A 53,782-nucleotide genomic window follows, 5' to 3' on the forward strand; every position below is an offset into this window, starting at 1 on the left:
CGGGCCACCCGGCGCCAGGCCTGGTTCCCTGGCGAAACACTGATCCTTGGCATCGGCCAGGGCTACATGCAGGTCACCCCGTTGCAGCTGGCCCAGGCCACCAGCCTGCTGGCCAGCAAGGGCGTGTGGCACCGCCCGCACCTGGCCATGACCGTAGGCGGCGATGCACCGGTCGACCCCCACCCGATGCCCGACATCGTGCTGCATGACAAGCACGCCTGGGACCAGGTCAGCCAGGGCATGCAGATGGTCATGCACGACCCGCGGGGAATCGCCCGTGCGGCCGCGGCCGGCGCGCAGTACCGGATTGCCGGCAAAAGCGGCACCGCACAGGTGGTGGCGATCAAGCAGGGTGAACGCTACAACCGTGACAAGACACTGGAACGGCACCGCGACAATGCCCTGTTCGTCGGCTTTGCCCCGGCTGACCACCCCGCCTTGGTGGTGGCGGTGATGATCGAGAACGGCGAAGCCGGTGGCCGGGTGGCGGGGCCTGTGGTGCGTGAAGTGATGGACGCCTACCTGCTGGACGAACAGGGGCACCTGAAGCCCGAGTATGCGGGTGCCGTGCCACCGCGCACTACGCCGCATACCTGATGCTGCGCGGGCCTGCCGGCTGAGCGGGCCCGTGCGTCAAGCCCAGAGCAGCCCCGTGCCCTCAGTGCTGCCCACCGGTACGAGGCATCAGCTCGTAGGGGTGCTTCCACCCTGGCATGGCTTGGATGCGTGCCTTCCATGCCTCGATGTGGGTGAACTCGGCCAACGCCATACCGGTGTCCTCCGGCATGAACACATACCCCGCCAGCGACAGGTCGGCGATGGTCAACCGCCCGCCCACCATGAACGGGGCCTTCGCCAGATGGGCATCGACAATGCGGTACGCGGCGGTGGCACGCTCGCGCAAGAACTGCGTTACGTCAGTTTCGCCCGTGTTCTTCAGGCAGAACAGGAAACGCAGCGCCGCGTAATAGCTGGTGAACTTATGGTTGTCGAACAGCATCCAGCGCCAGATTTCGCGCTTTTCGTCCGCGTCGCGGGGGCCGAATTGCCCGGTCTGCTGCGCAAGGTACTCCAGAATCAGCGCAGACTGGGTCAAGGACTTGCCAGCGTGCTCCAGCACCGGCACCTCACCCTGTTCATTGACCTCATCGCGCCAGGCTTGCTCGCGGGTCTGGCCGTTGAAGAAATCGACGAACACGGGCTGCCAGTTCTGGCCAGTCAATTGCAGCATCAGCGCGGCCTTGTAGGCGTTGCCGGATTCGGCGAAGCAATGCAGCTTGTAGTCAGGCATGGGCGAACCTCGCGGGGGCTGTGATGAGCGAATGGCAGAGCAGACCACGCGCACCGCGAGGCGGTCAATGCCCGGTACCACCTGCGGGCATGCATTCTGCCAACGAACAACGGAACTACTTTCACACTGATGCTTTCTTAACCTCTGAGTGGTTTATTCCTTGGGCTTCACCCTTCTGGAGAACACGACATGCGCCACCTACTCATCGCCCCTGCGCTGCTGCTCCTGCTGCCTGCCGGTGCCGCACTGGCCCGCGTCGATGCGGGCGACGTCGCCACCTCGGCCGGTGTTTCCGCTTCGCTGTATTCCACCTTCAAAGATGACAAACGGATCATTCCTGCCCGCGACGAGCTTTCGGCGTTCGTTGCCAGTGGGGGTGCGATTCGCGGCGCTTATGTCGAAGCCGCACTGGAACAGGCCCGCAAGGACCACCCAGGGCTCCAGGCCGACGACGAAGAGCTGGCCAGGGCCATTCTGTCGCAGGATGACCGCATCGCTGATCGTTGAATCAGACTTGCACCCGGCTCTGCGTGAATCTACCCACGCAGGGGCCGGTGCAGGTTCGGCTCACCCCCAACCATCCATACGCATGGTCGCCCTGGCCAGGCGTTGCTCCTCCTGTTCGATCTCCCGCAAACTGTCGCGAATGCCATTGATGTGCTCGCGCGCCGCGCGCTGGGCCTGTTCCGGCAACTGCTCCATCACCGCGTGATACAGGCGTGCATGCTGGCGATCGATCTGGCGTTTCTGCGCCGGCCGGCAGTACAGGTTGTTGACCGACGCAAACACTGTGTTCAGGGTCAGATCGCTCAGCGATTGCAGGGTATGTACCAGCACGGGGTTGTGCGAGGCCTCGCTGATCGCCCGATGGAACGCATGATCGCGGTGGGCGTGCTCACGGGCATCAATGGCCTCGACGGCCTGATGCGCGGCCAGCATCTCCTCATAGCGGCGGCGGATCAGCAAGCGGTCCACGTCGGTGGCGCGCAACGCTGCCAGCCGGGCAGATTCGGCCTCGAGCAAGGCGCGCACTTCCAGCAAGTCAAACAATGTGCGCGGCTGTGAGCTGAACAGATGCATCAACGGCGTGTAGCCCGCGTGCCCGGTGAGGTCGGCGACAAAGGAGCCGCGGCCGTGCTCGGTGTCGATGATGCCGCGCCCGCGCAGCACCCGCAGCCCCTCACGCAGTGCAGAGCGCGAACACCCCAGCTTCTCGACCAGCCGCCGCTCCGAAGGTAATGCCTCGCCCACCTTGAGCACGCCTTCGACAATCAGCCGCTCGACCCGCCCGGCCACCTGGTCGGCCACCTTCGCCCTGCCCTCGTTCGCCATAGCGCACCCTCCTGCTGGTAGGACCACTTGCACACCCGCCTGCAATCTAGCCAAGCCAGGCCACCAACGGCCAGTACCCAGCGGAAAAACTGGTAGGACCAGTGGCGAGCCCACTCGACCCAGACTAGCACCGCGCGCAGGCTGCAAGCGTGACCGCTTTGCCAACAACAATAAAAACCGTTGCCGGTGAGCCAATGACCATTCTCTACGACGAACGCGTCGATGGTGCGCTGCCCAGCAGTGACCGCGAGGCGCTGTTGCAGGCATTGCAGGCTGCCCTGCCCGACCTGCACGTTTTGCACCGCGAAGAAGACCTCAAGCCCTACGAGTGCGACGGTCTGTCAGCCTACCGCACCGTACCGTTGCTGGTCGTTCTGCCCGAACGCCTGGAACAGGTGCAGGCGCTGCTCAAGCTGTGCCATCAACGCGGCGTACCGGTAGTGGCGCGCGGCGCCGGTACCGGCCTGTCCGGTGGCGCCCTGCCGTTGGCCAAGGGCATTCTGCTGGTCATGGCGCGCTTCAACCGCATCCTGGAGGTCAACCCGCAGGGTCGCTTCGCCCGGGTGCAGCCCGGGGTACGCAACCTGGCCATTTCCCAGGCTGCAGCCCCCCATGGCCTGTACTACGCACCTGACCCCTCTTCGCAAATAGCCTGCTCCATCGGCGGCAACGTGGCTGAAAACGCCGGCGGCGTGCACTGTTTGAAGTACGGCCTGACCGTGCACAACCTGCTCAAGGTCGAAATACTCACCGTCGAGGGTGACCGCCTGACCCTTGGCAGCGATGCCCTCGACTGCCCTGGCTTCGACCTGCTGGCGTTGTTCACCGGCTCCGAAGGCATGCTCGGCATCGTCACCGAAGTGACCGTCAAGCTGCTGCCCAAGCCGCAAGTCGCACGGGTACTGCTGGCGAGCTTCGACAGTGTCGAGGATGCCGGCCGCGCCGTGGCCCAGATCATTGCTGCCGGGATCATCCCCGGCGGCCTGGAGATGATGGACAACCTGGCGATCCGCGCCGCCGAGGACTTCATCCACGCCGGCTACCCGGTGGAGGCGGCGGCCATCCTGCTGTGCGAGCTGGACGGTGTCGAGGCCGATGTGCACGCTGACTGCGAACGGGTCGCGGCCGTGCTGGCGCAAGCCGGCGCCCGCGACGTGCGGCTGGCCTGCGACGAGGCCGAGCGGGTGCGTTTCTGGGCCGGGCGCAAGAATGCCTTCCCGGCCGTGGGGCGCATTTCACCCGACTACTACTGCATGGACGGCACCATCCCACGCCGCGAGCTGCCGCGCGTGCTGAAAGGCATCAGCGACTTGTCCAGCGAATACGGCCTGCGCGTGGCCAATGTGTTCCATGCCGGCGACGGCAACATGCACCCGCTGATCCTGTTCGATGCCAACCTGCCGGGCGAACTGGAGCGCGCCGAGGCCATCGGCGGCAAGATTCTCGAACTGTGCGTGGCCGTGGGCGGCAGCATCACGGGTGAACACGGGGTCGGCCGGGAAAAGATCAACCAGATGTGCGCACAGTTCAACAGCGACGAAATCACCTTGTTCCATGCGGTCAAGGCTGCGTTCGACCCACAAGGCCTGCTCAACCCCGGCAAGAACATCCCCACCTTGCACCGCTGCGCCGAATTCGGCGCGTTGCACGTGCACCACGGGCAACTGCCTTTTCCCGAGCTGGAGCGTTTCTGATGAGCATGGACCACGACGACAGCCAGGCCCTGCTCGAACAGGTAAACCAGGCGCTGAACCAAGGGACGGCACTGCGCATTCAGGGTAGCGGCAGCAAGGCCATGCTCGGCAACCCGGTGGTGGCTGAGGTGCTGGACACTCGCCGCCACCGGGGCATCGTCAGCTATGACCCGACCGAACTGGTGCTGACCGCCCGCGCTGGCACGCCGCTGCGCGAAATCGAGGCGGCGCTGCACCAGGCCGGCCAGATGCTACCGTGCGAACCGCCCCACCTGGGGCCTGATGCGACGTTGGGCGGCATGGTCGCGGCCGGGTTGTCCGGCCCCAGGCGGCCCTGGGCGGGGTCGGTGCGCGATTACGTGCTGGGTACACGCGTGATTACCGGCCACGGCAAGCTGCTGCGCTTTGGCGGCGAGGTCATGAAGAATGTCGCTGGCTACGATGTGTCGCGCCTGATGGCGGGCAGCTTCGGTTGCCTGGGCTTATTGACCGAGGTTTCGCTGAAGGTGCTGCCACGCCCGCGCCAGTGCCTCAGCCTGCGGCTGCCGATGGGCCGCCACGAGGCGTTGGCCGAACTGGCCGAATGGGGCCAGCAGCCGCTGCCGATCAGTGCCGCCTGCCACCACGGCGATGCCCTGTACCTGCGCCTGGAAGGCGGCGAGGGTTCGGTGCAATCGGCGCGCCTGCGGCTGGGCGGTGAGGCGCTGGACAGCCGGTTCTGGAACGACCTGCGCGAACAGCGCATGGCCTTTTTCAACGGCCCCGCCCCGCTGTGGCGGCTGTCCGTACCCACTGCCTGCGGCGAGCTGGCATTGCCCGGCGAGCAATTGATCGACTGGGGCGGTGCCCAGCGCTGGCTCAAGTCTGACGCAGAGGCGCACAACATTCGCGAGGCGGTTGCCAGGGTGGGCGGCCACGCGACCGCCTACACCCCCGGTGCGGCCAGCAGCCCGCCACTGCCCGCTGCGCTGATGCGCTACCACCAGGCGCTCAAGCAACAGCTCGACCCCCAGGGGGTATTCAACCCCGGCCGCCTGTACCCGGACCTGTGAGGCCAGACCATGCAAACCAACCTCAGCGAAAGCGCCCGCCGCCTGCCCCGCGCCGACGAAGCCGAAAGCATCCTGCGCGCCTGTGTGCACTGTGGTTTCTGCACCGCCACCTGCCCCACCTACCAGTTGCTGGGTGACGAACTGGATGGCCCGCGCGGCCGCATTTACCTGATCAAGCAGATGCTCGAAGGCGAGCCGGTCAGCGCCAGCACCCAACTGCACCTGGACCGTTGCCTGAGCTGCCGTAACTGCGAGTCCACCTGCCCGTCCGGGGTGCGCTACCACGACCTGCTGGACATTGGCCGCACCGTGGCCGAGCAGCAGGTGCCGCGACCACTCGGCCAGCGCCTGCTGCGCCAGGGCCTGCGCGCGGTGGTCCCGCGCCCGGCACTGTTCAAGGCGCTGACCCGCAGCGGCCAGGCCCTCCGAGCGCTGCTACCGGCCACGCTCAAGGGCAAGCTGCCGGCATCGGTGACACCGCCCGGCGAGCGCCCGGCGCCGCGCCATGCACGCCGGTTACTGATGCTCGAAGGCTGCGTGCAGGCGGCGTTCTCGCCCAATACCAACGCCGCTGCCACGCGCCTGCTCGACCGGCTGGGGATCAGTGTGCAGCCGATCCGCCAGGCCGGCTGCTGTGGCGCCGTGGACTACCACCTCAAGCCCAGGCGCAGGGCCTGCAGCGTGCAAGGCGCAACATCGACGCCTGGTGGCCCGCCATCGAGGCGGGTGCCGAAGCCATCGTGCAAACGGCCAGTGGCTGCGGCGCGTTCGTGCGCGACTACGGCCACCTGCTGGCACAAGACCGCCAGTACGCAGCCAAGGCGGCGCGCGTCAGCGCGCTGGCCCGCGACCTGGTGGAGGTGCTGGCTGCCGAGCCCGTCGAGCAGTTAGGCCTGTGCGCTGAACAGCGCCTGGCCTTTCACTGCCCATGCACCCTGCAACATGCCCTGAAACTGGGCGGGGCGGTGGAGGCATTGCTGACCCGCCTGGGCTTCACCCTGACCGCCGTGCCCGATGGCCACCTGTGTTGCGGGTCGGCGGGCACCTATTCGCTGACCCAGCCGGACCTGGCCCTGCAACTGCGCGACAACCGCCTGAACGCGCTGGAAAGCGGCAAGCCGCACATCATCGCCACGGCCAACATCGGCTGCCAGACCCACCTCGCCGGCGCAGGGCGCACCCCCGTCAGGCACTGGGTGGAAATCGTCGAAGCCGCCTTGCGGCCGGAGAACGCCCATGCATAGCAAACCCGTGATCGGCCTGGCCGAGGTTACCCGTGTACTTGAGGCTGCGCGCCAGCATGCCTTGGCCGAACAGTGGCCTGTGACCATCGTGGTGGTCGACGACGGCGGGCACCCTCTGGCCCTGCAGCGTCTGGATGGCTGTGCGCCAGCCAGTGCCTACATTGCCATGGAAAAGGCCCGCACCTCGGCGCTGGGGCGCAAGGAAACCCGGGACTACGAAGACATGGTCAATCGCGGGCGTACCGCGTTCGTCACCGCACCGCTGCTGACCTGCCTGGAGGGCGGTGTACCGCTGCAGGTGCAGGGCCAGGTGGTGGGTGCCATTGGCGTATCGGGGGTCAAGCCCGACCAGGACGCTCAAGTGGCCAAGGCGGGCGCAGCAGCGTTGTGAAGGCTGCACAGAGGGTTGCCACTCGGGCAGACTCAGAATTCCCCTACAAAATGTTCGGACGCGTCTTACTTGCCGCCTCAGCGTTGAGAAAACAAGATCGGCGCAGCATGACCAGCCAGGGGAAACGCCGCATGCACCCGTACGCACGCTCCATTGCCAAACTGCGCAGCAGCCTGCGCGAAATGCTCGCCCATGACATCAGCAACCCTGATGACGACCCTCACCTGTCGGGTGTGATGTTCTTCTGCGCTACAGACGAACAGACCCGTTTGCTGATCGAGCGCATCGAGCTGCTGGCCAGCGAGGTGCTTTTCGACCCGAACGGGCGCGCCATTGCCGAGCACATGCGCGCGGCGGCAATCGACGGCGTATGCATCAAACGCAACCGCAAGGCAGCCACAGACGAAACCCAGATACGCATTGCGCTGGCGGGCAAAGGCTACATCACCATCAGCACCGCCCGGCTCTGACAGCCGTAGCGCAAGGCTCGCGGCCCGGCGCACACGGCGCAGCCAATCCGCTATCCTGTGGGCACCCCCGCTCCGGACCGTTCCATGGAACTGCACATTCGCCTGGATGGCCGCAAAGGCCTCACCGACCAGCTTTACCAGCAACTGCGCGCTGGCATCGACAGTGGCCACCTGGCAGCTGGCACCCAGCTGCCACCCACCCGTCTGCTGGCCGAACAACTGGGTGTGTCGCGCAAGACGGTAGCCGAAGCCTACTCACGCCTGACCTACGACAACCTGCTCAGCGGTGTGGTGGGCCGTGGTACATTCGTCACGCCGCGCCAGCCGCTGCGCAGCAGCGGACCTGGCGCCATCACCCTGGCCGCCAGTGCATCGCTCGAACGCTGGCAAGCGCGCGCCACGGTGCTCAGCCAACGCCAGGCGCAGGCGCCTTCACGCTACGATTTCATCGGCGGCGTATCGAGCAAGGCCCAATTCCCCTTCGACCAGTGGCGCAGTTGCCTGAACTACGCCCTGCGGCGCAGCCAGCGCCACCCCGAACGGCACTTTACGGCCCAGGGTTTGCCTGAACTACGCCAGGCCATCGCCCACCACATCGCCTACACCCGTGGCGTGCACTGCAGCGCAGCCGACCTGCTCGTGTGCAACGGCGCCCAGCAGGCCCTGGACCTGATCGCCCGCGTGCTGGTCGAGCCAGGTTGCCAGGTGGCCATGGAAGACCCCGGTTACCCACCGGCACGGCAGCTGTTCCTGGCCCTGGGCGCGCATCTGCAGTCGGTACCGGTCGACGACCAAGGCCTGTGCGTCGAGCACATCGCCGACGGCACCCGGCTGATCTACGTCACGCCATCGCACCAGTTCCCGCTGGGCATGCCGATGAGCGAGGCGCGCCGGCACGCGCTGCTGGCGCGGGCTGCGCAGCTGGGGGCGCTGATCATCGAAGACGACTACGACTGTGAATTCCGCTACCAGGGGCCCGCTGCGGATGCCTTGCAGCGCCTGGACCGACAGGGGCTGGTGGCCTACGTGGGCACGTTTTCCAAGACCCTTTTGCCTGAGCTGCGCCTGGGCTACGCCGTGCTGCCGCCTGCCGTACTGCAGGCGGCCTGCGTGGCCAAGCACCTCAGTGACTGGCACAGCCCGAGCTTGCTGCAGTGGGCCTTGGCGCGTTTCCTTGCCGAGGGCCACCTGCACAAGCACATTCGCCGTTGCCATGAGGTGTACAGCGCGCGCCGCGAACGCATTCTGGCGCGCCTGCAGGGCGACCTGGCCCCTTGGTTCAGCGCGGTTCCGGCCAGCGCCGGCTTTCATCTGAGCGCGCTGGCCAGACCAGGGGTCGACGTGGAATTGCTGGCCAACCTGGCGCGCAAGGTCGAGGTCGGCCTGTACCCACTGGCGCCATTCTTCAGCGAAGCGCCTGTGCGGCAGGGCTTGCTGATGGGTTTCGGTGCCATTGAACTGCTGGATATCGACCCCGCACTGGATCGCGTGCGCGACACCCTGCAGCACCTCAACTGACCGGTGCCGCCTTGCCGGTTGCCGGGCGGGCGATGGCGGCCGAGTAACCGCGCGGGTTGAAAAACGCGGTGACCCACAGCATGGCCAGCACGGTGACCGTCAACAGTGTCCACGACGCCTGGAAGTCACCACTGACATCCCGCAGCCAACCGGTGATGTAGGGCACGATCCCGGTAATGATGAAGCCGATGCCCTGCACAAATGCCGCCAGGCTGCCCGCCTCGGCTGGCGTTTGCAAATGCTCCAGGGTCAGCGTAAGGCACTGGCTGAAGCATGCGCCCAGGCCGAAACCGATCAGCGCCACCCACAGCCCCGGGGCCACGGTGGGGGCCAGTAACAGGCCGAGAAAGCCGACCAGCTGGATTGCCAGCGCCAGCCACAAACCGGGGCGCCGGTCAGCATAGCGCCGCAGCAACAGCGGCAAACCGAGCGCGCCGGCCACCTGGAAAATGGTCATCAGGCCCACCAGGTCGGCGCCACCCTGGGCGCTGCCGCCGTGCTCGGTGTGGTAGGCCGGCAACCACGCCACCATGCTGGTGTAACCGCCATTGATCAAGCCGAAGTACAGGGCCAGCAACCAGGCCCGGCGCGTGCCGAACCAGTGCCCACCGGATGCCCCTGCCAGCTTCGCTGTGCCATGGCGTGGCCGCAGCACGGCCCAGGCCAGCAACGCCAGCACGGCCGGCACCGCCCACAGGCCCAGGCCGGCCTGCCAGTGGCCGAAGTGCGCACTGATGTGCGGGCCCAGCACTGCCGCCAGGCCACCGCCACTCATCAGCGCCGCCGAATACAGGCCCATGGCCGCCGCCAGGCGGCGGGGGAACCAGCGGTTCACCAGCCCCGGCATCATGCCCTGTACCACCGCTACGCCCAGGCCAGCGACCACCGCACTGGCGATCAATGCCCAGGCACTGTCCAGTTGCAGGCGCCACAGGCAAGCCATGGCAATCGCCGCCAGGCCGCCCAGCATACCGCCGTGCTCGCTGAGCCAGCGCCGCAGCCACGGCTGCAGCAACGGCACCAGGCCCATGCAGAGCACCGGCAAAGCGGTCAGCAGGGCGGCCTGCTGGTAGCCCAGCCCGGTAGTGGCGCGCATGGGCTCGAGCAAGGGGCCGATACTGGTCAGGATGGGCCGCAGGTTCAGGGCCAACAAAATCACCAGCAACAGGTTCAGCGCAGGTCTCATGGTCGTTCGTTTCTCTTCGTGCAAGATCAACCATTATCCCGGCTTGGCTGGCTGCGCAGAAATGAAGAGATTGGATGCCTGTCAGTGGCCAGCTGAATGGACATTGGCCTCCTGCGCAAGCGTGCAATTGGCTATCGGGGTGGCCAATCAACGGCGCTACAGTAGCGCCATCACCCCCCACATCCGCATTGGAGACAGCCATGCACAACCGTATCGAATGGGCCAAGCACGCGCCCGAAGCCTACAAAGCCATGGTCGGCCTGGAACAGGCGCTGGCCAGGTGCGGCCTGGAAAACTCGCTGCTGGAACTGGTGCGCCTGCGCGCCTCGCAGATCAACGGCTGCGCCTATTGCGTCAACCTGCATGCCAACGATGCGCGCAAGGCCGGTGAGACCGAGGCACGCCTGCAAACACTGTGCGTGTGGCAGGAAACGGCGTACTTCACCCCGCGTGAACGGGCAGCACTGGCCTGGCTCGAGAGCCTTACCCGCCTGCCTGAACGGGGTGCGCCGCAGGGCGAATACGAAGCCCTGCTGCAGCACTTCGAGCCGGCCGAAGTGGTCAACCTGACCTTGGCCATCGCCACCATCAATGCCTGGAACCGCTTCGGGGTGGGCTTCGCCATGGTGCCGGCGGGCTGAGTGTTGGCGCGGTGGCACCCGCGCAAGGGTCTGCACTGGCCAAGATCAGCGCCCGGCCAACCGCGCGCGGTAGCTACCGGGGCTCTGCCCGGTCCATTTCTTGAACGCCCGGTGGAACGCGCTGGGCTCCTGAAAGCCGGCCTGCTCGGCGATCTCGGCAATGCTCAGCACGCCTTCGCGCAAGCGCTCGAAAGCCATCGCCCGGCGTACCTCGTCCTTGATCTGCTGGTAGGAGCGCCCCTCGCGCTCCAACTGCCGGCGGAAGGTGCTGGCACTGATACCCTGCTGCTGTGCCAGCGATGCCAACGTGGGCCACTGCCCATAGCCACGCGCCCGTAAATGCCGGTACACCTCGGCCACCAGGCCGTTCTGGTTGCGAAAGCGAATGACCAGCCCCTGCGGCGCGCTGCGCAGGAAGGTTTTCAGCGCCGCCACGTCCTGGACCACCGGCCGGCGCAGGCAGGCACTGTCGAACTCCACCTCGGTACGCCCGCTGCCCAGGCGCAGGTCCGGCCCCCACAACAGCAGGTCATCCTCCTGGGCTGGGCGTGCCACTGCCAGTTCGGTCCGGTCAATCGCCACCCTGCGCCCGCCCAGCCAACACAGCAGGCCGACCATCAGCACCAGGTAGGTTTCCTCGGCGTATACCCGGGTCAACGGGTCGGCGATGCTCGACTGCACGCTGATCAGCGCCCGGCTACCGCGCACGGTCAGGCTGCCGCGCAGATCGTGCAGGAACAGGCCAAAGCCTGCCAGGCACTGGCGTAGAGCCTTTTCCAGGTTGGGTTCCAGGATCAGGCCCCGACAGATCAGGGCGAAACTGCCCAACGGCATGCCATGGCTGTCGAGGCGGAAGAACTCATCGTCCAGGCGCCGGATCATTGCCAGCCACAGCTCGGCGAAGGCCCGGGCCGGCACCCGCGCCTGCGGCTGGTCGAGCAGGTGCGGGTCGATGCCCACCGCACGCAAATGCGCGTCACGCTCGGCGGGGCAATCGCGCAGGGCATGCAGCATGGCGTTGAGGAAGTACACGGCGACCGAATCGCTATCGCGCATGGCGGTGTTCGCTGTCTATGCTGAGTGGCAAAAAGTGCCAGGTTGTTTGAACAGTTCCGGCATAGGCTGCAACAGAGCCTTTGCCTAGACTCGGACCCACTTCGGGACCTCGCCGGCCATTCTCGCAGAGCCTGGCCCAGTCCCGCCATGCCTATGCAATCGGAGCCTCTATGAGCAGCGCAGAAATCTACGTCGTCAGTGCCGTCCGTTCAGCCATCGGTGGCTTCGGCGGCTCCCTCAAGGACCTGCCGCTGGCCGACCTGGCCAGCGCCATCACCCGCGCCGCCATTGAGCGCTCGGGGCTGGCCGCCGAACAGATCGGCCACGTGGTAATGGGCACGGTGATCCCTACCGAACCCCGTGATGCCTACCTGGCGCGGGTTGCGGCCATGAACGCTGGCATCCCCAAGGAAACTCCGGCGTTCAATGTCAACCGCCTGTGTGGCTCGGGCCTGCAGGCCATTGTTTCGGCGGCTCAAGGTCTGCTGCTGGGCGACACCGATGTGGCCATTGCCGCTGGCGCCGAGTCCATGAGCCGCGGTCCTTACCTGCTGCCACAGGCACGCTGGGGCGCGCGCATGGGTGACCTGCAAGGCATCGACTACACCGTCGGGGTACTGCACGACCCCTTCCAGCACTTCCACATGGGCATCACCGCCGAGAACGTCTCGGCCAGCCAGGGCATTACCCGCGAAATGCAGGACGAGCTGGCCCTGACCAGCCAGCGCCGGGCCGCTCGCGCCATTGCCGAGGGCCGCTTCACCAGCCAGATCGTGCCGCTGGAACTCAAAACCCGCAAAGGCAGCGTGCAGTTCAGTGTCGATGAACATGTGCGCGGTGAGGTCACCGCCGAGCAACTGGCCGGCATGAAGCCGGTGTTCAAGAAAGACGGCACCGTGACTGCCGGTAACGCCAGTGGCATCAACGACGGCGCCGCTGGCCTGGTGCTGGCCAGCGGTGACGCGGTGCGGCGCCTGGGCCTCAAGCCACTGGCCCGGCTGGTGGGCTACGCACATGCCGGGGTGGAACCCGAGTTGATGGGCCTGGGGCCGATCCCCGCCACCCGCAAGGTGCTGGAGAAGACCGGCCTGAAGGTGCAGGACCTGGATGTGATCGAGTCCAACGAAGCCTTCGCCGCCCAGGCTTGCGCGGTGGCCCGCGAACTGGGCTTCGACCCGGAAAAGGTCAACCCCAACGGTTCGGGCATTTCCCTGGGCCACCCGGTGGGTGCCACCGGCGCGATCATCGCCACCAAGGCCATCCATGAATTGCAGCGCATTCAAGGGCGCTACGCCCTGGCCACCATGTGCATTGGTGGCGGCCAAGGCATCGCCGTGGTCTTCGAGCGGGTTTGAGGAAACTGAAAGATGAACATTGAACAGATCGCCGTGATCGGCGCCGGCACCATGGGCAACGGCATCGCCCAAGTGTGTGCGGTGGCAGGCTACCAGGTGCTGCTGGTGGACGTGGCCGACGCCGCCCTGGAGCGCGGGGTGGCAACGCTGGGCAAGAACCTCGAGCGCCAGGTCAGCAAAGGGACCCTCGCCGCCGAGCAGGCAGCGGCAGCCAAAACCCGGATCCGCACCAGCACCGACTACGGCCAGCTGGCCACGATGCAGATGGTGATCGAAGCGGCCACCGAGAACCTGCAGCTCAAGCAACGCATCCTGCAGCAGGTGGCAGGCAACGTCGCCGCCGATTGCCTGATCGCGACCAATACCTCGTCGCTGTCGGTGACCCAGTTGGCCGCCAGCATCGACCACCCCGAGCGCTTCATTGGCGTGCACTTTTTCAACCCGGTGCCGATGATGGCGCTGGTCGAGATCATTCGTGGCCTGCAGACCAGCGAAAGTACCTACGCCCAGGCATTGCTGGTGACAGAGAAGCTGGGCAAGACCCCGATCGCTGCTGGCAACCGGCCGGGCTTCGTGGTCAATCGCATCCTGGTGCCGATGATCAACGAAGCGATATTCGTACGCCAGGAAGGCCTGGCCAGCGCCGAGGACATCGATACCGGCATGCGCCTTGGCTGCAACCAGCCGATCGGCCCACTGGCACTGGCCGACCTGATCGGCCTGGACACCTTGCTGGCGATCATGGAGGCCTTCCATGAGGGCTTCAACGACAGCAAGTACCGCCCTGCCCCGCTGCTCAAGGAAATGGTGGCGGCCGGCTGGCTGGGGCGCAAGAGCGGCCGCGGCTTCTTCACCTACTGAGGCCCAGGCGCCATGCCCCCGATCAATGCCGCGATGCGTTGTGCCAATTTCGAAGAGCGACGTGAACAGGCCATGGCGCTGTTTGCCGAAAAAGGCTTTGGCCAGGTCAGCATGCGCGAATTGGCCGCGCATGTCGGGCTGACGGCCGGCTCGCTGTACCACCACTTTCCCAGCAAGCAGGACCTGTTGTTCGACTTGATCGAGGAACTGTACGAGGAGTTGCAGGCCCTGCTGGACCAGGGGCGGCGGGCCATGGCCCGCGGCGCTTCAGCCTTGAATTGCCTGATCGCGGCGCATTGGCAGTTGCATGCCGAACGGCCGCTGCAGTTTCGTTTGGCTGAGCGTGATTTCTGTTGCCTGAGCGAGGCCCAGCAGGCACGCCTGACGCAGTTGCGCGGGCGTTATGAGGCCGGGCTGTTGCGGCTGATCGCACCGCAGGCGAAGCTGCAGGGGCCAGCCTTGGTGGCCACGGCGCAGGTGGTTGCAACGCTGCTGAACCGATTGCCCGGCGCGCTGCAGGCATTGCCTGAAGCGCAAGCGCTGGTATTGATGGAGAGCATGTTGCTGGGTGGGCTGGAGCGGACCTTGCGTTGATCAGCACCGGCCCGTCAGCGCGCGCCGGTGACAGGGCCTTGACGGGTATCAGCGCAGCAGTGCCTGAATCTGCTCGTGCAAGGTGTCCAGGTCGAACGGCTTGGCCAAGATCGGTGCCTTGCGGGTGATCGGGCTTCCGGACTCGAGGATCTCGGCGGGGTAGCCGCTGATGAAGATCACTTTCAGGTCGGGCCGCAACTTCACCGCTGGCTCGGCGATTTCTACCCCGGAGATCCCGCCCGGCAGGCGGAAGTCGGTCACCATCAGGTCCAGGTGCGGCTTGCTGGCCAGGATGGCGAACGCCTGTTCACCGTCCTCGGCGACCAGCACGTGGTAGCCCTCGCCCGCCAGGTAGTCCCGCAGAATCATGCGTATCGCTGGTTCGTCCTCGACCACCAGCACTACGTCTTGTGCATCTTCACTCATGTTAACGCCTTGAAAATTCTTCCAGTTGGCCATCAGACCCCAGGCTTATGCAGAGGTTGCCCACGCCTGGTCGTTTAGTTGTTCCACTGCAGCCAGGGGCAGTTGCAGGGTGAAGGTCGCACCTTTGCCCACCTCGCTTTGCACCACAATCCGCCCGCCATGCGCTTGCACGATCTGGTCGGAAATATATAGGCCCAAGCCCAGGCCACCCGTAGCTTGCTGAGTTGCGACGCGCTCGAACTGCTGAAAGATACGTTGCTGGTTAGCCATGTCGATACCAATGCCTTGGTCCTGCACCTGCACGCACGCCAGGCCGTCCTGCTCGTACAGCCTTACCTGCACCGGTTTGCGTTCACCATAACGCAAGGCATTGGACAACAGGTTGGCCAGTACTTGTTCAATCCGAAATTCGTCCCACTCACCCTGCAGTGGCTGGCAATGCTGCAACTCGATGAACGTATCCAGTGCCGTGGCCTGGGCGGTGAAATTTTCCACCAACCGCTGCACCAGCTCGCTCAGGTCGAACGCTTTGGGCCGCAGCGACAGCTTGCCTGTACGAATGCGCGAAACATCGAGCATGTCTTCGATCAGGCGGATCAGGCTGTTGATCTGGCGCTCGTCGCGCTCGACCATGGCCTGCAGCTTGTCGGCGCTGAACGCCGCCAGGTTGCCCCGCGCCAGGTGCAGCTTGCGCAGTTGGGTTTCCAGGATCAGCCCGTTGAGCGGGGTACGCACCTCGTGGGACACGATCGACATGAAGTCGTCGCGCATGCGCACCGCATGCTCCAGCTCACCGCGCGCCGCCTGCAGCTGGCCCAGCAGCACTTCCTGCTCCTGGCGGCTGCGCTCCAGCGCCTGCAACTGGCGGTCAAGCACCTTGCGCTGGCGGTAAAGGTCGACGAACACCGACACCTTGCTCTTCACCGCAGCGGTATCCAGCGGTTTGTGCAGGAAGTCCACGGCGCCACTTTCGTAGCCCTTGAAGGCGTAGTTCATTTCACGCCCGGCTGCGGTCACGAAAACGATGGGGATGTGGCGGGTTTTTTCCGTACCGCGCATCAGTTCGGCCAGTTCGAAGCCGTTCATGCCCGGCATCTGCACATCGAGAATGGCCAGCGCGAACTCGTGTTCGAGCAACAGCGACAAGGCGGCTTCGGCAGACTGGGCCTGGTGCACCTCACGGTCCTCGCCCTGTATCAGGGCATCGAGGGCCAACAGGTTCTCTGGCAGGTCGTCGACGATCAGCAGTTTGGCGATAGTGTTGCTTAGCATGCGCTGGGTTCCAGGGCGGCGAGCAACTGCTCGATCCCACTCAAGGTAAGAATATGGTCGGGCTGATGGAGGGCCAGGGCGGCCTCGGGCATCAGCGCCACCTGTGCGTCGCGAGGGTCCTGGACGATGGTCCGGCCGCCGCTGTTCTTGATGTAAGCCAACCCCTGGGCACCGTCTTCATTGGCACCGGTGAGCAGCACGCCAAGCAGGCCGGCACCGTAGGCATCGGCCGCGGAAATGAACAGGTAGTCGATGGCCGGCCGGGAAAAATGCACCGGTGGTTCCTGGCTCAACGACAGGGTGAAGTCGCGTTCTACCGATAAATGATAGCCCGGCCCGGCCACGTAGATCTGGCCAGGGCGCAGCGGTTGCTTGTCACGTGCCTCACACACGGGACGAAGCAGGCGGCGTTGCAGCACCTCGGCCAGTTGGCTGTGGCGGTCATCCGGCAGGTGCAACACACAGACTACCGGAATGGCGAACCCCGAAGGCAACCCGCCCAGCACGGTGAACAGCGCGGACACCCCGCCAGCCGAGGCGCCGATCACCACCGCTTGTACGCCTTTCATGATTTGCGATAGATCCGTTCAGGCTTGACCAGCGGCTCGAAACCGTCGCTGTAAGCGGAAAAGTCGACCGACTCCTTACTGCCCAGCACCAGAAAACCGCGATGGCACAGCGATTCATGGAACAGGCCCAGGGCGCGGTCCTGCAGCTCCTTGTTGAAATAGATCAGCACATTGCGGCAAGACACCAACTGCGTCTCGGAGAACACGCTGTCGGTGGCCAGGCTATGGTCGGCGAAGGTCACGTTTTCACGCAGGGTGCTGTCCATGATCGCGTTGCCATAGGCTGCCGTGTAGTACTCGGCGAAATCCCGGCGGCCACCGGCGATGCGGTAGTTCTCGGCGTAGTCAAGCATGTTCTGCATCGAGTAGATGCCCTGCTTGGCTTTGTCCAGCGAGTGCGGGTTGATGTCGGTGGCGTAGATGATGGTGCGCTCGAGCAGGCCTTCTTCGCGCAGCAGGATGGCCATCGAATACACCTCCTCGCCCGTGCTGCAGCCGGCGATCCACACTTTGATCGATGGCCAGGTGCGCAACAGCGGCACCACCTCGGTGCGCAGCGCCAGGAAATGGCCCGGGTCGCGGAACATCGCGCTGACCGGAATCGTCAGGTACTGCAGCAACTGCATGAACATGCCAGGGTCGTGCAGCACGCGCTCCTGCAAGGCCGATACCGTCTGGCAACCGAACTGGCGCAGCGCATGCAGGATCCGGCGCTTGATCGAAGCGCCGGAATAATTGCGGAAATCATAGCTGTACTTGAGGTAGATGGCCTCGATCAGCAAGCGGATCTCGATATCGGTGTTACGTTCGCTAGTCAAATTCGCTCCAGTTGCGGCAGCCATACGCGGATCAGCGAGAACAGGCGGTCCAGGTCGATCGGTTTGGCCAGGTAATCGTTGGCGCCGGCCTGCAGGCAACGGTGCTGGTCATCTTTCATGGCCTTGGCAGTCACCGCAATGATCGGCAGCTTGCGCCAGCGCGGTTGCTGGCGGATCAGCCGGGTGGCTTCGAAGCCGTCCATTTCCGGCATCATCACATCCATCAGCACCAGGTCGATGTCGTCATGCTGCTCCAGGCGCTCGATGGCCTCGCGGCCGTTACGGCCGATTTCGACGATCGCGCCCTTGTGCTCCAGTGCACTGGTCAGGGCGAAGATATTACGCACATCGTCATCTACCAGCAGCACCTTGCGCCCCTCGAACACTTTGTCGCGGCTGCGCGCCGTCTTCAGCATACGCTGGCGTTCGTTGGACAACTGCGATTCGACCTTGTGCAGGAACAGCGTCACTTCGTCGAGCAGCCGCTCGGGTGAGCGGGCGCCCTTGATGATGATCGAGCGCGAGTACTTGAGCAGGTCGGTTTCTTCTTCGCGGGTCAGGTTGCGGCCGGTATACACGATCACCGGCGGGAAGGCGCGGATATCTTCGGCAGTCATGCGCTTGAGTAGTTCGTTACCGAGCATGTCTGGCAGCTTGAGGTCGATGATCATGCAGTCGTAGATGTTTTCCCGCAGCAGTGCCAAGGCCTCCTGCGCCATGCCTACGGCGGTGATCTCGACGTCGTCGTCACCGATCAGGCGGGCGATGCTTTCGCGCTGCAGGTCGTCATCTTCCACCAGCAGAATGTGCTTGAGCTTCTGCGTCAGCTTGGCCTCCAGGCGCGCGAAAACTTCCTTGAGCTCTTCGCGGCTGGTGGGTTTGACGGCGTAGCCCACTGCCCCCATGTGCATGGCGGCCTCGACACGGTCCTCGACGGAAATGATATGCACCGGAATGTGCCGGGTATCGGCCTGTTCTTTCAGGCGTTGCAGCACGGTCAGGCCGGAATGGTCAGGCAGGCGCATGTCCAGCAGGATCGCATCGGGTATGAACCGGGCGGCCAGCTCGAAACCTTCGTCGGCCGCATGCGCCACCAGGCAGCTGTAACCCAGCTCGTGGGCCAGGTCGAAGAGAATGCGGGCGAAGTTCGGCTCGTCTTCGATCACCAGGATGCAGCGGTTACTGAAAGGCGCCCGGTCACGGTCGTCGGTGAAGGCCAGTTGCGGCAGCTTCGGCGCCTGGGCAGTGGCGAGTTGCGGTACTGGCGGCAGGGTATCGACAGCCGGGCGCAGGCTAAGGGGCTCGACCTCCTGCTCCAGGTTCTCGTAGCGTTCGGGTAATACCAGGCTGAACACACTGCCCTGCCCGGGGCTGCTCTCGACACTGATCTGCCCGCCAAGCAGATGGGCAAGGTCGCGAGAAATCGACAGCCCCAGCCCAGTCCCGCCATACCGGCGGTTGCTGGTGCCATCGACCTGGTGGAACGCACCGAAGATTGCCTGCTGCTGGTCGGCAGCAATGCCGATGCCGCTATCGCGCACGGAAAACACGATGCCGCTGTCTGGCTGGTAGCCGATGTTCAGGCTGACCTGGCCGCGCTCGGTGAACTTGATGGCGTTGGACAGCAGGTTCTTGAGGATCTGCTCCAGTCGCTGGCGGTCGGTGAACAGGGTGGCAGGCACCTGAGCCTGGGCGGTGACCTCGAAGGCCAGTCCCTTTTGCCCGGCCAACGGCTCGAACATGTCGCGCAGGCCTTCGACCAGGCGGTCCAGGTGGGTGGTTTCAGGTCGCACTTCAAGCTTGCCGGCCTCGACCTTGGCGATGTCGAGGATATCGTTGATCAGGTTGAGCAGGTCGTTGCCGGCCGAGTAGATCGACTCGGCGAACTTGACCTGCTCACCGCTGAGGTTGCCTTCAACGTTCTCGGCCAGCAGCTTGGCCAGAATCAGCGAACTGTTCAGCGGCGTGCGCAATTCGTGGGACATGTTGGCGAGGAACTCGGACTTGTACTTGCTCGAACGCAGCAGCTCATCGGCGCGCGCCTGCAGCTCTTCCTGGGCCTGGGTCAGCTCCTCGTTCTTGCGGTCCAGCGCTTCGGTGCGGTCGGACAACTGCTCGTTGGTCTGCTCCAGTTCCGCTTGCTGGGTTTCCAGGTGGGCCTGGGACTCCTTGAGCACGCGGGACTGCTCCTCCAGCTCTTCGTTGGCCGTTTTCAGCTCTTCCTGCTGCACCTGCAATTCTTCGTTCAATTGCTGGGTTTCGGCCAGGACTTCCTGCAAGCGCTGGCGGTAACGGGCGCTTTCGATGGACATACCCAGGTTGCCCTCCACGCGCTGCAACAGTTCGTCGTCACGCGCCTGCAGCGGCCGCAGGAAGCCCAGTTCGAGCACGCCGTTGATCTGCCCGCCGTCGCTGGCCGGCATCAGCAGTGCACTGCGCGGCAAGCCCTTGCCCAGGCCGGAGCTGAGCTGGAAGTAGTCTTGCGGCAGTTCGTCCAGGCGCAGCAGCCGCCCTTCACGCACGGCCTGGGCCAGCAGACCCTCACCATCACCCAGCACCTGCTCGCGCGCCTGCTCTTCGGCATCCAGCCCATAGCAGGCAACGCGTACCAGGCGGCCATGCTCGTCGCGCACGTACAACGCCCCGACCACACTGCCCAGGTAAGAGGCAAAGAACCGCAGAATGTTGTCGCCGAGCATGTTCAGGGTCAGCTGCCCAAGCACTTGTTGAGCCAGCTGGGTCTGGCCGTTGCGCAGCCAGGCCTGGTGCTCCAGGCGCTCGGCAGAACGTTGCTGGGCCTTGAGGTTGTCGTCGTAACTGCTGGACAACGCCAACAGATCGCGGCGCCCCAGGTACGCCAGCAAGGCGCTGAGGCCAACGATCAGCAGCACGAACGCCGAAATGGAGGTTACGGTGACGGTGCTGACCTTCTCGTTGCGTGCCATGCGCAACTGCTGCTCGGTGGCAATGAGGTCGGCGAATTCCTTGCGAATCTCGTCTGTCAGGCGCTTGCCGCGGCCGTTACCGATCAGCTCCCGGTAGGGGCCGTCATTGCGGCGCAGGGTGATCATGCCGCTGCCGAAGTCATTCCAGGCTTGCTGCAAGGCGATCAGCCGGTCGATACGGTCAACTTGCTGCGGGTTGTCCTCGACCATGCCTTTCAGGCCCTGCAAGCTGCTGAGAATGCGCGGCTTGGCCACCTCATAGGGGTCGAGGAAGCGCTCGTCACCCGTCAGCAGAAAGCCGCGCATGCCGGTTTCCATGTCGATCGACAGCTTCACCGCTTCGTTGGCATTGCCAATGACCCGGTCGGTGTGCTCGACCCATTGCATGGCCGAAAGCAGGTAGTTGATCACCGCGACGAAGGCCACGGCACCCAGCAGGCCCACACCCAGAGGAAGGCCGATGTTGCGGCTCAACAACTTGCGGAAGCTGCGCTGGTCCATCGAGGCTGCTTGAATCATGAGAAAACGCCCGAGCAAGAAAATCCATGGAAAAGAGTGGCGGAACAATCGTTATGGTTATGTGCCGCTGCGCCGTGCCGACAAGCGAAGTCTAACCAGCTTTGACGGCTCTGGCAGGGCATTTAGCCAGTATTTGAAAGTGCTGTGTGCCAATCGTTCCATCTGATTGCAAGTATCGGTATCCTCGGGAACTTCTGCTGTCGCCTTGTGCACAGATCATAGACATTCAATTGCACAGGACCCGAACCATGCACCTTTTGGTAGTCGAAGACGACGAGATCGTACGTATGCTGATGCTCGAAGTGCTCGGCGATTTGGGCTACTCGGTGATCGAGGCGGAAAATGCCACCGCGGCGCTCGAGGTATTGGAAGACCAGCGCCAGCCGTTGGCGCTGATGATGACGGACGTGGGCCTGCCGGACATGCGCGGCGAGGCGCTGGCAGCCAAGGCACGCGAACTGCGGCCACTGTTGCCGGTGCTGTTCGCCAGTGGCTACGCCGAAAACATTGATGTACCGGAGGGCATGCACATGATCGGCAAGCCGTTCAGCATCGACCAGCTGCGCGACAAGGTGCAGGGGATTCTCGGCACCGCCTGAATTCGGCGGCACCCGCTTACCAAGCGCGCAGGGAGCGCAGGGGCCAAGGAACGGTGCCCGCTACACCTCCCTGCGCAACAGGTAGGTGTCCATGATCCACCCTTTGCGCGCCCTTTCCCGCGCACGCACTTCAAGAATCTGCGCCTTCACCGCCTGCAGCGGCCCGGCGATCAGCCGTTCGTCAGCCGTGCCCAGGTAAGCGCCCCAGTAAATCGTCAAGGCCGGGTCATCAATAGCTGCGAACGCGCACTGCCCATCGAGCATGACAACCACATTGTCGATACTCCCCTGCCCGGCCAGACGTCGACCAGGCAGCACGGTCAGCGGTTCGCCAATGCGGTTGAGCGCAACCCGGTGGCGCGCCGCCAGTGCCTGCACGCTGCTGATGCCCGGAATGACCTGCAGGTGCAGCGCGCCAACTCGCTCGCAGACCAGGTCGAGGATGCGCAAGGTGCTGTCATAGAGCGTGGGCTCGCCCCACAGCAGAAAGGCGCCGGTTTCGCCGTCGCCGAGTTCCTGTTCGATCAGTTGCGCATACAGCGCTGCACGTTGTACGTGCCAGTCCTGTACCGCCTGCACATACGCGTCGGCCTGCCCATCGCGCAGCGGGTCGGCGACCTGAACCAGCCGATAGCCGCCCTCGGGCCGGTACCGCTGCAGGATGGCCTTGCGCAGCTGCACCAGCTCGTTCTTGACGCTGCCCTTGTCGAGCACGAAGAACACGTGGGCCTGGCGCAAACCGTCGACGGCTTCGTACGTGACCTGGCGTGGGTCCCCCGGGCCGATGCCGATCAACAACAGCTGTTTCATTGTGCTGCCCTCCGGTGCTGTTCAGCAGCCATTGTCGGGCGCCAGCAGGCCGCTGGCAAAGCACCCGTTCAGAGCAGCGAGAAGTTGTAGCTGACGATCACCCGCGTTTCGTCCATATCCCGCGCCCAGCGCTCATAGTTGCTGCGGTAGGTGGAATTACGCAAACGCACGCTGACGTCCTTGAACGTGCCACTTTGCACTTGGTACTTGAGCTCGCTGTCGCGCTCCCACTCCTTGCCTTCGGCATGGCTGCCTGGCACCTGGATATGGTCACCGTTGATGTACCGGGTGAAGAACGTAAGGCCAGGCACACCCAACGCCTTGAAGTCATAGTCATAGCGCACTTGCCAGGAGCGCTCCTGGGCGGCGGCAAAATCATTGACCTGTGCATAGTTGACCAGGTACGGGTTGCTGCCATCCAGGTAGGGCATGGCGCTGTCGCCATACATGCGCTGCCAGCCAGCACTGAGCTTGTGACCACCCAGGCTGTAGCCGAGCATGCCGCTGACGGCGCGGTGGTCGATAGCGCCCGCGCGGGCGTTGCCGATGTCGTCGCTTTTGATCAGCCGCAGGTCGGCAGCAAGGCTACCCACCGGCAGCGGTTGGCTGGCCACCAGGCCGAAATACTGCTGGCGATAGATGTTCTCCAGCCTGGCCACTTGATACTGGGCACCGAAACGCTCGTTGACCCGGTAATCGACCCCGGCGAGGTCGAAGTGGTCGGCTTGGATGTCGCAGGCGTAACGCTTGTTCTTGCAATGCACGCGAATGTTTTGGCGGTCGGTTGAATCCCTTGCGGTGTACCGATCCAGGCGTGCCAGGGTGAACTTCAGATCGCGGCGTTCCTCGGAGGTCAGCATGGCGCCCTGGAACATCGTCGGCAGCAGGCGGCCATCGTTGTACTTGAGCAGGGGCACATCCGGCATCATCGAACCGTATTTGAGCACCGTGTTGGATACTTTGACCTTGGCCGCCAGGCCCATCTTTGCATACTGGTCGGCGGAGTGCCGAGGGTTGTGCCCGGAAGACGGCAGCAAGCCGCTGTTACTGTCGGCGGGGCTGGAGTCCAACTTCACACCGAACATGCCCAGCGCATCCACACCGAACCCTACCAAGCCTTCGGTGTAACCCGACTGTACATTGAGGATAAAGCCTTGGGCCCACTCTTCTCGCTTGGACGCCCCTTGGCCGGAACTGCTGTGGCCGTCACGGAAATCCCGGTTGAAGTAGACAGTGCGTGCTTCAACCTTGGCACTGCTGTCTTCAAGAAAACCGCCAGCCTGGGCGTTGGCACCGGCACATAACAGGAACAGGCTGGCGACACGACGCCCGGGGGCGAGAGGATAGGGGGAAAACATGCAGGGAAACATCCAGATTCAAAGCGGGTTAACAACCGGTGGCAACGACTTGCCACGGTAATGGGACATGACCGCGCAACAGCCAGCCATACTTTGAAATGATCGCGTAACGGCTCTGGCGCGGGCCATTGGACCATGGTCTAAGCGCCCTGCCAGGCCGCTTCGGCGAGTCGCCTGTATCGCGCATGGGCAACTAGGAAAGTTCCCCGCTTACTTACAATAAGTTTGCAGTTTACCCCGCCCCAATGTGTGACTACACTCGCTATCAACGAACAGTAAAACCCACCTGCGTGGCCGGCGTATTCATGCCTTTCAATGTTCGTCACGCCCCGCCACAGCCGACGTACAGGAGTGATTACAGTGTCCAGACTTGCAGAGTTTCGTGCTGCGGAAAAAGCGCTCCAGGAACAGATGGCGCAACTGGAAGCGTTGAAAAAAGATGCCGGGTTAAAGCGCGAAATCGAGTTCGAGCAGAAACTCGTCAACCTGATGAAAAGCTACGACAAAAGCCTGCGCGATGTCATAGCCATACTTGACCCCAAAGCCGGGGTGCGCACCACCGGCCCTGCCCCCAAACAGCACCGTCGCCCGCGGGTGGTGAAGGTTTACACACACCCCGAGACCGGCGAGCGGATCGAGACCAAAGGCGGCAACCACCGCGGTCTCAAAGCCTGGAAAGAGCAGTATGGCGCCGCCGAGGTGGAAAGCTGGGCTCGCTGATGAAACATCAACACGTGCTTCACACTTTTTTCACAAGGGCTGGCTCAGTATCGAGGCAGCTAAAGGACTAGCGACCCCATCACGCGCCCGCACATGCGGGCCTCTAATTCCAGCGCCCTGCACCCGTGCAGGGCGCTTTCATTTGCGCAATCGGCGCACTGACGTATCATGGCCAGCCTGTCTGTTTTGCCGGCGCCCCGTGCCCGGCCCTGCCTCAGGAGTTCCCATGAGCCTGCACGATCTGCAAACCTTGCCTGGTGTCACCGCACAACCTGACGCCGCCACCGCCCAATTCGTCTTCAACCACACCATGCTGCGGGTCAAGGACATCGAAAAGTCCCTGGACTTCTACACCCGTGTGCTGGGCTTTCGCGTGGTAGATAAGCGTGATTTCCCCGAAGCCGCTTTCAGCCTGTACTTCCTGGCCCTGGTCGACCCGGCGCAGATCCCCGCCGATGATGCCGCCCGTCACCAGTGGATGAAATCGATCCCTGGCGTGCTGGAGCTCACCCACAACCACGGCACCGAAAACGATGCCGATTTCGCCTATCACGATGGCAATACCGACCCACGCGGCTTCGGTCACATCTGCGTGTCGGTACCCGATGTACGCGTCGCCTGTGCGCGCTTCGAAGCGCTAGGTGTACCGTTCCAGAAGCGCCTGCAGGACGGGCGCATGAACCACCTGGCGTTCATCAAGGACCCGGATGGCTATTGGGTCGAAGTGATTCAGCCGGCCGACCTCGCAGGCTAAGCGTTCGTCGGGGGCGGGAACCACCGCCCCCTTGCTGTGGTATATGAAGGTAATTGCTTCCCATGCCACAGCGAGGTAAGAACCATGCAATCCCTTCACTGTGAATACCGCAAGCACACCATCACCGCCAGCGTGATGCCCCATCCTGACTCGCCCCTGCCCTACGCCGTCGGTTGCCTGATCACCGCCCCTGATGGCCATACCAGCAGGCGCCTGTCGATGCCGATGAAGTTCTTCTCCGACCTGGAACGTGCCCAGCATGTGTCACTGGCCCACGGTCGAGCGCTGGTCGACCAGCAACTGGACGCCGGCACCAAGGTATTCTGATTGCCCCCTTGGCCTGTAGCGGCCTCTTCGCCAGCACCGCTGCCATACCGCGAAGGAGCCGCTGCTGGTGCAATCAGATATCGCGAGCGTACGCCACGGCGGCATCGACTTGCGCTGGCGTCGGCCTCACACCTGTGTACAGCACGAACTGCTCCAGCGCCTGCAGCGCAATCACCTCAAGCCCGGTAATCACGGGCTTGCCCAGCGCTTGGGCGCGGCGAATCAACGGTGTTTGCGCGGGCATGGCCACCACATCGAATACCCGCTCTGCAGCAGCGATGGCGATGTCCGAAAACGCCAGCTCTTCAGCTTCTGCGCCCCCCGCCATGCCGATCGGCGTCACATTCACCAGCATCGGCGGGCAGATATCGCCGAGTTCTGGCAGCCAGCGGTAGCCGCACATATCCGCCAGCTGCTGCCCCGCCTGGGCATTACGCGCGACGATGGTGCCTTCGGCAAAGCCGGCATCGCGCAAGGCGCTGGCAACGGCCTTGGCCATACCGCCGCTGCCGCGCAGGGCGAAAGCGGTTGCCGGGTCGACCTGGTGCCGGGTCAACAACTGGCGTACGGCCAGATAGTCGGTGTTGTAGGCTGTGAGGCGACCGTTTGTGTTCACCAAGGTGTTGACCGACTCGATGGCCGCTGCCGACGGGTCGATCTCGTCTACCAGCGCCATGCACGCTTCCTTGTATGGCATCGATACCCCACACCCGCGTATGCCCAAGGCTCGAATTCCCGCTACCGCGGCCGGGAGGTCGTCGGTGCGCATGGCCTTGTAGTAAAAGTCCAGGCCCAACTGTTGGTACAGGTGGTTGTGAAAGCGCACGCCGAATGTACCGGGGCGGCCTGCCAGGGAAATGCACAGCACGGTATCCCTGCCGGGAGTTGTCGACATAGCCTGCTCCTGAGTCATGACTGAAACGTTTGTGCAGCGTACCAGAGGCAACCGCTGTTCGTCCCTTACACAACCTTTACCATTGCCCTGCGCGCAATTGACAAATACCGGAGTCATATTAGTGACACCCCACTTTAGGGGTTTACTCGCGAGGTTGATATGAACCGTCTCATTCCCGGAATCGCCCTGCTGGTCGGCGCTTTGGCCATCAGCGGGCCTGCAGCTGCCCACGGTGGTTACGGCCATGGCGGCGGTTGGTACGGACCGGGCCCGCTACTGGGCGCTGCCGTGGTTGGCGCGGTGGTTGGCGCTACGGTGTCTGGCGGGCACGACCGTACGGTGTACGTGGAACGCCAGCCGGTGTACTACCCGCCGCAACCGGTGTACGTGCAGCCGCCGCCGCAGCCCGTCTATTACCAGCCTTATTATGCGCCGGCCCCGCCACCGCCAGGCTACCGGGCCTACTACGGCCCGCCACGGGTGTATTACGGCCCGCCACGCTGGTAAGGGTTGATAGAAGTAATGACCACTATCGACAACGTTGATTTCAAACCCTGGTAGCGGCTACGTATGGTAGGCCCATGTTTCACAGGAGGTCCCCATGGCCACTATCCAGATCATGTCCGTTGTCGGCAGCGCTGTTCCGGTTTCACTGCGTGAACAAGGCCTGTTGGCCTGCTGGTACCTGGTGCGCAACGGCGAGGCTGTGAGTGGGCCGGTGCCGACCCTCGCCCAAGCCCGCGCATTGGCTGAACTGTTGCAACCAGGCACCTTGGTGGCCTGACCCGAATTTGTTGTGCGTTGCTCCCTACGCCCTTGTGCCCGCCGAAATGGCGGGCTTTTTTTTGTGTGGCCATGGTGGGTGCGGGTCGTCGGTCGTTTCACGCCTTGGCCCGGGCCAGTTGACTGGTCAGGGCCACGACCCTGCCTTGCAAGCGGCCGACGGTGACCACCAGTTCATTGCGCTCCTTGGCGAACTGGTCAGCCTTGGCCTCCGCCTCACGGCGGGCATCGCGCTCGCTATCGAGCAGCTCGGTCAGGCGGCGAATCACGGCAATGTCTGCATTGTCCAGCGCGCGGTCTGCCGCATCTCTGGACAGCCATTTGCGCAGCCATAGAAAGGCCCCGAACAACACGGTGCCTGTACCACCCAGCCACGTAAGGGTGCCTGGGCCGAGGTCGGTGGGATCCATGTAAACCTCTTTACTGACGAGATGGGCAATCCACGGCATTGCATCGCCGTGGCTTTTATTGTCTGGAGGTTTAATTTAGCCTAGGGGTAAATTTACCTCAAGGGAAATTTAGCCATGCGCACATTTAGCAGAGAGCTAAACACTGGCATGCTTCGCCTTATGGACATCTATGAAATCCGCAAGCAGAACCTGGTCAAGCTGATCGCCGACCAGAAAAAGGGCGCCTGCGCCGAGCGCTGGGGCATGGCGCCTGCGCACCTGAGCCAGATTCTCTCCAACAGGACCGCCAAGAACCTGGGCGACGACGTGGCGCGGCGGATCGAGGGTATCGAAGGCTTGCCACGCGGCTGGTTCGACGCGCTGGCGCCCGGCGATTACCCGCAGGCCTCGGGCGGGCCTGCCGACGGCGCGGTGTGCGCCGCCGACCTGGTCAAGCAGATGCTGGCAAAAAGTGGCAAAGGCATCCCCGAAGAAACCCGCCAGAGGCTGCTGGCCGCGGCTGCCGAGCCCGCGGAAAGCGTATTGCTGCAGGCCGACCACGGCCGGCCCGGCCTGGTGGGCGATGAGGTATGGATTGCCCACTATGATGTGCGCGCGGCCATGGGCGGCGGCCAGATCCCCCATGACTACCCGGAAATGTTCAAGGATGTGCGGGTCAGCCCCAGCCACCTGCGGGAACTGGGTGTGGAATTCAGCGAGCACAACCACCTGAAGATGGTCACTGGCTGGGGCCAATCGATGGAGCCCACCATCAGGCACCGTGACCCACTGATCGTCGATGTGAGCATTCGCGAGTTCGTGGGCGACGGGATCTACTTTTTCGCGTGGGGTGACCATATCTACATCAAGCGCCTGCAGATTGCCGATGACGATCATTTCGAGATGATTTCCGACAACTCACGGCACAAGGACCGCCTGATTCGCCGCGAAGAAACCTATATCCAGGCCAGGGTCCTGCTGGTGTGGAATGCCCACCTCGTGTAAGGCGCCACCTGCCCCGGCAGCGGCCTGGCGCCGGTATTTCAGAACGGCGCAGCAGGCATCAGTGACCCACAGCCCTGCTCGACGCTCACTTCGTCAAACTGCTGGCCGGCGTGGCGCTGCCAGCGCACCAGCACGCTGCCATCAGGGTTGAAGGTCAGGTCCAACTCGGGTGTTTCCAGCAGCAGCCCCATCACCTCTTCCCATTCCGCGTCGCCATCGCTGTGCAGGCGATGCACCAGTACCCAGCGCTGGGTCTGGGCCACAGGGTGGTTGATCATCGACGATACCCGCAGGCTCAGGCGCTCTACACCCGACATTCCCGGGGGCTGAAGGGTAGTCGACGCTGTTTGCATAGGCATATTGTCATCCTGATATATGTATATTTGTACAGTACATGGCGAAAGCTTATCGCACAGCCAAATCCAGCGTAAAGGCCTTGCCCTGAAAATTTTCGCCAACAGGTAATTTCACCCCCCAGCGTAATTTTAGCTTTAAGCTATTGACATTTAATTTAGCTATTGGCTAACTTCTCAACCAGGCAGCATTCAGTCTGCCCTTCAAAACTGGCTGTTCATGAGGAGTTACCATGGCCGTAGACATCAGCAACCTGTTGATTGCCACCCCGGTGGCAGTATCCGCAACCAACCCCGTTGCCCTGGAACTTGACGGTGACGAAGCCATTGCCCGCCTCCCAGAGGTGGTCACGTTACTCAGTGACGGCTCGATCCAGTTTTCTGCGCCGACCAAAGGGGCGTCGAGCAAGAGTACCCACCGCACCCGCTGTGAATGGACCGAGACCCGTTCCTGGACGCTGGCCAGTGCCGCGGACCATTGGAGCCGTCAAAGCATGACGTTGACCAAGGTCAACGCCGCGCAGAAGGTGGTCATTGCCCAGATGCACGTGCGCGGCGACGACGGCCCGCCCGTCAAGGTGTTCTGGAAGAAAGGTGATATCACCTTGGGCTTTCGCCAAACCTATGACCAGGCTGACCCAGTGAATTCGACGGTGCTCAAGGGCGTACCGCCGGGCGCGCAGTTCGGCATCAGCCTGCACGTCACGGCACAGGGCCTGGTCACGGTCACCGCAACCTGCAAGGGAGCAACCGGTACTTCAGGTGGTTTGCAACTCGACGGCAGTTGGGCTTCGCGCCTGTTCGAATTCCACGGCGGCGTTTACAACCAGGTCGACTACAACGACCAAACGCCGGTCGACGATGGCTCGATCTGCATTATCAGCGACCTGACGTTGATACATGGCTGAGGCGACAACGCCCTTTGCGTGCCGGCCCTCCTGTTCACGGGTCGGTACCGGACCTGATCAGAACTGAGCGCTCAGTTTGCCCCCGCCCCTATCACCGTTCGGCGCACTTCATGAACAGCACATGAAGGGTACACAATGGGTACGGGATTAAATTTCGTTCACGTTGCGCCCTTTAGATATAAGGCATTCGACAGCCGTTCAGCCATACTCCAGAATGCAGCGGTTTTTGGGGGAAAACCCTTGCACAGCCAACGACATACCAACCTTTAGTGAGCCTCAACGTGAAAACATCCCTGTCCATTCTCAGCCTGCTGCTGTTGCTCACAGGTACCGCGACGCTGCCGTCGACCGCTGCTGCACAACCCCCGGCCAAGGTGCAACGCGACCCCTCCAAACTGCACCTGGCTTCGGGCAGCGCGCTGCTGATCGACCTCAATACCAACCAGGAGCTGTACTCGAACCACGCCGACCGCGTGGTACCGATCGCTTCGGTGACCAAACTGATGACCGCGATGGTGGTGCTGGACGCCAAGCTGCCCATGGATGAGATGCTCACCATGACCATCGCCAACAACCCGGAGATGAAGGGCGTGTATTCACGGGTACGCCCCGGCAGCCAGCTCAATCGCCGCGAGACCCTGCTGATTACCTTGATGTCTTCGGAAAACCGTGCAGCCAATAGCTTGGCCAACGCCTACCCCGGTGGCTACCCGGCATTCATCAAGGCGATGAACGCCAAAGCCCGCAGCCTGGGCATGGCCCATACCCGCTACGTAGAACCTACCGGGCTTTCGACGCAGAACGTGTCGACTGCGCGCGACCTGTCCAAGCTGCTGATGGCCTCGCGCAAGTACCCGATGCTGAGCGAGCTGTCGACCACCCGTGAGAAGACCGTGGCCTTCCGCAAGCCCAATTACACCCTGGGCTTCCGAAACACCGACCACCTGGTGAACAAGAGCAACTGGGACATCAAGCTGACCAAGACTGGTTTTACCAACGAAGCCGGGCACTGCCTGGTGCTGTTGACCCGAATGGATAACCGCCCTGTGGCGATGGTCATCCTGGATGCCTTCGGCAAGTACACCCATTTCGCCGATGCCAGCCGCCTGCGCCAATGGCTGGAAACCGGTGCAGCCAAGCCAGCGCCGGCGGTGGCCATGCAGTACAAGGCAGATCGCCAGGGCAAAGGGCGCGTAGCGGCCGAGTAAGCTGGGCCGAACTTACAGGCCATGGCGCCGTCAGGCCGTGGCGCTGACCATTGAGCCGGAGCTGCTGCCACCCTCTTGCTGCAGCAGCGCCAGCAATTGCGCGGTAGCGGCCATGATCTGACCGTTGAGGGTGGCGATGCTTGCCTGTTTGGCACCGACCGCAGCCGCCTTGGATGTCTCATCCATCTTGCTGTTCTGCAACGCGGCAAGCTGCTTCTGCTGCTCGGCCAATTGCTTCTGCAAGTCCTTGATCAACTGTTGCAGGGCGCTTACCGCCTCTGACCCGCCAGTGCCCGCTGTATCCGTTGCCTGTGCCTGGCTACCCGCGGATACCCTCAGGCTGTCGCTGCTGATTTGCAGCGGGCCCACCGCTTCGCCGGCCTGCTTGGCCTGGTCGCGTTCAGCGGCGGCATTAGCGCTGCGCGCCTGCGCCGATACGCCATTGATCATGAGGTTGCCAGCTGTGATGACGGCCATGTCGGTCCCTGTCTGAAAGATCGGTCTTTGCGCTAACCATCCTATCGGCCAATTCGCGCCGCGCTTTAGCCCAATTAAATTCCTTGTCCGCAGGCTCGTTCCACCTCATGTACTTGCACAGCGGCCGAAGCCCCGGCGGGCGTGCCTATTCGAGCATTCAGGGAATCACCATCATGAGCCAGCCCACACAGCAGGACACCATCAAAGATCTGATCGGCGTGGGCTTCGGCCCTTCCAATCTGGCCTTGGCCATTGCCCTGGAGGAACTGGCAGAGTCACAGGGCCATGCCCTGGACGCGCTGTTCATCGACAAGCAACAGGACTACCGCTGGCACGGTGAAACCCTGGCGACACAGAGCGAGCTGCAGATCTCGTTCCTGAAAGACCTGGTGTCGCTGCGCAACCCGACCAGCCCCTACAGCTTCGTCAATTACCTGCACCAGAAACAACGCCTGGCGGACTTCATCAACCTGGGCACTTTCTACCCCTGCCGCCTGGAGTACAATGACTACCTGCGCTGGGCCGCCGAACACTTCGCCGGCCAGGCCGTCTATGGCCAGCAGGTGCTGCGGATCGAGCCGCAGGTACAGGGCGGCCGGGTCGAGCACCTGCGCCTGGTGTCGCGTGATGCGCAAGGCCGCGAATACAGCCGCCGCACCCGCTCGGTAGTGGTCGGCAGCGGCGGCACACCGAAAATTCCGGCGAAGTTCGGTGCTTTCAAGGATGACCCGCGGGTGTTCCACCATTCTCAGTACCTGAGCAGCCTGAACAAACTGCCGTGCACGCAGGGCGCCCCGATGCGCATCGCCGTGATCGGCTCGGGGCAGAGCGCCGCCGAGGCGTTCATCGACCTCAACGACAGCTACCCTTCGGTCAAAGTCGACATGATCCTGCGCGGCTCGGCCCTCAAGCCCGCCGACGACAGCCCGTTCGTCAACGAGATCTTCTCGCCGGACTACACAGACCTGGTCTTCAACGAGCCAGCCGAGCAGCGCAGCAAGCTGCTGGGCGAGTACCACAACACCAACTACTCGGTGGTCGACCTCAACCTGATCGAGCGCATATACGGCATCCTCTACCGGCAAAAAGTCGCCCACCAGTATCGCCACAACGTCTTGTGCCGCCGCCAGATCGATGCCGTGGTCGCCACCCGCGAGGGCCTGGAGCTGACCCTGCGTGACCTTGCCACCGACCAGCAGCAAACGCACCGCTACGATGCCGTGATTCTCGCCACCGGCTACGAACGCCGCTCGCACCGCGACCTGCTGGCCCCCCTGGCCGGGTACCTGGGCGACTTCAGCGTCGACCGCAACTACCGCGTGCTGGCCAGCCCCGACCTGCAAGCCTCGGTCTACCTGCAGGGCTTCTGCGAAAACAGCCACGGGCTTAGCGACACCCTGCTCTCGGTGCTGCCGACACGTGCCGCGGAGATAGCCAGGGCCCTGTACCAGGACCTCGCACAACTGCACGGCAAACCTTCTGCGGCAGTGGCACTGACCAGCGCCTGACCGCCAGAACACGAGCCGCCCTGGCCGACCTGACGCCCCCTGCGCAGGTCGGCTCTGTCGTTTGAAACATTTGCTTTCATTTTAATCGGCAGGATTTCGATTCTCATTCGTCCTTATCAGTACAGCCCTCTTTGGTTGGGCGCACGCTCGACCACCCATAGCAGAAGACCCGTCTGATGGCCAAATCGTTGAAAAAATCCAAATCCAGGCTGTGGTTCCTGGTGCACAGCTGGCTCGCCTTGCCGATCTGGTTCTTTGTATTGATCGTCTGCTTCACGGGCATGCTCGCGGTGGTCAGCCAGGAAATCGTCTGGCTGGCCAACCCCGATGTACGTGCCAGCAAGCCGGACACCGACGCCGAACGCCTGAGCTTCCAACAGGTGCTGAACGCCCTGCATGAAGCAGAGCCGGATATGGTCGTGCGCTCCATCATTCAGCCTGAGGGCTCACACTTCGCCCTCACGGCCAATGTGACCTTCCCGGACGGCACCACCCCGACCTTGTACGTCAATCCTTACACCGGTGCGATTCAGGGCAAATCCCCCGACTTCAACTTCCAAGCCTTCACCCGCGCCCTGCACGGCTGGTGGCTGGTGCCCTTCACCAACGGTTTCAGCTGGGGCTGGTACCTGGTGTCCATCCTCGGCCTGCCCATGCTCGCTTCGCTGGTAACCGGGCTGGTGGTGTACAAAAAGTTCTGGAAAGGCTTCTTCAAGCCGGTACGCACAGGGCACGGTTCGCGCATCTTCTGGGGCGACCTGCACCGCCTGGCCGGTGTCTGGTCGATCTGGTTCATCGCGGTCATTTCCATCACCGGTACCTGGTTCTTGATCCAGGCGATTCTGTTCGACAACCACATCAGCATTTCCAGCGAGCCGATCGTGCCGGTCATCGCTCGCGAAGAAGTGCCCCAGACCGCCGATGGCAGCCCAGCCCCACGGATCGACCTCGATGAAGCGGCACGCATCGCTGGCCTGGCGATTCCAGGGCTGGAAATCAACTTCATTGCGTTGCCTGCCACCGCTTACAGCCATATTTCCATGGGCGGGCGGAGCTGGTATCCGCTGATGGCCCAAAGCGCCGAGGTCAACCCCTACACGCGCAAGGTGGACAGCCAGTTCCTGCTGGGCGACCGCTCCGCCCTGGAGTTCGTCACCGAGTCCATGCGCCCCTTGCACACCGGTGACTTTGGCGGCCTGCCGATCAAGCTGATCTGGTTCTTCTTCGGCCTGGTGCTCACCCTGATGGTGTTCAGCGGCTTGCTGATCTGGACCAAACGTACGGCGCAAGCCACCGCTGCCGCGCTGAAGCGTAGCGAACGCGCACCCCATACTGCGCCCACTCGGACCTCGCTGGAGATGCAACGATGAGCCACATCCAGGCCGTGCCCGTCAGCCCGCTGAAACAGTGGTGGTTGAAGTGGCGTTTCCACTTGAACATCCTGCTGATCCTGATCCCGCTGGGTTTCATGCCCAAGTATTTCAGCGACGCAAAGCTGTTCCGCGGCGAGGCAGGGCTGGGGGCGAATGTGATCACCGGCATCCAGGCCGGCCCCTACACCCTGGACGTGGCGGAACTGCGTGACGAAGCCCCCCGCAGAGACGGCCCGGCAGGCGACTTCAAGGTATTCAGGGCAGCGCTGTGCAAGGTGTGCGTCAACGACGTGAAGGCCGTTTACCTGCGCATCGGCAAACCGCGCAGCCTGCGGGCGGCTGGCACGATCTTCTTCGGCGCGCCCTACGCTATGGCCACCAATCTGCCGATCCCCCCACGCACCAAACCCGACGCCCAGATCTGGATCACCGTGGAAGGCTGGGACGGCAGCATGCACCAGGCGTCTGTCCCGCTGGCCAAGGCATCGCCAGCCACCGTGGCCTGGCTCGAGAAAAAAGGAGGCAAGAAATGAAATACCTGCTGCGCACCCTCGCCCTGCCCTTGCTGGCACTGGCCGCAAGCCCGGCACTGGCCCACAACCCCATGTGCGAATGCGAAGAACTGGCCAGGGGCCAAGTCAAGTGCACCGGTGGTTTCTCGGACGGCAGTGGCGCCCCCGGGGTAACCCTGGATGTGATCGGCTATGACGAGCAAGTGCTGGTCGGCGGCAAGCTTGGCGACGATTCGACCCTGACCTTCAAGCGCCCAGACGGCGAATTCTACGTGCTGTTCGACGCCGGGCCCGGGCACGTGGTGGAAGTCGACTACGCCGACATCGCCCAGCCATGAGCCGCGCTCACGTGATTCGCCCGGCCGGAGCCGGGCACGAAACCCTGTACGTGCTGTTGGCCAGCTTGCTGATAGTGGCGTTGGCGGCTGGCGTGGTGTGGCTGCGCGGCGAGCGCGAGGACGAACAAGCCATCGCCACCCACCAGATCGACGCCCGCCGCGACCTCACTGCGGCCGAGCAAGGCCTCTACACCGACCTGCGGGTGGCATTCGACGAGATCCAGTTGCTGCGTGAAGAAAACGCCGCTGCACCTGGGGTACAGGCCCTGGCCGATGAAGGCCTGCCACCATTCGTGGTCGACGCCGGCAGCCAGAGCCGGGGCAGCCACCAATGGACCTGGCTGGAGGCTGGCGCCTACCTGGGCCGCAGCCAGGCACCCGAAATTGCCGGCAGCCTGCTGCTGATCCTGCCACCCGACAGCACCGGCCAGGCCGATATCTGGTTGCGCCGCGACAGCGCCGCAATCATCCCGGATGACCTCGGCCAGGCGGCACTGATCGCCGCTGGCTGGCAACAGGTGGTCAGCCACTACGACGCCGGGGTTACCCGCGAACACCGCCACTGAACCGAAGGACTCGCCCATGTTTCGCTCCGCCCTCGCCCTGCTCCTGGCCCTGGCCCTGCCGGCAATGGCCCTGGCCGATAACGGCAAGCCGCTGCGTATCGGCATCACCTTGCACCCCTACTACAGCTACGTGAGCAACATCGTTGGCGACAAGGCCGAGGTGGTGCCGCTGATTCCGGCGGGCTTCAACCCGCACGCCTACGAGCCCCGGGCCGAAGACATCAAGCGCATCGGCACCCTGGACGTGGTGGTGCTCAATGGCGTTGGCCATGACGACTTTGCCGACCGCATGATCGCTGCCAGTGAAAAACCTGATATCGCCACGATCGAGGCCAACCAGAACGTACCGCTGCTGGCAGCTACCGGCATTGCTGCACGCGGTGCCGGCAAGGTGGTCAACCCGCACACTTTCCTGTCGATCAGCACGACCATTGCCCAGGTCAACAATATTGCCCGCGAGCTGGGCAGGCTCGACCCGGACAATGCCCGGTTCTACACGCAGAACGCCCGGGCCTACGCCAAACGCCTGCGTGGCTTGCGTGCCCAGGCACTGGCCAAGGTCACCGAGGCCCCCAGCGCGACCTTCCGCGTGGCCACCATCCACGCAGCCTACGACTACCTGGTCCGCGACTTCGGCCTGGAAGTGACCGCCGTGGTCGAACCCGCCCATGGTATCGAGCCAAGCCCGGCGCAGCTGAAGAAGACCATCGACCAGCTCAAGGCACTGGACGTGAGGGTGATCTTCTCGGAAATGGACTTCCCCTCAGCCTATGTCGAAACCATCCAGCGTGAGTCTGGTGTGCGCCTTTACCCCCTCACCCACATTTCCTATGGCGAATACACCAAGGACAAGTACGAAGTGGAAATGAAGCGCAACCTCGACACCGTGGTCCGCGCCATTCAGGAGAACCGCGCATGACCGCCGCTGCCAACCTGGCAACCGCCTGCGGGCCGCGCATCACCTTTGCCGGTATCGACCTGACCCTGGGCCGCACCCGTATCCTCGAACAGGTCAGCTTCACCGTCGCCCCGGGCAGCGTGCACGCCATCGTCGGCCCCAACGGCGGCGGCAAGAGTTCGCTGATCAAGACCCTGCTCGGGCAAATGCCCCACCATGGTGAACTGACCCTGCACTGGCCAGGGCAAGGCGAGGTGATCGGCTACGTCCCGCAGGCCCTGGAGTTCGACCGCGGGCTGCCAATGACCGTGGATGATTTCATGGCCGCCATGTGCCAGCGGCGCCCGGCCTTCCTGGGTTTGTCGCGCAGGGTGCAGCCTGCCATCGATGCTGCGTTGGCGCGGGTTGGCATGCTGGAAAAGCGCAAGCGGCGCATGGGGGCCTTGTCGGGCGGTGAGCGCCAGCGGGTGCTGCTGGCCCAGGGGCTCATCCCCGAACCACAACTGCTGGTGCTGGACGAGCCGATGTCGGCGCTCGATGAAGCCGGCATTCAGGTGTTCGAACAACTGCTGCTGGCCTGGCGCCAGGCGGGGACCACTGTGTTGTGGATCGAACACGACCTGGAAGCGGTGCTGCGCCTGGCAGACCGGGTTACCGGGCTGAGCCGCCAGGTACTGTTCGACGCCCCGCCAGCCCAGGCCCTGACGCCGGAGCGCCTGCTGGGCCTGTTTTCCGTCCACCCGCGTAGCGAGAGCATTGCCTGATGAGTTTCGAAACCCTTCGCCAAACGGTCCAGGACTGGGCCACTGCCGGCTACCTGCCCGAGGCGCTGGCCTATGGCTTCGTGGTCAATGCCTTGCTCGCCGGCCTGATGATTGGCCCGGTGCTGGGTGGCCTGGGCACCCTGGTGGTGGTCAAGCGCTTTGCATTCTTTTCCGAAGCGGTCGGCCATGCCGCACTGACCGGCGTGGCTATCGGCATCCTGCTGGGCGAGCCCTACACCGGGCCTTATGGCAGCCTGTTCGGTTACTGCCTGCTGTTCGGCATCCTGCTGAACTTCCTGCGTAACCGCACCGGGTTGTCACCGGACACACTGATTGGCGTATTCCTCTCGGTGTCGCTGGCGCTGGGCGCCAGCCTGCTGCTGATGCTGGCGGGCAAGATCAATGTGCACATCCTCGAGAACGTGCTGTTCGGTTCGGTGCTGACCGTGAGCGGGCAGGACCTGGTGGTACTGGGCATCGTCGCCATACTGGTGCTGGCCTTGGCGCTGCCGCTGTACAACCGCATCATGCTGGCCAGCTTCAACCCGCAGTTGGCGGCTGTACGCGGCGTGGCGGTGAAAACACTGGACTACCTGTTCGTGGTGCTGGTGACCCTGGTCACCGTGGCTGCAGTGAAGGTGATCGGAGCCATTCTGGTCGGTGCGTTGCTGGTGATCCCGGCTGCCGCCGCGCGCCTGGTCAGCCAGTCACTGAAGGGCTTTTTCTTCCTCTCGGTGCTCATCGCCACCATCAGCACGTTGTTCGGCATCCTGCTACCGATCGTGTTCGACCTGCCGGTGCCGTCGGGCGCCGCGATCATCCTGGTCGCCGGTCTCTGCTTCGCCCTCGCTGCGCTCGCCCGCGCCCTCGTTCCCCGCCTGCAAGGAAACCCGGCATGAACCTGAAACACCTGACCCTGGCACTGGCCCTGGCCAGCCTGCCGTCGCTGTCTTTCGCCACGCAGGTGCTGACCACCTTGCCGATCACCCACAGCCTGGCCAGCGCCCTGCTCGAGGGGACCGGCGTACAACTCAAGCGCGCAGCCCCGGCCAACCTGCCGGCCAGTCGCCAGCCGTCGTACTTCAGCGGCCGTGGTGGCGCCAGCCTGGACAAGGCTGCGCAACAGGCCGATGCGGTGATCGGCGTACGTTCGATCTGGCGCGACGACCCGTTATACCCGATGGCCCGGCGCAGCAATATCCGCATTGTCGAGATCGATGCCGCACGACCGGTGGACGGCGCCTTGCCAGGTATTGCGGTGAGTGGCGACGATGCCTACAACGCCTACCCGTGGCTGAACCCGACCAATCTGGGGCGCATGGCCGACGTCGTGGCCAACGACCTGGAACGCCTGGCGCCGAGCGAAAAAACGAAAATCCAGGGCAACCTGGCCGCGCTCAAGCGCCAGCTGTTGGAACTTGCCGCCAGCAGCCAGACGCAGTTGGCCAAGGTCGACAACCTCACAGTGGTCAGCCTGTCGCCGCGGTTGGGTTACCTGGCCAGCGGCCTGAACCTGGATGTGGTGCAGCAGCCGCTGCCAACGGCGTGGGATGCTGCCGCGCTGAAGGCGCTGGAGGCCAACCTGAAGGCACAGGATGTAGCGTTGGTGCTGGACCATCGCCAACCGGAGCCGCCGCTGGCCGCAGCGATCCAGGCGGCCGGCGCGAAGCTGGTGGTGGTGGACAGCGACCCGGATGATGCGTTTGCCGGGTTGAAGGCCAGTGTCGAACAAGTCGTCGGGGCACTTGGCGAAAGCTGATCAACAGTCCGTCGCAAATCCTGGGGCCGCTTTGCGGCCCTTTCGCGCTGCAAGACCGCGCCCGCCTCGGCAGTGGCGACATTGACAGTGCACCTGGGCGCTAGCGCTTCATGCACCGTTGGTAACGCTCGTCCACCCGCCCTGCAAACCACGCCGTGGTCAGCTTGCGGGTAATCTTCGGGCTCTTCAGTTCGATCCCCGGCAGCACCGCTCGCGGGAGCGGCTTGCCAGCGGCCGCGTCGGCCAGGGCAAATACCCCGGCGTACAGCTTGCTGTCCTCGAACGCCAGGCTGTCGCCGTCCTCCAGTTGGCGGCGAATCTGCGGGTTGCGCAGCCCCAGCTTCCCGCCCACTTTGCGCGCCGCCGTTTCGGTCGCGCCCGGCATGATCGACCCCGGTGCGATCAGGTCGCCGTCCAGCGCCAGGCGCACACCCGTGACCTTGCTCAGCGCCGCTTGAAAAGCCGCATTGCGGCTGGCGTACCAGCCCGCATTGAAATCGGCGAAACGATAGAGCGGGCGTTCGTAGCTGGCTGGGTAACCCAACAAGTGGGCGATACCGAAGTACATGCCACCGCGCCGGGTGAACACCTCCTGGCGAATGCTGCCGTTATGGCTGTAGGGGTACCCCTGTGCATGCTGTTCGGCAAAGTCGATGCTGACCTGCATCGGCCCGCCGGTGTGCACCGGGTTCAGCCCGCCAAGCAAGGTCCTGCCCAACGGGAGCCGGGCAATGACCTCGTCGTACAATTCGCTCAACTGTTTCTCGCTGCGCACTGCCTGTAGCCGCTGCTGGTAGCTTTGGCCGTTGCCAGACGGCGTTTTCAACGCACCATCGATCAGCAGCCTGGGGATGTGCAGGCGCGCGGCGCGGCGGTCGATTTCTTCACGGGCGATACGCCCCAGGTTGGGCACCTGTGGGTCGGCCGTGAAGGTCGACTCCTGCTCGGTGACCGCCAACACGGCACACAGGTTGCTCTTGCTGGGGGTGATGCGCTGGGCCTCGAAGGCCACCTGGATGTCCTTGGCCCAGCCCTCGCGGTCGCGGGCTTGCGTGGGCAGCAATCGCAGCAGTTGGGCGCGAACCTCGGCCGGGTCCGCTGCGGGCACTTCTTCGCGGCGCCCGGCGCAACCTTGCAGCAGTGCAAGGGCCATCATGCCTGCCGCCCATAACCGGCCGTTCAGGGCTGTTCACCGACCAGGTAGGTCTTGCTGATGTGGCGGAACAACGGATGCGCCGCACTCCCCATCAGCTCGAACAGCACCATTTCCCGGGTCACGACCTGCGCACCGGCTTCGCGCATGCGCGTCAGGCCCGCCGCCTTGCTGGCCGCCGTGCGGCTGTCACAGGCATCTTCGACCACGAACACCTGCTTGCCTAGCGCCAGCAGGCCGAGCACGGTCTGCAGCACGCAGACATGGGTCTCCATGCCACACACGATCACCTGTTCACGGGCCATCAGGCTGTCGGGCAAACATTGGGCGGCAACGCAGGAAAAATGGCTTTTCTCCACCACCTGGGCGGCCGGTGCCGCCGCCAGCAACTCGGCCAGGGTGTGGCCCAGACCGTTGGGGTACTGTTCGGAAATCACCACCGGCAGCTCCAGCTCGGCGGTCGCCGCCAGCAGCCAGCGGGCCCGCGCCCGGGTGCCTTCGGCGTCGCTCATGGCGCCGATGAGCTTTTCCTGGATGTCGACGACCAGCAGCGTGGCCTTGTGCGGTTCGATCAGCATGCTCTGCCCCTTGCCTGGGAAAAGGCCTAGCCTCCCCCAGGCAAGCGGTGACGTCAATCAGGCGGACAGGCGCAACGGTTGCAGCGAGGCAGTGAGGGCGTCGAGCACACGGTCTTCATGCTCGTGGATGAAGAAGTGCCCGCCGGGGAACATCTGCAGCGAAAACTCGCCGTGAGTTTCTTTGCCCCAGGCCCGCAGTTGCTCGTCATTGGCCCGGTCATCAGTGCCGGCCAGCACATGCAGCGGGCAGCTCAGGGCCGGCCGCTGACGGTAGGCGTAGGTGCCGCACAGCAGGAAATCGGCGCGCAGTGTCGGCAAGGTCAGGCTCATCAACTCGGCATTGGCCAGCACTTCCTCGGGCGTACCTTGCAGCTCACGCAGCTCGCTGATCAGCTCGGCGTCGGTTTTTGGCTCGCGCCAGCGCCTGCCATCGTAATCTTCGCGCCGGGTCGGGGCCGCCGTGCCGCAGGCAAACAACGCCAGCGGCGCCGGGCAGCCCAGCGCTTGCAGCTCATGCGCCAGCTCGAAGGCCAGCAAGGCACCCAGGCTGTGGCCCAGCAACGCGTAGGGTGCATTGGCGGCCAGGCGCTGCTCGCTGGCCAGTTGCCGGGCCAGCGCCTGCATGTCGGTGTGCAGCGGCTCGGCCATGCGGGAGCCGCGCCCGGGCAGCTCCACCGGGCGTACCTGCACCCACGACGGCAGCTTGCGCCGCCAGCGGCTGTAGACCATGGCGCTGGCCCCCGAGTACGGCAGGCACAGCAGGTTCAGTGCGGTCACTGGGGGGCGGCTTCGGCCATTTTCTGGCGCAGGCTGAGGGGGCGCATGTCGGTCCACACCTCGTCGATGTACGCCAGGCATTCCTTTTTCAGGCCGCTTTTGCCCACTGCACGCCAGCCGTTGGGGATGGCTTTGTAGTCGGGCCAGATCGAGTATTGCTCTTCGTGGTTGACCACTACCTGGAACTGGATATCTTCGCGGTCGAATACAGAAGTCATTGCCTGTCTCCTTGAATGATGAGTACCGCTGCGCGCTTGGCGCAGGAGGCTTTCAAGTAGACGTAGCAAGCCGGCGGAAAATTAACTTCATCTCATGCATCGCGCAGCAGGTCGTGGGTATCGAGCAGGCGGAACGCAACCTCGGGATTGCGTTCCAGCCCGCGGCGGATCGCCGCCGGGATCGCCTGCCGGGTCTTGCGGCACAGCCCGGGCTGGTTATCCAGTTCGATGACGATGCCGCGCATGGTCCGCACTTCATTGAAGCCCGGGGCGATGTGCACGCGAATGCCAAGATTGTCGAACAGGCGCTGCTGCAGGCGGTGCAGGTCTTCAAGGTCTTTCAGGTTTTCCAGGCGCTCGAGCAGGCGCTTTTCTTCCTGGCGGGTCAGCAGGAGTATGCGCTGGGCGGTCTGCGGGTGGTCGGCCAGTTGTTCGCGGCCACAAATGCAGGCGCCAGGGGGGCAAGGCTGGCGCAACGGTGGAGAGCTGGTCATGGGCCAAGCATAGCCAGTTTTTGCGGGCGCTTGTAGAAGCGGTCTTTATATCGCCCGTGCCTTGGCTTTACAACTGCAGCAAGCGCTCGCGCAGGAAGTTCACGAACCCTTGCACCGGCCGCGCCACCTGCCGGTGCTGCGGGTACACTGCCGACAGCTGCAAAGCTGGCGGCCGCCAGTCATCCAGCACCGTGACCAGGCGCCCATCGGCCAGCGCTTGCCCTACGATGAAGGTCGGCAGGTAAGTCACCCCCATGCCGGCAATCGCCGCGTCCCTTAGGATTTCACCATTGTTCGCGCGCATGCGCCCGGCCACCTGAATCGCCTGGGCCTTGCCAGCCTGCCGAAACTGCCACTGCACCTGCCGCGAATGCCCATACGGCAGGCAATCATGCCCGGCCAGGTCCTCCGGCTTGGCCGGCACACCGCGCGCCGCCAGGTAGCTCGGGCTCGCGCAGTACACCCGCTGCACATCGGCGATGCGCCGGGCGATCAGGCTGGAGTCCTCCAGCGCGCCAATCCGCAACGCCAGGTCATAGCCTTCGCCGATCAGGTCCACCGCCCGGTCACTGAGGTCCACCTCCACATCCACCTGCGCATGCAACTGCAGAAACTCGGTCAGCAAACAGCCCAGGTGCGCCATGGCGAACGACAATGGCGCGCTCAGGCGCAAGGTGCCGCGCAAGGCCTGGGCCTGGCCGCTGATGTCGTGCTCCACCTGCTGCACTTCACCCAGCAGGCGCATGGCCGACTGGTAGTACTGCTGCCCCAGCGGCGTGGCATCCAGGCGCCGGGTGGAGCGGTTGAGCAGGCGCACGCCCAGGCGCGCTTCGAGTTGCATCAGGCGCCGGCTCACCGATTGCTTGGACATCCCCAGGCGGTCGGCGGCGGCAGTAAAACTGCCGGCCTCCATCACCTGGGCAAAGATTCGCATGTCTTCGTAGGGGTTCATTGTCTCGCTCTTGGTGACAGTAAAACGCTTTATAGCGGCTTTTTCCCACGAGCGCACCTGCCTAATCTACGCACAGGTCGCAGCGATGGCCGAGCAGGCCAGGCAAGACGACCATTCCCGACACTTGCACAGAAAAGGATTCGCCCATGAACATTGTCCACAAAACACTCACCGCCTCGCTTCTGGCGCTGTCCGTTTCCAGCGCGTTCGCAGCGGGAAGCCCAGGCGTGGAGCAACGCACCCAGGCCTTCCTCGAAGCCCTGGAGCAAGGCGGCGGCAAGCCACTGGAGCAACTCAGCCCGAAAGATGCGCGCGCGGTGCTGACCGGCGCCCAGGCCTCGGTCAAGGTTGACCTCTCCGGGATCGAGGTGAAGGAACGCACCATCGAGGCCGACGGCCAGTCGATCAAGCTGCAGGTGGTTCGCCCGGCCAATGTCAAAGGGGCGTTGCCGGTATTCATGTTCTTCCATGGCGGCGGCTGGGTGCTCGGTGACTTCCCGACCCACCAGCGGCTGATCCGTGACCTGGTGGTTGGCTCTGGGGCAGTGGCGGTGTATGTCGACTACACCCCGTCGCCGGAGGCGCACTACCCAACCGCGATCAACCAAGCCTATGCCGCGACCCGCTGGGTGGCCGAGCACGGCCAGCAGATCGGCGTGGATGGCAAGCGCCTGGGCGTGGCTGGCAACAGCGTCGGTGGCAACATGGCGGCGGTCGTGGCGCTGAAGGCCAAAGAAGCTGGCACCCCGGCCCTGCGCTTCCAGCTGTTGCTGTGGCCGGTGACGGACGCCAGCTTCGAAACCGCTTCGTACAAACAGTTTGCCGAAGGGCACTTCCTGACCACCGGCATGATGAAGTGGTTCTGGGACAACTACACCACGGATGCCAAGGCGCGGGAACAGATCTACGCCGCGCCGCTGCGGGCTACCACCGAACAGTTGCAAGGCTTGCCGCCAGCGCTGGTGCAAACAGCCGAGTTCGACGTGCTGCGTGATGAAGGTGAGGCCTATGCCCGCAAGCTGAATGCCGCCGGCGTGCCGGTGACCTCGGTGCGCTACAACGGCATGATCCATGACTACGGGCTGCTCAACCCGCTGAGCCAGGTACCGGCGGTCAAGGCGGCAATGCGCCAGGCTGGCGCCGAACTCAAAGCGCACCTGAACTGAGCCCATGACCGGAAGACCTGCCCAGGCCCAATCGAGATGTTGGCGCTCGGTCACCTGGGCTTGGACCGAATGCTGATAGAACTGCCAGTAGCCGCCACTTTTTTCCTGTGCGCAAATTGCACCAAAGCCCACGATAGCTATGCGTGCGGCTGTGCTACTCCACTCAGAAAAAGGTGCTCGCCAATGTGGACACGAATAGCCCTGTCGCTTCTAACCCTGGCAAGTTTGATCGGTTGCGTGTCGCACACGTCCCCTGTGCTGCCTGCCCGTCCGCCCGCGCAGACTCAGGCACTCACAAGCGCAACAGCCAAGTCACAGCAGTTGATCGAATTGAACAAGCGGGGTGAACAGGCGGTTATGCAACTGAAAGTCTGGTACGACTCGGTCACCGAAGACTGCGGTGGGCCTGACAAACCCAGCTACCTGTGCAGCGGTTTTGAAATGCGTGCCACCGGTTTCAGCCCAGAATCGCTACCTTGGGACCCGAGCCGCAAGCACTTGGATAAAGGCGCCATAGCGTTTTCCTGGGTGCGCCGTGACACCAACTTCGGCAGGGCGGCGGAACGCTTCAATGGTTATTTGTTCCCGCCGCTGCAGGCCATCCCGCACGGCAAGCTGCGCGAGCTCGAAGTACTGTGCACCTTCCCCATCGATGGTGGCACGGACAACCGCGAAACCGCGCAGGGGTGCGGCCCGCATGATGGGTTTGAGAGCACCACGGATGCGTGCCAGAAGGTCGGCGTGAAGGATGCCGAAGCGTGGTTGGCAACGTACAGCGAAGATGACATCAGAAAATCAAGAGTCTGCGGGTGGGACCTTCGCGAAGCACCCGCGAACATGAGGGCCCGGTGGTTCGAGATGCCGATAAAAGTCAGGGCAGGTTTGAGCGCCGATGCGTGGATGGGCTACAACGAGATTTTGCTCCCAGCCTGGCAAGTCGGCGTGGGCGCCGACTTGCCTGTTTTCGCATTTTTCTATGTCGAGGGTCAGACGCAGGCTGGCTTGCTGGCGCAGTTCGACCAGTTCCGGTATCACGCAGCGTATGGCCAGGCGGTGCCTGTAATCCGAATCAAGCTGCCCACGGCGAAGGATCAGGTTATGCAGCTAACCTACGATGAGCAAGACCAAGCGGTAGGTCGCCCCATCGTGACTTCGGAGGTCGATTTCGAGTCCGAGCAGGTCGGTGACCGCAAGGAATTCAAGGTTGACCAGACGACATTCAAACTACATGGCACGGGAGGGATCAGCGACGATTCGCACAGCGGCGATGGAAGCGCCATAAAGGCAAAACATCTTACGTTCGACGGTTCAACCGAAATTCTGCTGCCTGGCACAGGTACCCGCCGCGTAAGTTACGACTGGGGGTGCAGTGATCTATGTACCAGAGATCTCACCTTTACGGACAACCACAAACGGCTGAGTGACCGTGAAGGTATGCATTATGGGTCCGATGAGCTAACGGTGAACGGCCCGGAAATCCTGCACCTTCACATGGTTGAAGACGGCGAAAATCCGCGCATGGTCATCGACAACGTGCACGTTACGCAAGCGCCTTGAGCTTCTGTTTTGCCAGTAGTGCCCCTATCGCCGGCTCGCCGGCGTCAGGGGCATCAACCAACACTCACGGCCCCACCCCTTCAACGATGATCACCTCGGCCTTCGCTACCCCTTGGCGATGGCTGCACGCCTCCTGGTACAGCTCAGACCGGTAACACGCCACCGCCTGCGCGTAGGAATCGAATTCGATCACCACGCTACGCTGAGGTGTGGGCCGCCCTTCCAGCGCCTCGCTGCGCCCGCCACGGGCCAGAAAGCGGCCACCGAACGCCTGGAAGGCAGCCGGGGCGCGTTGGGTGTATTGCTGGTACTGCTCCGGGTCGGTCACGTCCACATGGGCGATCCAATAGGCCTTCATGCACTTTCTCCTGATTCGTCGATATTTGTGTATGATGGTATACCATAAAAATGACACCACCACAGCGAGCGTGCAACATGGCTTTCAACACCATCGAGGAACTTCTCGAGGACTACCGGCAAGGCAAGATGGTCCTGCTGGTGGATGACGAGGACCGCGAAAACGAAGGCGACCTGCTGATAGCCGCCGAGCGTTGCGACGCTCAGGCCATCAACTTCATGGCCCGCGAAGCGCGGGGCCTGATCTGCCTGACCCTGACCGACGATCACTGCCAACGCCTGGGGCTGGAGCAGATGGTACCGGCCAACGGCAGTGTGTTCAGCACCGCGTTCACCGTGTCGATCGAGGCTGCCACGGGCGTCACTACCGGCATCTCTGCCGCCGACCGGGCACGTACCGTGGCCGCCGCCATGGCCCCCACGGCCCGCCCCGAAGACCTGGTCCAACCCGGCCATATATTCCCCCTGCGTGCCCGCGAAGGCGGCGTGCTGACCCGCGCCGGCCACACCGAAGCGGGTTGCGACCTTGCGCGCCTGGCCGGCTTCAGCCCGGCCTCGGTGATCGTCGAAGTGCTCAACGACGACGGCACCATGGCGCGTCGCCCGGACCTAGAGGTGTTCGCTGCACGGCATGGCATCAAGATCGGTACCATCGCCGACCTGATCCACTACCGCCTGAGCACCGAGCAGACCATCAAGCGCATCGGCGAACGTGAACTGCCGACCGTGCATGGCACCTTCCGCCTGGTCACCTATGAAGACCGCATCGAAGGTGGCGTGCACATGGCCATGGTAATGGGCGACATCCGCCGCGAGCAGCCAACCCTGGTCAGGGTGCATGTGATCGACCCCCTGCGCGACCTGGTTGGTGCCGAGTACGCCGGCCCCGCCAACTGGACCCTGTGGGCGGCACTGCAGAAGGTGGCCGAGGAAGGCAGCGGCGTGGTGGTGGTCCTGGCCAACCATGAATCCTCGCAGGCATTGCTGGAGCGGGTACCACAGCTGACCCAACCGGTGCGGCCTTACCAGCGCGGGCAGTCCAAGGTGTACTCGGAAGTGGGCACCGGAGCACAGATTCTGCAGGACCTGGGGGTGGGCAAGCTGCGCCACCTGGGGCCGCCGCTGAAATATGCGGGGCTGGCGGGTTATGAGCTGGAGGTGGTGCAGAGCATTCCCTTTGAGCCAGGCCTGGTGGGCTGACGCAGTGCCTTTTAGGCGCGGCCTTGCGTCGCGCCTACAGAGGTTCGCGCAAGCATGCAGAGGACAGAGTGATGGCCGGTCGCCTCATACCTCTTGCCAAAAGTTTGGAATACCATAATATGATATCCCGTAGACCTTAAATCTGCTGGCCGGCATCCACAACGCCAGATGGCCATCGACACTTTGTTTTAGCTGCTCCCCGAACACTATTGGCGGGCGCACCACAAGCCCAGCCTCGAATAACAAAAGCAACGAGGGCGTAACCATGCTGTTGAGCAAACGTGTAACCGCAGTGCTGTCTGCCAGCCTGCTGACCCTGGCATGTCAGGCCGCCCAAGCCGCCGACAGCCTCAACTTCGTCAGCTGGGGCGGGACCACCCAGGACGCCCAGAAAGAAGCGTGGGCCGTTCCCTTCACCAAATCGACCGACATCAAGGTAGTCCAGGACGGCCCGACCGACTATGGCAAGCTCAAGGCCATGGTCGAGAGCGGTAACGTGCAATGGGACGTGGTCGACGTGGAAGCCGACTTTGCCCTGCGCGCCGCCAGCGAAGGCTTGCTCGAACCCCTCGATTTCACCCAGATCAAGCGCGACAAGATCGACCCACGCTTTGTGTCCGACCACGGTGTCGGCTCGTTCTTCTTCTCCTTCGTGCTCGGTTACAACGAAGGCAAGCTCGGTGCCAACAAGCCAGTCGACTGGGCCGCGCTGTTCGACACCAAGACCTACCCTGGCAAACGCGCCTTGTACAAATGGCCCAGCCCAGGCGTGCTGGAACTGGCCCTGCTGGCCGACGGTGTAGCCCCCGACAAGCTCTACCCGCTGGACCTGGACCGCGCCTTCAAGAAGCTCGACACCATCAAGAAAGACATCGTCTGGTGGGGCGGTGGCGCTCAGTCGCAGCAATTGCTGGCCTCTGGTGAAGCTGCGCTGGGCCAGTTCTGGAACGGCCGCGTCTACGCCCTGCAGCAAGACGGTGCCCCGGTGGGTGTGAGCTGGAAGCAGAACCTGGTCATGGCCGATTTCCTGGTCATCCCCAAGGGCGCCAAGAACAAGGACGCGGCCATGAAGTTCCTGGCCAACGCCAGCAGCGCCGAAGGCCAGGCCGAGTTCGCCAACAAGACCGCCTACGCGCCGGTCAACGTCGACAGCGTGGCCAAGCTGGACAAGGACCTTGCACCCAACCTGCCTACCGCCCATGCCCAGGACCAGGTCACCCTCGACTTCGCCTACTGGGCCAAGAACGGCCAGGCCATCGCCGCGCGCTGGAATGAGTGGTTGGTCAAATGAAAGTCGCCATCAACGCCCTGCATAACGCCCAAGGTGCCCCCACGGGGGCTGGCGCTCCGGGCACCGTACCGCGCCGCGTGGGCCTGAGCCAGCGCTGGAAAGGCAGCCGCAACCTGCTGCCGGCCTTGCTGTTCCTGGGTCTGTTCTTTTTCGCCCCGCTGATCGGCCTGTTGCTGCGCGGGGTACTGGAACCAACGCCCGGGCTGGGCAACTACGAGCAGCTGTTCGCCAACTCGGCTTACGCACGGGTGCTGTTCAACACCTTCTCGGTGGCCGGTGTGGTCACCCTGATCAGCGTGCTGCTGGGGTTCCCGCTGGCGTGGGCCATCACCCTGGTGCCCAAAGGCTGGGGCCGCTGGCTGCTGAACATCGTGCTGCTGTCGATGTGGACCAGCCTGCTGGCACGCACCTACTCGTGGCTGGTGCTGCTGCAGAGTTCGGGGGTAATCAACAAGGCGTTGATGGGCATGGGCATCATCGATGCCCCGCTGGAGATGGTGCATAACCTGACCGGTGTAGTGATCGGCATGAGCTACATCATGATCCCGTTCATCGTGCTGCCGCTGCAGGCGACCATGCACGCCATCGACCCGATGGTGCTGCAGGCAGGCTCGATCTGTGGCGCCAGCCCGTGGACCAACTTCTGGAAGGTGTTCCTGCCACTGTGCCGCTCGGGGCTGTTTTCCGGGGCGCTGATGGTGTTCGTGATGTCGCTCGGTTACTACGTCACCCCGGCACTGCTGGGCGGGGCGCAGAACATGATGCTGCCGGAATTCATCATCCAGCAGGTGCAGTCGTTCCTCAACTGGGGCCTGGCCAGCGCCGCCGCCGCACTGCTGGTGTTGATCACCCTGGTGCTCTTCTACCTGTACCTGAAGCTGCAGCCGGAGTCCCCGGTTGGCAACCCGAGGTAAACCGCCATGCTCCTTTCCCCCAATGCCATGGGCCGCCCGCTGCGCACAGGCCTGTACCTGACCACCGGGGTGATCGCAGCCTTCCTGCTGCTGCCGGTAGTGTTCATCGTGTTGCTGTCGTTCGGGTCGTCGCAGTGGCTGGTCTTCCCGCCGCCCGGCTGGACCCTCAAGTGGTACGGCCAGTTCTTTTCCAACCCCGAGTGGATGGAGGCTGCACTGGCCAGCTTCAAGGTGGCCGTGCTGACCACCGTTGCGGCGGTGCTGCTGGGGTTACCCAGCGCGTTCGCCCTGGTGCGTGGCCGCTTCCCGGGCCGTGAACTGCTGTACGGGCTGTTCACCATGCCAATGATCGTGCCGCTGGTGATCATTGCGGTGGCGGTGTACGCGCTGTTCCTCAAGCTGGGCTATACCGGCACGCTGTTCGCGTTCGTGGTCAGCCATGTGATCGTCGCCCTGCCCTTCACCATCATTTCGATCATCAACTCGCTGAAGCTGTTCGACCAGTCGATCGAGGATGCCGCCGTGATCTGCGGCGCGTCGCGCCTGCAGGCGATCTTCAAGGTCACCTTCCCGGCCATTCGCCCAGGGATGATTGCCGGGGGCCTGTTCGCCTTCCTGGTGTCCTGGGATGAGGTGGTACTGAGCGTGATGATGGCCAGCCCCGACCTGCAGACCTTGCCAGTGAAGATGTGGACCACCCTGCGCCAGGACCTGAGCCCGGTGATCGCCGTGGCCTCGACCTTGCTGATCGGCCTTTCGTTGCTGGTCATGTTCATTGCCGCCGCCTTGCGCCGGCGCACCGAAAACGCCTGAGCGCGGAGATAACAACAATGAGTGCAGTGATCAAAGACAACGCGCACGGCAAGACCCTGGTCAGCCTGCGTGGCCTGAACAAGCACTACGGCGACTTCACCGCCGTGGACAACCTCGACCTGGAGATCCAGGACGGCGAGTTTCTGACCTTTCTCGGCTCCAGCGGCTCGGGCAAGTCCACCACCCTGTCGATGCTGGCCGGTTTCGAAACGCCGAGCAGCGGCGAGATCCTGGTCGACGGCCAGTCGCTGGTCAACGTGCCGCCGCACAAGCGTGATATCGGCATGGTGTTCCAGCGTTACTCGTTGTTCCCGCACCTGAACGTGCGCGACAACATCGCCTTTCCGCTGGCCATTCGCAAACTCAATGCGGGCGAAACCAGCAAGCGCGTCGATGCCATGCTCAAGCTGGTGCAACTGGAACAGTTCGCCCACCGCAAGCCGTCGCAGATGTCCGGCGGCCAGCAGCAACGTGTGGCGATTGCCCGCGCGTTGGTGTACGAGCCACGCATTCTGCTGATGGACGAGCCGCTCGGGGCCTTGGACAAGAAGCTGCGTGAAGACCTGCAGGACGAGCTGCGTCAGCTGCACCGCCGCCTCGGCATCACCATTGTCTACGTGACCCACGACCAGGAAGAGGCCATGCGCCTGTCGCAGCGCATTGCCATTTTCAGCCACGGCAAGATCGTTGGCCTGGGCACCGGCTACGACCTGTACCAGAACCCGCCGAATGCGTTTGTGGCATCGTTTCTGGGCAACTCCAACTTCCTGCGGATCAAGGCCAGCAGTAACGGCGCAGCCAGCTTCGAAGGCCAGCCGGTGGCCATCCGCCTGACCCCGGGGCTGGCAGCCTCGCAGGATGCGCTGATCATGGTCCGCCCGGAAAAAGCCCTGGCCCTGACTGCCGAGCAAGCCGCGCGCCAGCCGCTGCCGGCAGGCTGGAACGAGGTCAGCGCCAAGGTTGGCGAGGTACTGTTCCTGGGGGAAAGCCAAACCTGCCATGTGGTCACTGCTGGTGGTACCGAACTGACGGTCAAGGCACTGTCTGCAGCGGGTATGCCGATGCAGCCAGGGGACAGCGTGAAGGTGCGCTGGGCAGTGGCAGATGCCTGCATCTACACCGAATGGGCCGAGAGCGACCTGAGCAAATCGGCCGGCGCGCATTGAGACCGCCAGGGCCGCCTTGCGGCCCATCGCCGGCAAGCCGGCTCCCACAGGGATCGCATCAGGGCTGACAGGCGCTGAAGATGCTGCGGCTACCTTTGCCAGAAACCATAGAATCTCCCACAACGTACAGCACAGGTCTTGAGAACATTGCTATCGGTGTGGGAGCCGGCTTGCCGGCGATGGGCTGCACAGCAGCCTCGACAGCCTCAAGCCCATTGACTGTCACATTATCATCACGCCCCTGTCGTAATCTGCCGGCCAACTCTATGCCACAGGGCCACCCGGCATGCCGCGCCTGCTTGTGCTACTGCTCACCGTGCTACCACTGACCACCGTGGCTGAACCCGTTCATTTGCGTGTGCAAGGCTCCAATACCATCGGCGCAGCCCTGCTGCCGGCGCTGGTCGAGGGCCAGCTCCGTGCGCAGCAAGCCAGCGCGATCCAACGGCAAGCCGGCAAGCTGCCCAACGAAACCGTGATCACGGCCCGCGACACGCAGGGCCAACCGGTACGCATCGACATCGCTGCCCACGGTTCCAGCACCGGCTTCACCGCCCTGGTTGAGGGCGAGGCCGACCTGGCCGCCGCCTCACGGCCGATCAACGACAACGAAGTACTCCAGTTGCGAGCGTTGGGCGACCTGCGTGCTGCCGCTTCCGAGCAAGTCATTGCCCTGGATGGCGTGGCGGTCATTGTCCACCCCGACAACCCGCTGCCGCAGCTCAGCACAGGGCAACTGGCGCAAGTTTTCTCTGGTCAGATCCAGCGTTGGGAAGAATTGGGCATTTCCGGCGGGGCCATTCACCTGTACGCCCGTGACGACCGCTCCGGCACCTTTGAAACCTTCAAGGCACTGGTACTGGCGCCACAGCACGCGGCACTGTCAGCCCAGGCCCGGCGCTTCGAATCCAGTGACGAACTGGCCGCAGGGGTGAGCACCGACCGCCAGGCCATTGGCTTCAGTAGCCTGGCCGCCATTCACGGGGCCAAGGTGCTGGCGGTGGCTGAAGGGGACGCCCCGGCCATGCTGCCAGCGCGCGCCCTGGTGGCCAGCGAGGACTACCCCCTGTCACGGCGCTTGTACTTCTATCTGCCGGCCAACCCCAAACCACCCGCCAAAGCCCTCGCGGACTTCGCCCAAAGCCCGGCAGGCCAGGCCATCGTCGCCCAGCAAGGGTTCGTTTCGCAGCAGATACAGGCCCTGCCAGTGCCACCACAAGCAGGCATGCCGCCGCGCTACCGCAACCTGGCCAAGCAGGCACAACGGCTGAGCGTGAACTTTCGCTTTCAGGCAGGCAGCGCCAACCTCGACAACAAGGCCCTGCGTGATGTGCGAAGGGTCGCCGATTACCTGCACCAGGCCGGCAAGCTACAAGGCAAGACAGTGCTGGTTGGCTTCGGCGACCCCAAGCTGACCCCAGGCCGCGCTGCGCTGCTGTCGCGCTTGCGGGCGCAGGCGGTGCGCCGCCAGTTGGCACGTAACGGCGTCGCAGTGCTGCAGGTGACCGGCATGGGCGCTGAATTGCCTGTGGCCGGCAACGAACGTGAACAAGGGCGGCTGCACAACCAGCGTGTGGAGGTGTGGGTGTACTGAGCAACAGGGTGATG

General features: G+C 63.7%; 60 protein-coding genes and 1 pseudogene (1 of these 61 only partly in view). 39 read left to right on the forward strand and 22 right to left on the reverse strand.

Annotated features, from left to right (window positions below; all coding sequences use genetic code 11):
* Positions 1-597, forward strand: the 3' end of a protein-coding gene (gene mrdA, locus EGJ22_RS02665; RefSeq protein ID WP_125920115.1) for a penicillin-binding protein 2. Its footprint begins 1,299 nt before the window's first position; only the last 597 of its 1,896 coding nucleotides appear in the window; the start codon falls outside the window, past its left edge; the stop codon is at positions 595-597.
* A 61-nt stretch (positions 598-658) separates the two neighbouring features.
* Here the strand turns inward: mrdA and EGJ22_RS02670 are convergent, their stop codons facing one another.
* Positions 659-1,291: a glutathione S-transferase family protein gene (locus EGJ22_RS02670; RefSeq protein ID WP_009686498.1), complete on the reverse strand. Its 633-nt coding sequence runs from the start codon at positions 1,289-1,291 to the stop codon at positions 659-661.
* 189 nt (positions 1,292-1,480) lie between these two features.
* Between EGJ22_RS02670 and EGJ22_RS02675 the strand changes: the two genes are divergently transcribed.
* A complete protein-coding gene (locus EGJ22_RS02675; RefSeq protein ID WP_009686497.1) occupies positions 1,481-1,798 on the forward strand; it encodes a DUF2388 domain-containing protein in 318 nt (105 codons plus the stop codon).
* A 60-nt stretch (positions 1,799-1,858) separates the two neighbouring features.
* Here the strand turns inward: EGJ22_RS02675 and glcC are convergent, their stop codons facing one another.
* Positions 1,859-2,623, reverse strand: coding sequence for a transcriptional regulator GlcC (glcC, locus tag EGJ22_RS02680; RefSeq protein ID WP_029887048.1), 765 nt, complete (start codon positions 2,621-2,623; stop codon positions 1,859-1,861).
* 194 nt (positions 2,624-2,817) lie between these two features.
* On the opposite strand from glcC, the gene glcD reads away from it, so the two are divergent.
* The 6 genes and pseudogenes from glcD (at position 2,818) to EGJ22_RS02710 (ending at position 8,992) form a co-directional block, all read left to right on the forward strand.
* Complete coding sequence (glcD, locus tag EGJ22_RS02685; protein WP_029887047.1) at positions 2,818-4,317, forward strand: glycolate oxidase subunit GlcD; 1,500 nt, start codon at positions 2,818-2,820, stop codon at positions 4,315-4,317.
* On the forward strand, positions 4,317-5,369 hold the full coding sequence (gene glcE / locus EGJ22_RS02690) for a glycolate oxidase subunit GlcE (RefSeq protein WP_029887046.1): 1,053 nt from the start codon (positions 4,317-4,319) through the stop codon (positions 5,367-5,369). The genes glcD and glcE overlap by 1 nt, the downstream gene beginning before the upstream one ends.
* 9 nt (positions 5,370-5,378) lie before the next feature.
* A pseudogene (gene glcF / locus EGJ22_RS02695) lies at positions 5,379-6,613 on the forward strand (glycolate oxidase subunit GlcF).
* Entirely contained in the window at positions 6,606-7,004 is a 399-nt protein-coding gene (locus EGJ22_RS02700) for a heme-binding protein (RefSeq protein WP_029887045.1), read from the forward strand. The pseudogene glcF and the gene EGJ22_RS02700 overlap by 8 nt, the downstream one beginning before the upstream one ends.
* A 131-nt stretch (positions 7,005-7,135) precedes the next feature.
* On the forward strand, positions 7,136-7,474 hold the full coding sequence (locus tag EGJ22_RS02705) for a hypothetical protein (RefSeq protein WP_029887044.1): 339 nt from the start codon (positions 7,136-7,138) through the stop codon (positions 7,472-7,474).
* 84 nt (positions 7,475-7,558) lie between these two features.
* Positions 7,559-8,992: a PLP-dependent aminotransferase family protein gene (locus tag EGJ22_RS02710; protein ID WP_029887043.1), complete on the forward strand. Its 1,434-nt coding sequence runs from the start codon at positions 7,559-7,561 to the stop codon at positions 8,990-8,992.
* Here EGJ22_RS02710 and EGJ22_RS02715 read toward each other — a convergent pair.
* Positions 8,985-10,178, reverse strand: coding sequence for a CynX/NimT family MFS transporter (locus EGJ22_RS02715; RefSeq protein ID WP_029887042.1), 1,194 nt, complete (start codon positions 10,176-10,178; stop codon positions 8,985-8,987). The two genes, EGJ22_RS02710 and EGJ22_RS02715, sit on opposite strands and share 8 nt — an antisense overlap.
* Positions 10,179-10,378: 200 nt before the next feature.
* Between EGJ22_RS02715 and EGJ22_RS02720 the strand changes: the two genes are divergently transcribed.
* Positions 10,379-10,819: a carboxymuconolactone decarboxylase family protein gene (locus tag EGJ22_RS02720; protein WP_029887041.1), complete on the forward strand. Its 441-nt coding sequence runs from the start codon at positions 10,379-10,381 to the stop codon at positions 10,817-10,819.
* A 45-nt stretch (positions 10,820-10,864) separates the two neighbouring features.
* On the opposite strand, the gene EGJ22_RS02725 is transcribed toward EGJ22_RS02720, so the two are convergent.
* The gene (locus EGJ22_RS02725; RefSeq protein WP_009686485.1) at positions 10,865-11,875 is read right to left on the reverse strand and encodes an AraC family transcriptional regulator; all 1,011 of its coding nucleotides are present in this window, start codon (positions 11,873-11,875) and stop codon (positions 10,865-10,867) included.
* A gap of 170 nt (positions 11,876-12,045) precedes the next feature.
* On the opposite strand from EGJ22_RS02725, the gene EGJ22_RS02730 reads away from it, so the two are divergent.
* From EGJ22_RS02730 to EGJ22_RS02740, 3 genes are read left to right on the forward strand one after another with little or no spacing between them, the layout of a single operon-like run.
* Positions 12,046-13,230: an acetyl-CoA C-acyltransferase family protein gene (locus EGJ22_RS02730; RefSeq protein ID WP_029887040.1), complete on the forward strand. Its 1,185-nt coding sequence runs from the start codon at positions 12,046-12,048 to the stop codon at positions 13,228-13,230.
* 12 nt (positions 13,231-13,242) lie between these two features.
* Positions 13,243-14,091: a 3-hydroxybutyryl-CoA dehydrogenase gene (locus EGJ22_RS02735; protein WP_029887039.1), complete on the forward strand. Its 849-nt coding sequence runs from the start codon at positions 13,243-13,245 to the stop codon at positions 14,089-14,091.
* A 12-nt stretch (positions 14,092-14,103) separates the two neighbouring features.
* Complete coding sequence (locus tag EGJ22_RS02740; RefSeq protein ID WP_009686482.1) at positions 14,104-14,685, forward strand: TetR/AcrR family transcriptional regulator; 582 nt, start codon at positions 14,104-14,106, stop codon at positions 14,683-14,685.
* A 48-nt stretch (positions 14,686-14,733) separates the two neighbouring features.
* Here EGJ22_RS02740 and EGJ22_RS02745 read toward each other — a convergent pair whose 3' ends face one another.
* Genes EGJ22_RS02745 through EGJ22_RS02765 form a run of 5 tightly spaced genes read right to left on the reverse strand, consistent with a single transcriptional unit; the run spans position 14,734 to position 21,234 of the window.
* The gene (locus EGJ22_RS02745) at positions 14,734-15,111 is read right to left on the reverse strand and encodes a response regulator (RefSeq protein ID WP_009686481.1); all 378 of its coding nucleotides are present in this window, start codon (positions 15,109-15,111) and stop codon (positions 14,734-14,736) included.
* Between the two features lie 45 nt (positions 15,112-15,156).
* Positions 15,157-16,383 (reverse strand): hybrid sensor histidine kinase/response regulator, encoded by a 1,227-nt coding sequence (locus EGJ22_RS02750; protein ID WP_009686480.1) that lies wholly within the window; start codon positions 16,381-16,383, stop codon positions 15,157-15,159.
* Complete coding sequence (locus EGJ22_RS02755; protein WP_029887038.1) at positions 16,377-16,952, reverse strand: chemotaxis protein CheB; 576 nt, start codon at positions 16,950-16,952, stop codon at positions 16,377-16,379. Before EGJ22_RS02755 ends, EGJ22_RS02750 begins: the two co-directional genes overlap by 7 nt.
* Positions 16,949-17,770, reverse strand: coding sequence for a protein-glutamate O-methyltransferase CheR (locus EGJ22_RS02760; protein ID WP_009686478.1), 822 nt, complete (start codon positions 17,768-17,770; stop codon positions 16,949-16,951). Before EGJ22_RS02760 ends, EGJ22_RS02755 begins: the two co-directional genes overlap by 4 nt.
* Positions 17,767-21,234, reverse strand: coding sequence for a response regulator (locus EGJ22_RS02765; protein ID WP_029887037.1), 3,468 nt, complete (start codon positions 21,232-21,234; stop codon positions 17,767-17,769). The genes EGJ22_RS02760 and EGJ22_RS02765 overlap by 4 nt, the downstream gene beginning before the upstream one ends.
* Between EGJ22_RS02765 and EGJ22_RS25940 the strand changes: the two genes are divergently transcribed.
* Both EGJ22_RS25940 and EGJ22_RS02770 read left to right on the forward strand, forming a co-directional pair.
* Positions 21,233-21,400 (forward strand): hypothetical protein, encoded by a 168-nt coding sequence (locus tag EGJ22_RS25940; protein WP_155273753.1) that lies wholly within the window; start codon positions 21,233-21,235, stop codon positions 21,398-21,400. The genes EGJ22_RS02765 and EGJ22_RS25940 overlap by 2 nt on opposite strands.
* An 82-nt stretch (positions 21,401-21,482) precedes the next feature.
* Positions 21,483-21,833, forward strand: a complete 351-nt coding sequence (locus EGJ22_RS02770) for a response regulator (RefSeq protein ID WP_029887036.1) — start codon at positions 21,483-21,485, stop codon at positions 21,831-21,833.
* Between the two features lie 60 nt (positions 21,834-21,893).
* Here EGJ22_RS02770 and cobF read toward each other — a convergent pair whose 3' ends face one another.
* Both cobF and EGJ22_RS02780 read right to left on the reverse strand, forming a co-directional pair.
* Positions 21,894-22,643 carry a precorrin-6A synthase (deacetylating) gene (gene cobF, locus EGJ22_RS02775; protein ID WP_029887035.1) on the reverse strand — a complete coding sequence of 250 codons (750 nt, stop codon included), beginning with the start codon at positions 22,641-22,643 and terminating at the stop codon, positions 21,894-21,896.
* A 68-nt stretch (positions 22,644-22,711) separates the two neighbouring features.
* The gene (locus EGJ22_RS02780) at positions 22,712-24,001 is read right to left on the reverse strand and encodes an OprD family porin (RefSeq protein ID WP_064314595.1); all 1,290 of its coding nucleotides are present in this window, start codon (positions 23,999-24,001) and stop codon (positions 22,712-22,714) included.
* Between the two features lie 360 nt (positions 24,002-24,361).
* Here EGJ22_RS02780 and EGJ22_RS02785 point away from each other — a divergent pair, with 360 nt between their 5' ends.
* The 3 genes from EGJ22_RS02785 (at position 24,362) to EGJ22_RS02795 (ending at position 25,802) form a co-directional block, all read left to right on the forward strand.
* Complete coding sequence (locus tag EGJ22_RS02785; RefSeq protein WP_029887033.1) at positions 24,362-24,721, forward strand: histone-like nucleoid-structuring protein, MvaT/MvaU family; 360 nt, start codon at positions 24,362-24,364, stop codon at positions 24,719-24,721.
* Between the two features lie 226 nt (positions 24,722-24,947).
* Positions 24,948-25,475, forward strand: coding sequence for a lactoylglutathione lyase (gene gloA / locus EGJ22_RS02790; RefSeq protein WP_009686470.1), 528 nt, complete (start codon positions 24,948-24,950; stop codon positions 25,473-25,475).
* Between the two features lie 84 nt (positions 25,476-25,559).
* Positions 25,560-25,802, forward strand: a complete 243-nt coding sequence (locus EGJ22_RS02795) for a hypothetical protein (protein WP_029887032.1) — start codon at positions 25,560-25,562, stop codon at positions 25,800-25,802.
* Positions 25,803-25,875: 73 nt separating this feature from the next.
* On the opposite strand, the gene EGJ22_RS02800 is transcribed toward EGJ22_RS02795, so the two are convergent.
* Entirely contained in the window at positions 25,876-26,697 is an 822-nt protein-coding gene (locus tag EGJ22_RS02800) for a shikimate 5-dehydrogenase (RefSeq protein ID WP_009686468.1), read from the reverse strand.
* Positions 26,698-26,856: 159 nt separating this feature from the next.
* On the opposite strand from EGJ22_RS02800, the gene EGJ22_RS02805 reads away from it, so the two are divergent.
* Together EGJ22_RS02805 and EGJ22_RS02810 are read left to right on the forward strand one after the other, a co-directional pair.
* Positions 26,857-27,204 carry a hypothetical protein gene (locus EGJ22_RS02805; protein WP_009686467.1) on the forward strand — a complete coding sequence of 116 codons (348 nt, stop codon included), beginning with the start codon at positions 26,857-26,859 and terminating at the stop codon, positions 27,202-27,204.
* Positions 27,205-27,298: 94 nt separating this feature from the next.
* Positions 27,299-27,481 carry a hypothetical protein gene (locus tag EGJ22_RS02810; protein ID WP_009686466.1) on the forward strand — a complete coding sequence of 61 codons (183 nt, stop codon included), beginning with the start codon at positions 27,299-27,301 and terminating at the stop codon, positions 27,479-27,481.
* Between the two features lie 97 nt (positions 27,482-27,578).
* Here EGJ22_RS02810 and EGJ22_RS02815 read toward each other — a convergent pair whose 3' ends face one another.
* Positions 27,579-27,890 (reverse strand): hypothetical protein, encoded by a 312-nt coding sequence (locus tag EGJ22_RS02815; protein WP_009686465.1) that lies wholly within the window; start codon positions 27,888-27,890, stop codon positions 27,579-27,581.
* Positions 27,891-28,049: 159 nt separating this feature from the next.
* Between EGJ22_RS02815 and EGJ22_RS02820 the strand changes: the two genes are divergently transcribed.
* Entirely contained in the window at positions 28,050-28,874 is an 825-nt protein-coding gene (locus tag EGJ22_RS02820; RefSeq protein ID WP_064314596.1) for a S24 family peptidase, read from the forward strand.
* Between the two features lie 38 nt (positions 28,875-28,912).
* Here EGJ22_RS02820 and EGJ22_RS02825 read toward each other — a convergent pair whose 3' ends face one another.
* A complete protein-coding gene (locus tag EGJ22_RS02825) occupies positions 28,913-29,233 on the reverse strand; it encodes a DUF1654 domain-containing protein (protein WP_029887030.1) in 321 nt (106 codons plus the stop codon).
* Between the two features lie 227 nt (positions 29,234-29,460).
* On the opposite strand from EGJ22_RS02825, the gene EGJ22_RS02830 reads away from it, so the two are divergent.
* Both EGJ22_RS02830 and pbpG read left to right on the forward strand, forming a co-directional pair.
* Positions 29,461-30,135, forward strand: a complete 675-nt coding sequence (locus EGJ22_RS02830; protein ID WP_029887029.1) for a polysaccharide lyase family 7 protein — start codon at positions 29,461-29,463, stop codon at positions 30,133-30,135.
* Between the two features lie 281 nt (positions 30,136-30,416).
* A complete protein-coding gene (pbpG, locus tag EGJ22_RS02835) occupies positions 30,417-31,343 on the forward strand; it encodes a D-alanyl-D-alanine endopeptidase (protein ID WP_029887028.1) in 927 nt (308 codons plus the stop codon).
* A gap of 30 nt (positions 31,344-31,373) precedes the next feature.
* Here the strand turns inward: pbpG and EGJ22_RS02840 are convergent, their stop codons facing one another.
* Positions 31,374-31,820 carry a hypothetical protein gene (locus EGJ22_RS02840; protein ID WP_029887027.1) on the reverse strand — a complete coding sequence of 149 codons (447 nt, stop codon included), beginning with the start codon at positions 31,818-31,820 and terminating at the stop codon, positions 31,374-31,376.
* Between the two features lie 173 nt (positions 31,821-31,993).
* Between EGJ22_RS02840 and EGJ22_RS02845 the strand changes: the two genes are divergently transcribed.
* From EGJ22_RS02845 to EGJ22_RS02885, 9 genes are all read left to right on the forward strand, one after another.
* Positions 31,994-33,328 carry a lysine N(6)-hydroxylase/L-ornithine N(5)-oxygenase family protein gene (locus tag EGJ22_RS02845; RefSeq protein ID WP_029887026.1) on the forward strand — a complete coding sequence of 445 codons (1,335 nt, stop codon included), beginning with the start codon at positions 31,994-31,996 and terminating at the stop codon, positions 33,326-33,328.
* A gap of 176 nt (positions 33,329-33,504) precedes the next feature.
* A complete protein-coding gene (locus EGJ22_RS02850; protein WP_029887025.1) occupies positions 33,505-34,698 on the forward strand; it encodes a PepSY domain-containing protein in 1,194 nt (397 codons plus the stop codon).
* Positions 34,695-35,234, forward strand: a complete 540-nt coding sequence (locus tag EGJ22_RS02855) for a hypothetical protein (protein ID WP_029887024.1) — start codon at positions 34,695-34,697, stop codon at positions 35,232-35,234. The genes EGJ22_RS02850 and EGJ22_RS02855 overlap by 4 nt, the downstream gene beginning before the upstream one ends.
* Positions 35,231-35,551 carry a hypothetical protein gene (locus EGJ22_RS02860; protein ID WP_029887023.1) on the forward strand — a complete coding sequence of 107 codons (321 nt, stop codon included), beginning with the start codon at positions 35,231-35,233 and terminating at the stop codon, positions 35,549-35,551. Before EGJ22_RS02855 ends, EGJ22_RS02860 begins: the two co-directional genes overlap by 4 nt.
* Positions 35,548-36,117, forward strand: a complete 570-nt coding sequence (locus EGJ22_RS02865; RefSeq protein ID WP_029887022.1) for a DUF6162 family protein — start codon at positions 35,548-35,550, stop codon at positions 36,115-36,117. The genes EGJ22_RS02860 and EGJ22_RS02865 overlap by 4 nt, the downstream gene beginning before the upstream one ends.
* Positions 36,118-36,133: 16 nt before the next feature.
* Positions 36,134-37,036 carry a metal ABC transporter substrate-binding protein gene (locus tag EGJ22_RS02870; protein ID WP_110678520.1) on the forward strand — a complete coding sequence of 301 codons (903 nt, stop codon included), beginning with the start codon at positions 36,134-36,136 and terminating at the stop codon, positions 37,034-37,036.
* On the forward strand, positions 37,033-37,779 hold the full coding sequence (locus tag EGJ22_RS02875; protein ID WP_009686451.1) for a metal ABC transporter ATP-binding protein: 747 nt from the start codon (positions 37,033-37,035) through the stop codon (positions 37,777-37,779). Before EGJ22_RS02870 ends, EGJ22_RS02875 begins: the two co-directional genes overlap by 4 nt.
* Positions 37,779-38,678: a metal ABC transporter permease gene (locus EGJ22_RS02880; protein WP_009686450.1), complete on the forward strand. Its 900-nt coding sequence runs from the start codon at positions 37,779-37,781 to the stop codon at positions 38,676-38,678. The genes EGJ22_RS02875 and EGJ22_RS02880 overlap by 1 nt, the downstream gene beginning before the upstream one ends.
* Positions 38,675-39,538, forward strand: a complete 864-nt coding sequence (locus tag EGJ22_RS02885; RefSeq protein ID WP_029887289.1) for a metal ABC transporter solute-binding protein, Zn/Mn family — start codon at positions 38,675-38,677, stop codon at positions 39,536-39,538. Before EGJ22_RS02880 ends, EGJ22_RS02885 begins: the two co-directional genes overlap by 4 nt.
* A gap of 100 nt (positions 39,539-39,638) precedes the next feature.
* On the opposite strand, the gene EGJ22_RS02890 is transcribed toward EGJ22_RS02885, so the two are convergent.
* The 6 genes from EGJ22_RS02890 to EGJ22_RS02915 form a co-directional block, all read right to left on the reverse strand.
* Positions 39,639-40,694: a DUF1615 domain-containing protein gene (locus EGJ22_RS02890; protein WP_284147828.1), complete on the reverse strand. Its 1,056-nt coding sequence runs from the start codon at positions 40,692-40,694 to the stop codon at positions 39,639-39,641.
* Between the two features lie 23 nt (positions 40,695-40,717).
* A complete protein-coding gene (locus EGJ22_RS02895) occupies positions 40,718-41,269 on the reverse strand; it encodes a hydrolase (protein WP_029887291.1) in 552 nt (183 codons plus the stop codon).
* 57 nt (positions 41,270-41,326) lie between these two features.
* Positions 41,327-42,046, reverse strand: a complete 720-nt coding sequence (locus EGJ22_RS02900; protein ID WP_029887292.1) for a thioesterase II family protein — start codon at positions 42,044-42,046, stop codon at positions 41,327-41,329.
* Positions 42,043-42,264, reverse strand: coding sequence for an MbtH family protein (locus EGJ22_RS02905; RefSeq protein WP_009686443.1), 222 nt, complete (start codon positions 42,262-42,264; stop codon positions 42,043-42,045). The genes EGJ22_RS02900 and EGJ22_RS02905 overlap by 4 nt, the downstream gene beginning before the upstream one ends.
* A gap of 92 nt (positions 42,265-42,356) precedes the next feature.
* Positions 42,357-42,758, reverse strand: coding sequence for a hypothetical protein (locus tag EGJ22_RS02910; RefSeq protein ID WP_125920116.1), 402 nt, complete (start codon positions 42,756-42,758; stop codon positions 42,357-42,359).
* 67 nt (positions 42,759-42,825) lie between these two features.
* A complete protein-coding gene (locus tag EGJ22_RS02915; RefSeq protein WP_029887294.1) occupies positions 42,826-43,710 on the reverse strand; it encodes a LysR family transcriptional regulator in 885 nt (294 codons plus the stop codon).
* 146 nt (positions 43,711-43,856) lie between these two features.
* Between EGJ22_RS02915 and EGJ22_RS02920 the strand changes: the two genes are divergently transcribed.
* Together EGJ22_RS02920 and EGJ22_RS02925 are read left to right on the forward strand one after the other, a co-directional pair.
* Positions 43,857-44,876, forward strand: coding sequence for an alpha/beta hydrolase (locus EGJ22_RS02920; RefSeq protein WP_029887295.1), 1,020 nt, complete (start codon positions 43,857-43,859; stop codon positions 44,874-44,876).
* Positions 44,877-45,059: 183 nt separating this feature from the next.
* Entirely contained in the window at positions 45,060-46,433 is a 1,374-nt protein-coding gene (locus EGJ22_RS02925) for a hypothetical protein (protein WP_029887296.1), read from the forward strand.
* Positions 46,434-46,497: 64 nt separating this feature from the next.
* Here the strand turns inward: EGJ22_RS02925 and EGJ22_RS02930 are convergent, their stop codons facing one another.
* On the reverse strand, positions 46,498-46,791 hold the full coding sequence (locus EGJ22_RS02930) for a DUF1330 domain-containing protein (RefSeq protein WP_029887297.1): 294 nt from the start codon (positions 46,789-46,791) through the stop codon (positions 46,498-46,500).
* Between the two features lie 77 nt (positions 46,792-46,868).
* Between EGJ22_RS02930 and ribBA the strand changes: the two genes are divergently transcribed.
* The 6 genes from ribBA (at position 46,869) to EGJ22_RS02960 (ending at position 53,768) form a co-directional block, all read left to right on the forward strand.
* Entirely contained in the window at positions 46,869-47,990 is a 1,122-nt protein-coding gene (ribBA, locus tag EGJ22_RS02935) for a bifunctional 3,4-dihydroxy-2-butanone-4-phosphate synthase/GTP cyclohydrolase II (RefSeq protein WP_029887298.1), read from the forward strand.
* Positions 47,991-48,255: 265 nt separating this feature from the next.
* Positions 48,256-49,281, forward strand: coding sequence for an ABC transporter substrate-binding protein (locus EGJ22_RS02940; protein WP_029887299.1), 1,026 nt, complete (start codon positions 48,256-48,258; stop codon positions 49,279-49,281).
* The gene (locus tag EGJ22_RS02945; protein ID WP_029887300.1) at positions 49,278-50,195 is read left to right on the forward strand and encodes an ABC transporter permease; all 918 of its coding nucleotides are present in this window, start codon (positions 49,278-49,280) and stop codon (positions 50,193-50,195) included. The genes EGJ22_RS02940 and EGJ22_RS02945 overlap by 4 nt, the downstream gene beginning before the upstream one ends.
* A gap of 6 nt (positions 50,196-50,201) precedes the next feature.
* On the forward strand, positions 50,202-51,008 hold the full coding sequence (locus tag EGJ22_RS02950) for an ABC transporter permease (protein ID WP_009686434.1): 807 nt from the start codon (positions 50,202-50,204) through the stop codon (positions 51,006-51,008).
* Positions 51,009-51,025: 17 nt separating this feature from the next.
* Entirely contained in the window at positions 51,026-52,174 is a 1,149-nt protein-coding gene (locus tag EGJ22_RS02955; protein ID WP_009686433.1) for an ABC transporter ATP-binding protein, read from the forward strand.
* 286 nt (positions 52,175-52,460) lie between these two features.
* Positions 52,461-53,768 carry a substrate-binding domain-containing protein gene (locus tag EGJ22_RS02960; RefSeq protein ID WP_064314600.1) on the forward strand — a complete coding sequence of 436 codons (1,308 nt, stop codon included), beginning with the start codon at positions 52,461-52,463 and terminating at the stop codon, positions 53,766-53,768.
* The last annotated feature ends 14 nt before the right edge of the window (positions 53,769-53,782 follow it).

This window comes from Pseudomonas sp. p99-361 (assembly GCF_003935475.1).
Classification (GTDB): domain Bacteria; phylum Pseudomonadota; class Gammaproteobacteria; order Pseudomonadales; family Pseudomonadaceae; genus Aquipseudomonas; species Aquipseudomonas juntendi.

Bases quoted from the DNA above. Each gene is read 5' to 3' on its own strand.
- EGJ22_RS02670 (WP_009686498.1), bottom strand. From the start codon at position 1,291: ATGCCTGACTACAAGCTGCATTGCTTCGCCGAATCCGGCAACGCCTAC.
- EGJ22_RS02675 (WP_009686497.1), top strand. From the start codon at position 1,481: ATGCGCCACCTACTCATCGCCCCTGCGCTGCTGCTCCTGCTGCCTGCC.
- glcC (WP_029887048.1), bottom strand. From the start codon at position 2,623: ATGGCGAACGAGGGCAGGGCGAAGGTGGCCGACCAGGTGGCCGGGCGG.
- glcD (WP_029887047.1), top strand. From the start codon at position 2,818: ATGACCATTCTCTACGACGAACGCGTCGATGGTGCGCTGCCCAGCAGT.
- glcE (WP_029887046.1), top strand. From the start codon at position 4,317: ATGAGCATGGACCACGACGACAGCCAGGCCCTGCTCGAACAGGTAAAC.
- EGJ22_RS02700 (WP_029887045.1), top strand. From the start codon at position 6,606: ATGCATAGCAAACCCGTGATCGGCCTGGCCGAGGTTACCCGTGTACTT.
- EGJ22_RS02705 (WP_029887044.1), top strand. From the start codon at position 7,136: ATGCACCCGTACGCACGCTCCATTGCCAAACTGCGCAGCAGCCTGCGC.
- EGJ22_RS02710 (WP_029887043.1), top strand. From the start codon at position 7,559: ATGGAACTGCACATTCGCCTGGATGGCCGCAAAGGCCTCACCGACCAG.
- EGJ22_RS02715 (WP_029887042.1), bottom strand. From the start codon at position 10,178: ATGAGACCTGCGCTGAACCTGTTGCTGGTGATTTTGTTGGCCCTGAAC.
- EGJ22_RS02720 (WP_029887041.1), top strand. From the start codon at position 10,379: ATGCACAACCGTATCGAATGGGCCAAGCACGCGCCCGAAGCCTACAAA.
- EGJ22_RS02725 (WP_009686485.1), bottom strand. From the start codon at position 11,875: ATGCGCGATAGCGATTCGGTCGCCGTGTACTTCCTCAACGCCATGCTG.
- EGJ22_RS02730 (WP_029887040.1), top strand. From the start codon at position 12,046: ATGAGCAGCGCAGAAATCTACGTCGTCAGTGCCGTCCGTTCAGCCATC.
- EGJ22_RS02735 (WP_029887039.1), top strand. From the start codon at position 13,243: ATGAACATTGAACAGATCGCCGTGATCGGCGCCGGCACCATGGGCAAC.
- EGJ22_RS02740 (WP_009686482.1), top strand. From the start codon at position 14,104: ATGCCCCCGATCAATGCCGCGATGCGTTGTGCCAATTTCGAAGAGCGA.
- EGJ22_RS02745 (WP_009686481.1), bottom strand. From the start codon at position 15,111: ATGAGTGAAGATGCACAAGACGTAGTGCTGGTGGTCGAGGACGAACCA.
- EGJ22_RS02750 (WP_009686480.1), bottom strand. From the start codon at position 16,383: ATGCTAAGCAACACTATCGCCAAACTGCTGATCGTCGACGACCTGCCA.
- EGJ22_RS02755 (WP_029887038.1), bottom strand. From the start codon at position 16,952: ATGAAAGGCGTACAAGCGGTGGTGATCGGCGCCTCGGCTGGCGGGGTG.
- EGJ22_RS25940 (WP_155273753.1), top strand. From the start codon at position 21,233: ATGAGAAAACGCCCGAGCAAGAAAATCCATGGAAAAGAGTGGCGGAAC.
- EGJ22_RS02765 (WP_029887037.1), bottom strand. From the start codon at position 21,234: ATGATTCAAGCAGCCTCGATGGACCAGCGCAGCTTCCGCAAGTTGTTG.
- EGJ22_RS02770 (WP_029887036.1), top strand. From the start codon at position 21,483: ATGCACCTTTTGGTAGTCGAAGACGACGAGATCGTACGTATGCTGATG.
- cobF (WP_029887035.1), bottom strand. From the start codon at position 22,643: ATGAAACAGCTGTTGTTGATCGGCATCGGCCCGGGGGACCCACGCCAG.
- EGJ22_RS02780 (WP_064314595.1), bottom strand. From the start codon at position 24,001: ATGTTTTCCCCCTATCCTCTCGCCCCCGGGCGTCGTGTCGCCAGCCTG.
- gloA (WP_009686470.1), top strand. From the start codon at position 24,948: ATGAGCCTGCACGATCTGCAAACCTTGCCTGGTGTCACCGCACAACCT.
- EGJ22_RS02795 (WP_029887032.1), top strand. From the start codon at position 25,560: ATGCAATCCCTTCACTGTGAATACCGCAAGCACACCATCACCGCCAGC.
- EGJ22_RS02800 (WP_009686468.1), bottom strand. From the start codon at position 26,697: ATGTCGACAACTCCCGGCAGGGATACCGTGCTGTGCATTTCCCTGGCA.
- EGJ22_RS02805 (WP_009686467.1), top strand. From the start codon at position 26,857: ATGAACCGTCTCATTCCCGGAATCGCCCTGCTGGTCGGCGCTTTGGCC.
- EGJ22_RS02810 (WP_009686466.1), top strand. From the start codon at position 27,299: ATGGCCACTATCCAGATCATGTCCGTTGTCGGCAGCGCTGTTCCGGTT.
- EGJ22_RS02815 (WP_009686465.1), bottom strand. From the start codon at position 27,890: ATGGATCCCACCGACCTCGGCCCAGGCACCCTTACGTGGCTGGGTGGT.
- EGJ22_RS02820 (WP_064314596.1), top strand. From the start codon at position 28,050: ATGGACATCTATGAAATCCGCAAGCAGAACCTGGTCAAGCTGATCGCC.
- EGJ22_RS02825 (WP_029887030.1), bottom strand. From the start codon at position 29,233: ATGCCTATGCAAACAGCGTCGACTACCCTTCAGCCCCCGGGAATGTCG.
- EGJ22_RS02830 (WP_029887029.1), top strand. From the start codon at position 29,461: ATGGCCGTAGACATCAGCAACCTGTTGATTGCCACCCCGGTGGCAGTA.
- EGJ22_RS02840 (WP_029887027.1), bottom strand. From the start codon at position 31,820: ATGGCCGTCATCACAGCTGGCAACCTCATGATCAATGGCGTATCGGCG.
- EGJ22_RS02845 (WP_029887026.1), top strand. From the start codon at position 31,994: ATGAGCCAGCCCACACAGCAGGACACCATCAAAGATCTGATCGGCGTG.
- EGJ22_RS02850 (WP_029887025.1), top strand. From the start codon at position 33,505: ATGGCCAAATCGTTGAAAAAATCCAAATCCAGGCTGTGGTTCCTGGTG.
- EGJ22_RS02855 (WP_029887024.1), top strand. From the start codon at position 34,695: ATGAGCCACATCCAGGCCGTGCCCGTCAGCCCGCTGAAACAGTGGTGG.
- EGJ22_RS02860 (WP_029887023.1), top strand. From the start codon at position 35,231: ATGAAATACCTGCTGCGCACCCTCGCCCTGCCCTTGCTGGCACTGGCC.
- EGJ22_RS02865 (WP_029887022.1), top strand. From the start codon at position 35,548: ATGAGCCGCGCTCACGTGATTCGCCCGGCCGGAGCCGGGCACGAAACC.
- EGJ22_RS02870 (WP_110678520.1), top strand. From the start codon at position 36,134: ATGTTTCGCTCCGCCCTCGCCCTGCTCCTGGCCCTGGCCCTGCCGGCA.
- EGJ22_RS02875 (WP_009686451.1), top strand. From the start codon at position 37,033: ATGACCGCCGCTGCCAACCTGGCAACCGCCTGCGGGCCGCGCATCACC.
- EGJ22_RS02880 (WP_009686450.1), top strand. From the start codon at position 37,779: ATGAGTTTCGAAACCCTTCGCCAAACGGTCCAGGACTGGGCCACTGCC.
- EGJ22_RS02885 (WP_029887289.1), top strand. From the start codon at position 38,675: ATGAACCTGAAACACCTGACCCTGGCACTGGCCCTGGCCAGCCTGCCG.
- EGJ22_RS02890 (WP_284147828.1), bottom strand. From the start codon at position 40,694: ATGATGGCCCTTGCACTGCTGCAAGGTTGCGCCGGGCGCCGCGAAGAA.
- EGJ22_RS02895 (WP_029887291.1), bottom strand. From the start codon at position 41,269: ATGCTGATCGAACCGCACAAGGCCACGCTGCTGGTCGTCGACATCCAG.
- EGJ22_RS02905 (WP_009686443.1), bottom strand. From the start codon at position 42,264: ATGACTTCTGTATTCGACCGCGAAGATATCCAGTTCCAGGTAGTGGTC.
- EGJ22_RS02910 (WP_125920116.1), bottom strand. From the start codon at position 42,758: ATGACCAGCTCTCCACCGTTGCGCCAGCCTTGCCCCCCTGGCGCCTGC.
- EGJ22_RS02915 (WP_029887294.1), bottom strand. From the start codon at position 43,710: ATGAACCCCTACGAAGACATGCGAATCTTTGCCCAGGTGATGGAGGCC.
- EGJ22_RS02920 (WP_029887295.1), top strand. From the start codon at position 43,857: ATGAACATTGTCCACAAAACACTCACCGCCTCGCTTCTGGCGCTGTCC.
- EGJ22_RS02925 (WP_029887296.1), top strand. From the start codon at position 45,060: ATGTGGACACGAATAGCCCTGTCGCTTCTAACCCTGGCAAGTTTGATC.
- EGJ22_RS02930 (WP_029887297.1), bottom strand. From the start codon at position 46,791: ATGAAGGCCTATTGGATCGCCCATGTGGACGTGACCGACCCGGAGCAG.
- ribBA (WP_029887298.1), top strand. From the start codon at position 46,869: ATGGCTTTCAACACCATCGAGGAACTTCTCGAGGACTACCGGCAAGGC.
- EGJ22_RS02940 (WP_029887299.1), top strand. From the start codon at position 48,256: ATGCTGTTGAGCAAACGTGTAACCGCAGTGCTGTCTGCCAGCCTGCTG.
- EGJ22_RS02945 (WP_029887300.1), top strand. From the start codon at position 49,278: ATGAAAGTCGCCATCAACGCCCTGCATAACGCCCAAGGTGCCCCCACG.
- EGJ22_RS02950 (WP_009686434.1), top strand. From the start codon at position 50,202: ATGCTCCTTTCCCCCAATGCCATGGGCCGCCCGCTGCGCACAGGCCTG.
- EGJ22_RS02955 (WP_009686433.1), top strand. From the start codon at position 51,026: ATGAGTGCAGTGATCAAAGACAACGCGCACGGCAAGACCCTGGTCAGC.
- EGJ22_RS02960 (WP_064314600.1), top strand. From the start codon at position 52,461: ATGCCGCGCCTGCTTGTGCTACTGCTCACCGTGCTACCACTGACCACC.